The organism is Pontibacter sp. JAM-7 (assembly GCF_048548695.2).
Lineage (GTDB): Bacteria > Pseudomonadota > Gammaproteobacteria > Pseudomonadales > Balneatricaceae > Neptuniibacter.
Window position 1 is genome coordinate 114054 of sequence record NZ_JBLYIF020000005.1, and the last position, 57324, is coordinate 171377.

Genomic DNA, 57324 nt, shown 5'->3' on the forward strand with positions numbered 1-57324 from the left:
TGGATACTGTTTGATAGCGACATGATGATTCTTGATCAGTGGTTTGGGCATCGACCGCTGGAGTGGCTTGAGGCGCAGCTGAGTAAGCATAGCAACAGTCAGGCAGGGTTAGGTTAAATGCGCGGAGCAACCAAGGTGTGCCGAGCTGGGGAGGAGTAGAGAAACTTAGGCTAGCTGAGAAAAGGTATCCAGCTGTGCATCCCAGTCAGGGAAAATTTCATCTGCAACTTTTGCGATTGTTGCCAAGCCTTCATCTGTCAGGCAGTAAGCATGTAGTCCGGCTTCGCTTTTGAAATAATCTGTCAGCACAAACCCGGCTTCACCAATGATTGGATCAGGGTGCATGCCAAGTGCGTACACGCGCACTACGCCCAGGGTAATGGGGCATACCTCAAGCTGAGTAATGATCTCGCACTCAAACAAATCACAGATTGCCTGTGCGCCTCGAGGAAGGGCGGTCATGTTCTGTTCCTTCAACACTATTGTTGATCGTGGTGTTAGTTTTGCTAGTTGTTATTCGTAGTTCTTTGCCGGGTAGGGGTGGTATGGCTACTGTTTCCTGCTGCCAAAATGCGTGGCTGGCAGGCTGCAACCTACAATGTAATTGCTTTAGGTTACTACTGGTTACTACAGACTCGGATTAACGTTTTAAAAAGTAATAATATTCAATGAATGAATGTTTTTCAAAATAATTTTGCATGTTCACGTTTCTGTTTTTTTGTGTGACTGAGAAAAGCAGAGGTACTTGGCGTGGTTTTAATGCAGTTGTGAATAATGGTTTAGGTCAAAAAAAACCCCGCTTATGCGGGGTTTTTTATTGAGGCCTGTGCCTTTAGGCTGACAGGGTTACGCCAGAAGCGCTTTCAACGTAACTGTCCATCTGGTCAAAGTTCAGGTAGCGGTATACTTCGCCAGCCATGCTGTCGATGTTTTTCGCATATTCCATGTACTCTGCAACCGTTGGTAGCTTGCCGGTTACCGCAGCGACGGAAGCCAGTTCCGCAGATGCCAGGTATACGTTCGCGCCAGTACCCAAGCGGTTCGGGAAGTTACGGGTAGAAGTGGAAACCACTGTGCTGTTGTCGTTTACGCGTGCCTGGTTACCCATACACAGAGAACAACCTGGCATTTCCATACGAGCACCTGCTTTGCCGAAGATGTTGTAATAACCTTCGTCGCTCAGCTGGGCTGCATCCATCTTGGTTGGTGGTGCAATCCACATGCGAGTTGGCACGGAACCGCCCGCTGCGTCCAGCAGTTTGCCCGCAGCACGGAAGTGGCCGATGTTAGTCATACATGAACCGATAAATACTTCATCGATCTGCTGACCTGCAACTTCAGATAGCAGGCGAGCATCATCAGGATCATTTGGCGCACAAAGAATAGGTTCTTTGATATCGGCCAGATCGATTTCGATGATAGTTGAGTATTCGGCATCTGCATCGGCACGCATCAGGCTTGGGTTAGCCAGCCAATCTTCCATGGCATTAATGCGGCGCTCAATGGTGCGAGGGTCACCGTAACCTTCAGCGATCATCCACTTCAGCATAACTACATTGGAGCGCAGGTACTCGGCAACAGACTCTTCGCCCAGGGTAATTGTACAGCCAGCTGCAGAACGCTCTGCAGAGGCATCGGACAATTCGAATGCCTGCTCAACAGTCAGGTCGTTGAGGCCTTCAATTTCCAGAACGCGACCGGAGAAGATGTTTTTCTTACCCGCTTTTTCAACAGTCAGGTGACCGGACTGAATCGCGTAATAAGGAATCGCATGAACTAGGTCTCGCAGAGTGATGCCAGGGTTGCGCTTACCTTTGAAGCGAACCAGTACAGACTCAGGCATATCCAGAGGCATAACACCGGTTGCTGCCGCGAATGCAACTAGACCAGAGCCAGCAGGGAAAGAGATGCCCAGTGGGAAACGGGTGTGGGAGTCACCACCGGTCCCTACGGTATCTGGCAGTAGCATGCGGTTCAACCAAGAGTGGATAACACCGTCGCCAGGACGTAGCGAAACACCGCCGCGGGTCATGATGAAATCTGGCAGCGTGTGGTGAGTATCCACGTCTACCGGCTTCGGATAAGCCGCAGTATGACAGAAGGACTGCATGGTCAGGTCGGCAGAGAAGCCCAGGCAAGCAAGGTCTTTCAGCTCGTCACGGGTCATTGGGCCAGTGGTATCCTGAGAGCCAACGGTAGTCATCTTAGGTTCGCAGTACATGCCAGGGCGAACACCTTCCAGACCGCAGGCTTTACCGACCATCTTCTGCGCCAGGGTGAAGCCTTTGCCAGTGTCGGCCGGCTGCTCTGGTACACGGAACAGGTCAGACTCTTCCAGACCCATTGCTTCGCGGGCTTTAGTAGTCAGGCCACGACCAATAATCAGTGGGATACGGCCACCGGCACGGACTTCGTCCAGCAGGACCTGGGTTTTCAGGCCGAAGGTGCAAAGTTCTTCGCCAGTTTCGGCGTTTACGGCTCTGCCTTCATATGGGTATACGTCGATAACGTCACCCATATTCATTTTGTTAACATCCATTTCGATTGGCAGGGCACCCGCATCTTCCATGGTGTTAAAGAAGATAGGTGCGATTTTACCACCGAAGCAGTAACCGCCAGCACGTTTGTTAGGTACAGCAGGAATGTCGTCACCGAAGAACCACAACACGGAGTTGGTTGCGGACTTACGAGAGGAGCCTGTACCTACTACGTCGCCTACATAGGCAACTGGGTGCCCTTTAGCTTTTACGGCTTCGATCTGAGCGATTGGGCCTTTGACGCCAGGAACTTCAGGTTCGATACCTTCACGCGCCATTTTCAGCATAGCGTTGGCGTGCAGAGGGATATCTGGACGGGTGAACGCATCCGGGGCCGGAGACAGGTCGTCGGTGTTGGTTTCGCCTGGTACCTTAAATACGGTAACAGTGATTTTTTCAGCGACAGCGGGTTTAGACGTAAACCACTCGGCATCAGCCCAGGATTGCATGATCTGCTTAGCTGCTGCATTGCCGGCGTCTGCTTTGTCTTTAACGTCGTAGAACGCGTCAAACATCAGCAGGGTATGGGACAGTGCGTGTGCAGCAGTCGGTGCTAGTTCAGCGTCATCCAGTGCTTCAACCAATGGCTGAATGTTGTAGCCGCCCAGCATAGTGCCCAGCAATTCTACTGCTTTGACTTTGTTGATCAGTGGGGACTCAGCTTCACCTTTCGCAATTGCAGCCAGGAACCCGGCTTTAACATAGGCAGCCTGGTCTACACCAGCAGGTACGCGGTTGGTCAGCAGGTCAACCAGGAAAGCTTCTTCACCAGCAGGTGGGTTTTTCAGCAGCCCAACCAGGGCAGCCGTTTGTTCTGCGTCCAGTGGCTTTGGTGGCACGCCTTCTGCGGCGCGTTCTTCTACATGTTTACGGTAAGCTTCAAGCACGTTAGAGCCCTCATAATGTGTTACCACCGATCGTGATCAGGAATGGCTGTGTCGGTGGCTTATCGAAAGGAGTCGAAAATCGATTGGCGGACCTGAATTCTACCGAAGATGGCGCATAAAGTTAAGTTTGGGATGGGGTGGGGGAGTAATACTTTCTGATTAAAATCAGCGACTTTAGGCTGTTTATTGCATAAAACCTATTATCTGCAGGAAAAACATAGTGTTAGGCTCGGGGTAATTAATGTCGATGTAGATATTGAATCCCTGCACTGACTACGCGATGCTTAGCAGGATTATTGGGAAGATGTGGTGCTAGGGTTGGTGGCGGTTTTTAATAAAATGCGATATGACGCTTAGGCATCCTCGCGTTAAACTGCTTCAAGTTGCCTGAGAAATGGCCGATAGGTTATTCACTCTCAGCGAGCCCTAATAATAGATTAAATATATTGCTGGTGAACCAAGTGGATGCATTAGAGCAAACAGGTCAGATTGCCGGGACAGGGCTGTATAGTGTGAATACCGATCGTATTCAGGCTGCGTTTGATGCCCAGCATTCTCGCTACTTAATCTATCGTGGCCGTCAGGGTAAGCGTTTGTTGTATCACTTTGTCCGTATGGTCGCTGCCAACCCTAAATCGCTCCGCTACCATGTAAAGCGTATCTATCTGGCGGTTGCCTCCTATGATAGTGATGCGCTGTTGGGTGCGTTTGCCGACTTTTTGCTAACGTTGTCAGGCAAAGGCGACCCGCTATTTCATCGCTTGCTCGATCAGGCTCGGCCAGTTATTGGCGAAGAACACTATGCTTTAATTATGTCGTCTCAGACCGAGGGTGACCTGAGTGAGCTGCTCTCCTTATGTCAGCACAATTCCGTGCTCTCACGGGGTAATTTCCCTAAACAGCTTATTATCTAAGGGCATGGTGCTAAGGATGGAACCCCGCCGATGAGTATTTCTGATAATCCTATGATCCGGCGTTTGAGGCCTGCGATCGTGGGTTTTTCTGCCAGTGAGGCCGCTGCAATTGAGTATTTTCTGCAGCGTAAGCTTGATAAAACAGCGGTGCCGGTTGAGCAGGCTAACTGTTTCATGGTCAATGGTGATCGCTACAGCTCCCTTACCCAGTTAAAAAATGAATTCCCGAAAGCACCGCAGGGTGTGGTTATTGGTTTATCGCAGCATAAATGGCCTGGTTATCATTGGGTGTGTAAGCCGTACACCAGTGGTAGCCTGTCGCAAGCGTTATTGGATATGGCTCACGAGCTGGATACCTCGTTGGCAGCTGAGGGTTACGATACGCATCAGGGGTTTTCGATTGAACGCCAAACCGCTGCCTTAAAGCACCAATTAGAGCAGGGTGATTTGACCGTCAGTGCGTCTGATCGCTTGATTGCGCAATTGGGCGGACAGCATAAATCGGCTTTAGCTGACCTGGTGGCTTCAGTGACAGATGTGGTAACGGCTGAAATGCCTGCGGTGACCAGTGATATTGATCTGGCTGAGCTGGAGTTCAGGTGTTGTGGTGATGCGGAAGATGTAGATCTGGATGATTTGAAAAAACGCCAACAGATAACGTTTAATGCTGATGGCTATATTCTGAATTTGCTGAAGCACCTGGTCAGCAAAGGTGAGGAAATGGCGTCACCGGTTATTTTGAAAGGCGACCGGATACGTGTTGTCTATCAGCCAGAATCGCGTGAGTTTGTTCATGAATATACGGATGACTTCCTGCTAGAGCTGGCGCAGCAACGTTTTAGATTTGGTGAATTGCTGATTGAGACGCCAGAAGCTGCTAGCCTTGTTGCGTTTGTTGAAGCCGGAAGGAGCACAAATAAGGTTGCGTTTCTCTGGCAGATGGCGCTCTGGAGTGCCCGAGGTAGGCTTCTGGTGGGGCTCGATCCGCAACAGCCCTATGTTTTGCGTCAGCAGCCAGAAGCGGCTCATTTGCTTAGTTTGGATTGTTTTCATCAGATTGCTGACATATGGTTGAACCATTCCTTGTCGGTGGTCGATATCATCAGAATACTGGATTTGCCTCAGCGTCAGGTTTTTGCATTTGCCTCTGCAGCTTATTTTTTGGGTTGGTTGGATGCTGAGAGCTATACGGGCTGAGGTATGGGGGTTGTCGTGTGACAGAAGAAAATAAGACAAATCAATTTATCCAGATAACACCAGCCGGTGCGTTTTTTGCGACGGTGTGTCCTGAGCCTGACAGTGCGCGGGCGTTTTTGCTGCAACTGCTGAGCGCAGATGTATCGATTCCGTTTAGCCCATTGTTGGTTAGCAAGCTCACGGCTCTGCCGCAGGACGAGTCAGACCAGCTGTTTCAGAAGCTGCTAGATCGCGGTTTTGTTGAATTGAAGACAACACCAGCGGAGACGATAAACGATAATCTTGAGTCAGTGCTGCCGGCATTGCTGCCCGACCTGTCGAGTGCCGGTAAGGTGGTATTGGCGGATGATCTGGGTTTTTGTCTTGCTTCAAGCGGCTATGACGAAAATCACAGTGAAGAGTTGGCAGCGTTGGCTGCGGATTTAAGTTCATTGCACAGCCGGCATAATAGCCTGCTGAATGGAGAGCTTTCGTTCATGGGTGAAAGCTGGGGGTTGCTGGATCCGGTCGGCCTCAGTCAGGTTGGTTTCTGGATGTTATATCTGGGTAAGCAGCGTTTTGTATTGGTTATCGAAAAAATGCCAAGATTGAATCAGCAGGTATATGTAGACCTGCTCAGCATTCTGGCCAGACGATACCTGAATTATTAAGCAAGATTTTGAATTCCGGTGTTAAGCATCCGGAGTGACAAGAAAATGATAGGAGAGACTCATGCGCTCAGAAATGTTGACCTCGATTTTGAGTGACTTGAATGGCGCGTCAACGGACATTGAAGCATCTGCTGTAATATCGACAGACGGTTTGATGATTGCTGCTTTGCTGCCATCCGGGATGGATGAGGATCGTATTGGTGCCATGAGTGCTGCCATGCTTTCTTTAGGTGAACGAACCGCTCAGGAACTCGCTAAGGGGGAGCTGGAGCAGGTGCTGATTAAAGGGGAGCACGGGTATATTCTGATGACCCATGCTAATCGTGATTCAGTGCTAACTGTTGTTGCTAAGCCTAGTGTGCGTCTGGGGCTGATTCTGTTGGATGTGAAACGTGCATCCCAGGCTATTGGCAAGTTGTTATAAACGCTTAGGCAGTGCTAAGAACGCACTGCTCACACGGCTTAACTTTTGTTGGCTGGTGCGTATAATGGCCCCCTTCACACAGGGGGCCTTTTTGTGGATGCATTAAATCAGATTCATGCTTTTTTGGGTTGCGAAACACCTGATGAATGGGTACAGGCTGCTCTGGAAAATCAGGAGCTGTTACTGATTGATCATGCACATTGTGAAAAGAAAGCAGCGTCGACAGCTATGCATTTGATGTTTAGGTATGTCGACCGTGTTGATCTGCTCAAAAAGATGTCCCGTCTCGCGCGGGAAGAGTTGATCCATTTTGAGCAAGTGCTAGAGATCATGCAAAATCGCGGTATTGTCTACGATCATCTGCCCTCATCACGTTATGCTCAGGGACTTCGCCAAGAAGTCAGAACCTCAGAACCAGGGCGCCTGATCGACGTTTTGATCATCGGTGCTTTTATCGAAGCGCGGTCTTGTGAGCGCTTTGCCAAGTTGGCGCCTTACCTGGATGAAGAGCTGAAAAAGTTCTATCGTTCATTGCTAAAATCAGAAGCGCGACACTATCAGGACTATCTGTCTCTGGCAGAAAGTTATGCTGGCGAGTCAATTGATGCGCGGATATCACTGTTTCGTGAACGTGAAGTGCAATTGGTGCTGGAGCAGGATGAAACTTTCCGTTTTCATAGCGGCGTTCCAGAGCTTGATGGGCTTGAGGGGTTAATGGCTAGCAGGTGATTGGAAAGCTGATTAGATCATAGCCGGTGTGGTCAACTTTCAGATACCAGCCTGACTTATCCCAATCACCTAAGACAATACGCGTTGCGCTTTTGCCATTGGCTAAGCCTATCCGGTGAATTTTTGGTCGGTGAGTATGGCCATGAATCATTAGCCTGACTTTATATTTAGCTAAGGTCTCTGCTACGGCCACGTTGTTCACATCAGTGATGTTTTCCGCTTTCATGGCACCCTGTGCTTTGCTGGTATCCCGCAGTTGCCTGGCAATTTCCAGTCGTTCTGATACTGGTTTGGCAAGAAATGCCTGTTGCCATTCAGGACTGCGAACCATGTCACGGAAGGCCATATAGTCTGTGTCATCCGTACAAAGCTGGTCGCCATGTATTAATAGGGCTTCTTGTCCGCAGGGTAGGTTGACCTGAGCGTATTCGGGTAGCAACGACGCTCCTATTTGTTGGCAGAGTTGTGTTCCCACCAAAAAGTCGCGATTGCCATGTTGGAAATAGAGCTCACAACCTTGCTCGCTCAGTTCTTGTAGCCGTTGGCAGATTTTTGTCAGATTGGGGTATGGTGCATCGTCGCCAATCCAGGCCTCAAAAATATCGCCCAGAAGGTACAGGGCATCGGCATCCGGTGCGATTTTGTCGAGAAAACACAGAAGCGCCCGGGTCAGGTCCGGGCGCTGTGGTTTCAGATGTAAGTCTGAAATAAAATAACTGCTCATTGCATTAATGGTTAGCTGCTTCAGCTACCTGTTGTTCAATGATTTCTGCAGATTCAATAATCACATCTTCGGTAGGAACATCCTGATGTCCTGCCCGCATAGTTGTCGGTGCAACTTTGATGCGGTTAACGATGTCCATGCCATCGACCACTTTTCCGAATACGGCATAGCCCCAACCTTCGGTGGTTTTCGCAGTGTGATCAAGGAAGGTGTTGTCGGAGACGTTGATAAAGAATTGAGCTGAAGCGCTATGCGGATCCATGGTGCGAGCCATGGCGATAGTGCCTGTTAAGTTGGATAGGCCGTTATCGGCTTCGTTTTCGATCGACTTGCCTGTTTCTTTCTGCGCCATGCCTGGCTCAAATCCGCCGCCCTGGATCATAAAACCGTTAATAATACGGTGGAAGATCACATTATCATAGAAACCGTCACGGACATTTTCTTCGAAGTTCTTTGCCGTGACGGGGGCCTTTTTGTGATCAAGTTCGATACTGATATCGCCAAAATTGGTATGGAGAATAATCATTGTTGTATGTCCATTTTCTTCGCACTTGTGGCCGTCATTATACTCAAGTCTTAAGATAAAGTGCCACAATTTATTCTTTGGGATCGTTAGTCTAGTTCCTAAGAACAAGTACATTTGTCTCTAGCCTAATAATACGCCGGAATAAACTGCCAATTCTGCAAAGCAACCGTTTATAATGTTCGCCGCGATGGCCTTAGCTGGCCTTGAAGTCTGACAGTAGCGGAAAACAAGATACTAATTTATGAGTACAGCAAAAAACAGTAAGCCGGTTAATTTCATTCATCAGATCGTCGAGAAAGACCTGCAGCAGGGTTTGAATGATGGTCAGGTTGTCACGCGTTTTCCGCCGGAGCCCAATGGCTATCTGCATATAGGGCATGCAAAATCGATCTGTCTTAACTTTGGCACGGCTGAAAAGTATCAGGGTGTATGTAATCTGCGCTTCGACGATACCAACCCAGAAAAAGAGAGTCAGGAATATATTGATTCAATTGTTCGTGATGTGAACTGGTTGGGGTATCAGTGGCAGGGCGAGGTGCGTTATACCTCAGATTACTTTCAGCAGCTGTACGACTGGGCCGTTTATCTGATTGAACAGGGCAAGGCATACGTCTGCGACCTGTTACCTGCTGAAGCCAAAGAGTATCGCGGTAATTTTACCACCCCAGGGCGCAATAGCCCGTTCCGTGACCGGTCGGTTGCAGAGAATCTGGCCTTGTTCGAGCGGATGAAAAAGGGTGAGTTTGCCGAAGGCAGTTGCTCGTTGCGTGCCAAGATTGATATGCAGTCACCGAATATGAACCTGCGTGATCCGATGATTTATCGGATCATGCATACGCACCACCATCAGACCGGCGATCAGTGGTGTATTTATCCAATGTATGACTTCGCTCATGGTCAATCGGATGCCCTGGAAGGCGTCACGCACTCTATCTGTACTCTGGAGTTTGAAGATCATCGACCGCTGTACGAGTGGTTTATTGATCATTTGCCAGTACCTTGCGTGCCGCGCCAATATGAGTTTTCACGCTTAGAACTGAATTACACAATTACCAGTAAGCGTCGCTTGAAGCAGCTGGTTGATGAAGCCCATGTGGCGGGCTGGAATGATCCGCGGATGCCGACCATTTCTGGCCTGCGTCGTCGTGGCTTTACCCCGGCAGCGTTGCGTGAATTCTGCGACCGGGTTGGTGTAACCCGTTCCAATGGTGTTGTCGATATGGGGATGTTGGAAGCGGTTATTCGTGATGATCTGGACAAAAGCGCTCCTCGTGCTATGTGTGTAGTACGCCCGCTCACAGTGACAGTGACCAACTACCCCGAAGATCAGCAGGAATGGTTTGAGTTGCCGAATCACCCTAAAGATGAATCTATGGGTATGCGTCAGGTAGTATTTAGTCGTAACCTACTGATTGAAAAGGAAGATTTTGTAGAAGACAAGCCGCGAAAATGGAAGCGGCTAGCGCCAGGCGATGCTGTGCGTTTGCGCGGCGCCTATGTCATTACCTGTCAGGAAGTGGTTAAAAATGCGGCGGGTGATGTTGTTGAGTTGAAATGTACATATGATCCGGATACTAAAGGCAGTAACCCAGAAGGGTATAAGCCCAACGGGGTGGTCCACTGGGTGAGTGCTGAGCATTCCGTACCATGTGAGGTGCGTGAATATGACCGCTTGTTCACTGTTGAAAATCCATCAGGCGACAAAGAGCGCGATTTTCTAGAATGTATTAATCCGCAGTCGCTGGTGGTGCTAACTGATAGCCGTTGTGAAATTGGTCTGGCGGATGCTGCGGTGGAAAGCCGTTATCAATTTGAGCGTACCGGTTATTTTTGTGTCGATTCTGACTCAACTGCAGAGCGTTTGGTGTTTAACCGGACAGTGACGTTACGCGACAGCTGGAAATAAACGATTTCCTTTAGTCGAAGCAATAATTTCCCAGTCATTATTCCAATAAAAAGCCCGGCACATGCCGGGCTTTTTTATACTTCAAACATTATTCTGAGGCTGCTGCCAGGATACTGTTTAGTGTGGCGCTTGGGCGCATTACTTTTTTCACTGTAGCGCGGTCGGCATGATAGTAACCGTCCAGGTCAGCCGGCTTACCTTGTATGGCTGACAGTTCTTCCAGTACTTTATCTTTGTTATCTGCCATGGTTTTAGCCAGTGGCGCAAAATGTGATGCCAGTTCAGTGTCATCGGTTTGATTAGCAAGCGCTTCGGCCCAATACATACCCAGGTAGAAGTGGCTGCCGCGGTTATCCAATTCGCCGGTTTTACGTGATGGCGATTTATTGTTTTCCAGCAGTTTACCGGTTGCCTTATCCAGGGTAGCGGCCAGAACCCGGGCGCGAGGGTTGTCGTTTTTCCGGCCCATATCTTCCAGAGAAACAGCCAGAGCCAGGAACTCACCCAGGGAGTCCCAGCGCAGGTGGTTTTCTTCTTCAACCTGCTGTACGTGTTTTGGTGCTGAACCACCTGCGCCAGTTTCGTACATACCACCGCCTTTCAGCATTGGTACGATGGACAGCATCTTGGCGGATGTACCCAGTTCCATGATTGGGAACAGGTCGGTCAGGTAATCACGCAGTACGTTACCGGTGACGGAGATAGTATCTTTGCTGCGAACCAGTCGATCCAGAGTGTAACGCATTGCCTGGTTGTAAGACTTGATGTGGATCTCGAGGCCTTCTGTATCTAGCTCCTGCAGGTAGGCTTCAACCTTCTTGGTCAGTTCCAGATCGTGCGCACGCTCCTGGTCCAGCCAGAAGACAGCGGGTGTGTCTGACAGGCGGGCGCGGTTTACGGCCAGCTTGACCCAATCACGAATAGGTTCATCTTTGGTTTGGCAGGCACGCCATATGTCGCCTTTATCCACTTCGTGCTGCATCAAAACTGTGCCGTCAGCAGCCACAACGCGCATGATGCCATTTTCTTTCAGTTCGAAGGTTTTGTCATGAGAGCCGTATTCTTCAGCTTTCTTGGCCATCAAGCCAACGTTAGGTACAGAGCCCATGGTGGTTGGATCGAATGCGCCGTTAGTTTTACAGAAGTTGATCATCTCCTGGTACATGCGGGCGTAGGTGGATTCTGGCATAACCGCTTTGGTGTCTTTAGGCTTACCATCAGGGCCCCACATTTTGCCACCGTTACGGATCATTGCAGGCATAGAGGCGTCGACGATAACGTCAGAAGGCACGTGCAGGTTGGTGATACCTTTTACAGAATCAACCATTGCCAGCTCTGGACGGTTTTCGTAACACGCGTGGATATCTTCTTCGATCTCTTCGCGGTGAGAGCGAGGTAGGCTAGCAATTTTGTCGTAAACACTGCCCAGACCATTATTTGGGTTTACACCCAGCTCTTCAAACAGGGCGCCGTGCTTGTCGAACACGTCTTTATAGAAGACAGTGACGGCATGACCAAATACGATAGGGTGGGATACTTTCATCATGGTCGCTTTCACGTGCAGTGACCACATGACACCCGTGTCTTTAGCATCATTCAGGGATTCTTCAAAGAACTCGCGCAGCGCCTTGCAGCTCATGCGCATGCTGTCCAGGACTTCGCCTTTTTCCAGAGATAGCTCTTTTTTGACTTCAACATTACCGCTGGCGTTGATGAACTCAATGCGCACATCACCGGCATCGGCCATGGTGATTGACTGTTCAGCAGAGAAGAAGTCACCTTGTCGCATCCAGTCTGCATGGGTGCGGGATGCTTTGCTCCAGTCGCCCATGGAGTGAGGGAATTTGCGGACAAAGGCTTTAACGGCAGCAGGCGCGCGGCGGTCAGAGTTGCCTTCGCGCAGCACCGGGTTAACGGCGCTGCCCAGAATTTTGGTGTAACGATCACGGATGGCTTTTTCAGCATCTGTCTGTGGGGCTTCAGGCAGTGCTGGGACGTCATAACCTTGGGCCTGCAGTTCAGCGATGCAGGCTTTCAGTTGGGGTACAGATGCACTGATGTTTGGTAGTTTGACGATGTTGGCATCTGGGTCCTGAGTCAGGTCGCCGAGAAAAGCCAGGCCATCTTCAACTTTCTGAGACTCAGTCAGGTTTTCGGGGAATGCAGAAAGCACACGGCTTGCCAGTGAAATGTCAGTGATTTGTACATCGATATTGGCGCAGGAAGTGAAGGTGCGCACAATTGGCAGTAAAGAGCAGGTGGCCAGAGATGGAGCTTCGTCTGTCAGGGTATAATAGATGGTGTGCTTATTTGTAGTCATTGTATTCCCCAAATAATTTATGGCATTTGGCCAAGGGCTCGAATCAGGGTGACTTTTGGTCGCCCGTCTCTACTTTGTCGAGCCTGATGGTCGTGTTTCGGCGCATAAGTATACAGAAAAAGCCCTTCGGGTCATACGTCAGGAGTATGCACTTAAGGCTAATATCTGTTGTGTTTTTACAACTATAACGCGGTTTTGGTCGACTAAGTGCTATATAAATGGGTGCAATAAGCTAATTTGTAGTGGTTTCCACTACAAATTACTACAAACTCAAAATCTTACTGTGCGCGATTTTTGTGCCTAATCAGTTTGCTAGAAAAAGATAGACCGGGATTTATGACTATGGAATGATCGCTAGCCATACTAATAAATTCGGCGCGACAATGGCCTCGCCTTGTGGAGAATTAGGCATGCTTAGTTATCGTCATGCGTATCATGCGGGCAACTTCGCTGATGTGCTCAAGCATGTGGTTCAAGTTGAGATTCTCCGCTATCTCTCGCAAAAACAGAAGCCAATTCACTATATCGATACTCACGCTGGCAGTGGTCTGTATCGGCTGCATCAGACTGGTTTGCGAAGGGCTGAATATCTGGATGGGGTGGCGCGGCTGGAGCGTAGTTGTTTTCCTGAGTTGCAGTCCTATTTTGCTGCAATAGATGCAGCTGGTGAAAGGCTGGGTGAGACCTGTTATCCGGGCTCGCCAGCGTTTGCTATACACTGTTTGCGTGCTCAAGACAGGGCCTGGCTGTTTGAGCTTCATAACAATGAGGTTAATATTCTGCGGCAGCATTTGGCTGCAGATAATAGGGTTAAAGTGGAGCATGCGGATGGGTTCGTGGGGGCGTTGCAGCGCGTGCCGCCGATTAGTCGTAGGGGGCTGATATTAATTGATCCGCCATATGAGCTTAAAGAAGATTATGAGCGGGTTCTGGTCACGCTGCAAAAAATGCATAAGCGTTTTGCTACTGGTGTCTACGCGATATGGTATCCGGTGGTGGATCGGTCGCGCATCGTGTTGCTTGAGCGGCGTTTGCAAGCCTGTGGTCTGGGCAACATTCAATTGTTCGAGCTATCGGTTACTGCGGATACCGCTGCGCGTGGTATGACCGGTGCTGGAATGGTGGTTGTTAATCCTCCCTGGGCATTATTTGACTATATGCAGGTGCTTTTGCCGAAGCTGAAGCAGGTGTTGGGGCAGGGTGTAGGCGCTGATTATCGTTGTCTGCAGTTAGTTGATTAAATAGCATCATCTACACTTAGCGGTATACCAAGCCATGCAGCTGCTTGGTGGTGTGTCCTTAAGGTGAATTGAATATGGCTGGCGATATGCGTCTTGCGTCTGGCGGATCTAGTCGTAAAATGGCCTCCTCAAATAACCGGGGAGGGGATGAAATGTCCGTACAAGAAAATAAGCCTGTACCGCCGGGGGATAATGAGTGCTGTGAAAGTGGTTGCACTCCTTGTGTCTGGGATACCTATTATGAAGACCTGCAAGCCTGGCAGAATGCGCAGAAACCGGTGAGCAAACCAGAAGACAGTTAATCGCAGTGGTTTGGTTTATTTAACTTTCGGTTGGCTGATTTTTTAACGTGTTCATGTGTTCTTGTCTGGCTCTTTGTCTATTATCGTGGGTTGGATATCACCACGCAGGTGCGCAGCTTTTCAGCGCCAAAGCCTGACATAAGGGCAAAATCTTCCCTGGCGATCGGCACATACTGACAGTCAAAAGCATCCTGCTTGCCGGTTTCAGGATCGGGGTCGTGCACATAAAGGCAGTTATCATCGATGCCCGATATGGTGACCCAGTGCGGTGCTTTTCGGCCATCCATGCGGTATGTGCTGATTAAAATAATGATGCTGTGACCTGACTCAATCCATTGGGCGATGTGGTCCTGTGTGATCTCCTGATGATAGATAGCCAATCCTTGCTGCTGCGCGGTCGCGCGAAATTGCTTATCGACATTACGTATCACCTCTTTTTTTGCTGGCGTACGCACTCCGTTAATAAATAATGGCTCCTGGGTGTTCAGGTAAACGTTGGCTGCAAATCCTCTGTGGTGAGCTGCCAATGCTAACCCTATCGGATGACATCCACCGTGGCCTGAGGTCATGAATATGGTTGTGGCCTCGCGCCAGATAGCGAGCTCGCTGGTCTGGTTCATGATGACAGTGTTATCCAGTCCTGCCATTGCCATCATCAGTGCAGCGGGGCCGCATGTAAAATCTGTGCTCTGTTGATACCAGGGTATGGTCCGATGCAGTGATGGTTCTGCTATGTTGCGAATCCGTTTCTGCATGCGAACTGCGTCCTGGTGATTTTGGTAATGGTGTTCGCGAAGCTCAAAAATTTTATAACCGAGTTTTTCGTATAGCGATATGGCGGCGCTATTGTTGCGTGCAACTTCCACTCGCATAAAAAAACGATTATGTGCGGCGGCTTTTTTCTCTGCTTCGACAAGTAGTTGCTTCGCTATGCCTTGTTTTTGATGCTTGCTGGATATTGCTAAGGAGTGGAGTCTGGCCAGTCGTGTGCCTTTGTGCAGTAAGATCAAGATATAGCCCTGAATCTCGTCACGTCGTTCCGCAATTAGAAAAATCCTATGACAAGTGTCAACCCAGTATTTCATTCTGCGTTTACTTAGCTGTTTATTTCCCGGTGCGGATTCCTCAAGTTTGACTAGCTGATCGATGTCGCTTCGAGTGGCCTCTCTAAGTCTGGCTGATGATGCGTTTTTTCGGTTGTTTGGTTGCTGCATTTTATTACCTTGTTTGGAGGATGAGACGCTATCAAGAAAGAGGAAGATTGTGACCGGTGCAGGAGCGGGTGGTTGTGGGCATTTGGTATTTGCTTGGATTATAGCTGCTGATTGTTTCGGTGTTATCGGTAATCTCAAGTGTTTGGCCGGGAACGGAAGGGAATAACATATTGTCGACAATATGGCTTTGTGTTGGTTAGACCTTAGTGGTCTAAATAGGCTGTTTAAGCGAATATTACTAGTTTTAACCCGGATATTACGCCTTATGTAGTAGTTTATTCGGTAATGAACTCGGCTAAAGTGTGGGCACAACCTGGAAGTGTCTACAATAATTACAGCTTCCATGCCTTAGTTAACCATAAGAATCAAAGGGCCTAAGCACATGTCCTATCAAGCAGAGTATTCACGTTCCATTGAAACCCCCGAGTTGTTCTGGGGCGAAAAAGCCGAGGCACTTGCTTGGTTTAAAAAGCCGGAGCAAATCCTTTCTACCGACGAAAATGGTATCTATCGTTGGTTTGCCGACGGTGAGATGAACACCGCGTATCTGGCGCTGGATTATCATGTAGAGAATGGCCTGGCGGATAACCTGGCAATTATCTATGACTCACCGGTTTCCAATCAGAAGCGTAAAATTACCTACCGTGAACTGCGTGATGATGTAGCAAAGTTTGCAGGTGTATTGAAAGCGCAGGGCGTTACCAAGGGTGACCGTGTTGTAATTTACATGCCGATGGTGCCTGAGGCGCTGGTGGCGATGCTGGCTGTTGCCCGGCTAGGAGCTATTCATTCCGTGGTTTTTGGTGGTTTTGCGCCACAAGAACTGGCGGTGCGTATTGATGATGCCGAGCCGAAAGTCATTGTTACCGCTTCCTGCGGTATCGAAATTGCCAAGGTTATCGAATACAAACCAATGCTGGATCAGGCGATTGAGAAGTCAGCCCATAAGCCGGATTGCTGTATTGTTTTACAGCGCCCGCAGGCCAAGGCTGAAATGATACCGGGTCGTGATCTTGATTGGCAGGATGCTGTCGCAAACGCAGAGCCAGCGGATTGCGTGCCAGTGAAGGGCACTGATCCGCTTTATATCCTTTATACCTCTGGCACCACGGGCAAGCCGAAAGGTGTGGTGCGTGATAACGGTGGTCATGCGGTCGCCATGAAGTATTCCATGCAGGCGATCTATAACGTCAAACCGGGTGATGTATTCTGGGCGGCGTCAGATGTGGGTTGGGTCGTTGGTCACTCCTACATTGTTTACGGGCCTCTGCTGGCAGGTTGTACCACCATCGTTTACGAAGGCAAACCGGTTCGTACGCCGGATGCAGGTGCATTTTGGCGCGTATGTGAAGAATATAAAGCGAAGGTGCTGTTTGCTGCGCCTACCGCGTTCCGTGCCATTAAAAAAGAAGATCCGGAAGCATCTGAGCTAGATAAATATGACTTGTCTTCTCTGGATGCCATCTTTATGGCAGGTGAGCGCCTGGATCCGCCGACTTATCACTGGACTATAGAAAAAACCGGTAAGCCGGTGATTGATCACTGGTGGCAGACGGAAAGTGGCTGGGCGATTTGTGGCAACATGACCGGTGTTGAAGCGTTACCGCCTAAGCCGGGTTCAGCAACGGTTCCGGTTACAGGTTTTAACGTGCAGATCCTCGATCCAGAGGGTAATGAGATGCCGGCCGGTGAGCAGGGTGCTATTGCGATTAAATTGCCTTTGCCGCCAAGCTGCTTGCCAACCGTATGGGGTGATTTCGAGCGTTTTCGTACCGGTTATCTGTCTGAATTCCCGGGCTATTACAGCTCTGGTGATGGTGGATACAAAGATGAAGACGGTTACGTCTTCATTATGGGGCGTACGGATGACGTCATTAATGTAGCGGGACATCGTCTGTCCACTGGGGAAATGGAAGAGATTGTTGCGGGTCATTCGGCTGTTGCGGAATGTGCAGTGATCGGTATCAATGATCCTTTGAAAGGCCAGGAACCGATTGGTCTGGTATTACTTAAAGATGGTGTTGATATCGATGAATCTGAGCTGCAGGCAGAGTTGGTAGCGATGGTGCGCGGTGAGATTGGCGCTGTCGCTTGTTTTAAGCGGACCATTGTTGTTCAGCGGCTCCCGAAAACCCGCTCTGGCAAAATCTTGCGTAAGTTGCTGCGTCAGATCGCTGATGGGCAGGACTACAGCGTGCCTTCAACCATTGATGATCCGGCCAGCCTGCCGGAGATCGAAGAGATCATGTCAAATAACGGCCTGGTTGCCAGTTCCTAAGAATATATTTTATTACCCTTGGCCTTGTGCAGGCGATCTTCGGATCGCCTTTTTTTGTTGATATCGCTTCCGGTCGTTAAGGATAGCGGCTCTGTGCAGCTGCGGTTTGAGGATTGGATGAAACTATAGTGTCGATAAGTAATCTTATGTTGCGTAAAAAAATGGTTGTTGCATGATGGTAATTGTGAGTTTGAGGTGCTAAGGTCAACTCAGCTCAAAACCGCGTCAGACGTGGATTTCGCTTTGAGATCGGGTCGGGAAAAATTCCCGGGAAGCATGATTAACCAAAAGATTATGTATTTCGTTCCAAAGTACCATGTCAGCCTGCGGGGTCACTTTTTATGATGCAACTATAGGTTGTCTTTCAATAACAAAAAGAGGAAATAGCTATGTGGACTAAGCCTGCTTACACAGATCTGCGTATCGGTTTTGAAGTAACTATGTACTTCGCTAACCGTTAATACGTAAGTTCTCCGCGTATGTCCTAATTACCCCGGCACGCCGGGGTAATTTATGTCAGAGCCCTGCAGTTTCATCTTTCTTTCGCTCTGATGTCCCTGCCAATAGCAAGATAACCAGATCCCATAAGCATGAAAGTACAAGTTTTAGGTTCCGCGGCTGGTGGTGGTTTTCCTCAGTGGAATTGTAACTGCCGCAATTGTGCTGGTGTTCGCGCCGGTACCATTAATGCAAAACCCCGTACCCAGTCCTCTATCACAGTGAGCGTCGATGGCGAACACTGGATTTTGTTCAACACTTCTCCGGATATTCGCGAGCAGCTCGCCAATTTTGCTCCAATGCAGCCAGCACGTGCGATCCGTGATACAGGTATCTCGGCCATTGTGTATATGGATAGCCAGATAGACCACACAACGGGTCTGTTGATGCTACGAGAAGGCTGCCCGCACAATATCTGGTGCACCGAAATGGTTGAGCAGGATTTATCGACCGGATTTCCAGTATTCAATATGTTGAAGCACTGGAATGGTGGCAACAATATTAACCGTATTCCAATTGGCGATGGCGACAACAGTTTTGTCGTTCCTCAGGTGCCTGAGCTGAAGCTGACAGCTATCCCGCTGCTGAGCAGTGCACCGCCATATTCACCACATCGTAATGATCCGCATCCGGGTGACAATATCGGTATCCAAATCGAAGATACCCGGACCGGCAAAAAATTGTTCTATGCACCTGGTTTAGGCCAGATTGAACCGCATTTACGCCCACTGATGGAAGATGCTGACCTGTTATTGGTAGATGGCACCATCTGGCAGGAAGATGAGCTGATTACCTCCGGTGTCGGAGACAAGCTGGGCGTACATATGGGGCATCTGCCGCAATCGGGAGAGGGTGGCATGATTGAGTATCTGGATACGCTAGAAAAACCGCGTAAGGTACTGATCCATATTAACAACACCAACCCCATTCTTGATGAAGATTCAGAGCAACGTGCCGAAGTAGAGCGGCACCAGATCGAAGTGGCTTACGACGGTATGTCTATCGAACTTTGATCAGCCCAGCGAGTCAGCAGAATAGGGTTCTTGCATAGAGGCTATTAAAATAATGAACTGCAAAACCGATGACCGTGCCCCGTTGACCCGGGAAGAGTTTGAAGCTGCCCTGCGAGCCAAGGGTGCGTATTATCACACTCAGCACCCTTATCATATTGCCATGTACGACGGCCAATGTACCCCGGAACAGATTCGTGGCTGGGTTGCTAATCGTTTTTACTACCAGATCAGTATTCCGGTCAAAGATGCTGCGATTATGGCTAACTGCCCTGATCGTGATGTGCGTCGTCACTGGGTACAGCGGATTCTGGATCACGATGGCTATGATGGCTCAGTTGGTGGTATTGAGGCCTGGTTACAGTTGGGTGAGTCTGTTGGTCTAACCCGTGAAGAGATTCTGTCACAGGAACATGTGTTGCCTGGTGTGCGCTTTGCGGTTGATGCGTATGTCAACTTTGCGCGTCGTGCCACCTGGCAGGAAGCGGCCAGCTCTTCTCTGACGGAACTGTTTGCGCCGACTATTCACCAGAATCGCCTGGATACCTGGCCTACTCACTATCCTTGGATTAAAGAAGACGGTTATCAGTATTTCCGTAACCGCTTGACCGAAGCGCGACGTGACGTGCAGCACGGACTCGACATCACGTTGGATTTTTACACCACCCGCACCGAACAGGAACGGATGTTGCAGATTCTTCAATTCAAGCTGGATGTGCTGTGGAGCATGCTTGATGCCATGACTATGGCGTATGAGCTGAACCGCCCACCGTTTCATACAGTGACCGATGAAAAAGTTTATCACCGAGGTCTGTTTTAATGTCGTCGCAGACTGATATTGTGCCGGAATCTGTTCCGGCACTGAATTCGATGTTCCGCTTTCAATGGGAAAAAGCACAGGATTGTTATGTGCTGCTTTACCCTGAAGGCATGATTCAGCTCAACGGGCCGGCCGGAGAGATAATGGCGATGGTTGATGGGCAGCGAAATGTTGCTGAAATCACCGCGTTGTTGCAGGCCAAGTTTGCCGATGCTGGTGATATCAGCGGAGACATCATAGAGTTTTTGGGGGCTGCCCATGAGCAACACTGGATCACCCTGTAACGGACAACCGACTCAACCGAACCTTGGTGCCAATGAGTCGGCTCAGGATAAAACCCACGGTAAACCTCTGTGGTTGTTGGCAGAGTTAACCTATAAGTGCCCACTGCAGTGCCCATACTGCTCTAACCCGTTGGATTTTGCTGATTTTGGTGGTGAGTTAACCACTCAGGAATGGCTTGATGTATTTCAGCAGGGGCGTGACCTTGGAGCTGTACAGTTAGGTTTTTCCGGTGGCGAGCCACTGGTCAGACAGGATCTGATTCAGCTGATTGGTGGTGCACATGACATGGGGTATTACACTAACCTCATTACTTCTGGGGTTGGCCTTAATGAGCGTAAAATGGCCGAGTTTCATAGTGCCGGCCTTGATCACATCCAGGTCAGTTTTCAGGCCAGTGATGAGTCGGTCAATAATATGCTTTCCGGTTCTCAAAAGGCGTTCCAGCAAAAATTGAAAATGGCGCGTGAAGTTAAAGCTCAGGGTTATCCTATGGTGCTTAACTTTGTGACTCACCGACATAATATTGATCGTATTGATCGCATTATTGAACTCTGCGTCGAGCTTGAGGCGGATTACGTTGAGCTGGCCACCTGCCAATATTATGGCTGGGCCTACGAAAACGTTGAACAGTTGTTGCCAACCCGCGACCAGTTGGAACGCGCGGAGCGTATTACCAATGAGTATCGGGACAAGCTGGCTGCTGAAGGTAATCCCATCAAGTTGATCTTTGTCACGCCTGATTATTACGAAGAGCGGCCAAAACGCTGTATGAATGGTTGGGGTGAGGTGTTTCTAACCGTCACTCCGGATGGCAAAGCATTGCCTTGTCACAGTGCCCGTATGCTGCCAATTGAATTCCCCAATGTGCGGGAGATGAGTTTGCAGCAAATATGGGATGACAGCCCCGGCTTTAATCACTTCCGAGGCAAGGACTGGATGAAAGAGCCTTGTCGCAGTTGCGATGAGCGAGATAAAGATCTCGGCGGTTGCCATTGCCAGGCCTATATGTTGACCGGTGATGCGCACAATGCTGATCCTGTTTGTAGCAAGTCTGAGCACCATGACTTGATTGTTCAGGCACGTCAGCGGGCTGAGCATGTGGAAAATGACCCGGCACAGTTTTTCTATCGCAATGAGAAAAACTCCCGCATCATTGTTAAAGGCTGATTATTGCGGGCACTCCGTCCGCAGCCCTGCTTCCTGTGTACACTATGACTGATTTTCCAGAGCAGCCCGGCTTCTGGCAGTCTGCTCTGGACGAGCAGACTGTTATCGCGGGTTCTGTTGAGTTTTCCCAGCCCGGTTTAAGCCCTGAAGGTGTGCCTTACTGGGTGGCGTATGAGCCTGAAGCCGAAGGGCGTAACTTGCTGTACCGCTGCTACGCAGGAATCACCGAATGCCTGACACCCAGCGGTTTTAGTGTTCGTAGTCGTGTGCATGAATATGGAGGGCAGGCCTGGTGTTTCATTGGTGATCAGGCGGTTGTATTTGTCAACGCTTCAGACCAGCAGTTGTATCATCAGACCGTATTGCCCAAGGTGGAGCCGCCGCGCAAACTCACGTGTGCAGAGCGCAGTCGCTTCATAGAGCCAGTGTATGATCAGCGTCGCCAGCGCCTTATCTGTGTTGAAGAGTGCCACCTGTCAGGCCGAGTCGACAATCGACTGGTGGCAGTGGACCTGTTGACCGGAGTTATTACCCCATTACATCAGGGCCATGATTTCTATGCCTATCCCACGTTATCTGCCAGTGGTGAACAATTAGCATTTATTGTCTGGAATCATCCTGTACAACCCTGGTTAAACACCTGCTGTTTCCGCGCTGATCTGACTGTCAGTGGTGACATCCTTATACTTCACGCTGTTACTGGCTCAACCTCAGACGTAGCTCTTTCCCAGCCTTACTTTCGTGATGATGGCACGCTGTATCTAGTCAGTGATGAAACGGGTTATTGGCAAGTGCACCAGGTTGTGGCTGATCACGTGCGTCCGCAACCGTTGTTAGATGACCCCATAAAGGCGGCGGATTGTATCAACGCGCCTTGGCAGAGCGGCTTTCGGCATTATGGCTATCGCTCATCAGGCCATTGGCTCACGATGGCTTTTCAGCATGCCGGCAGCAGGTTGCTGGTAGATCAAAACGACTTGCCGATAGAAGGCTTTAACTCGGTGCGTCATTTGGTGGTGGCTGATGATCAGGCGTTGTTGATTGCGGCCGGAGCACAGCGTTTACCCGCAGTATTGTTGTTGGATAGTAAAAACGGCATTCAACACTTGGCAGGTGGCGAGATGCCGCTCATAACATCTGAATGTTCTCTACCCGAGCCAGAGGTATTTGCAGATGACCAATCTCGCTGTTATGGCTATCTGTACAAACCTAAAAATAGCCGGTATGCAGCGTATGATTCAGCACCGCCGCTGGTGATTTTTCTGCATGGTGGTCCGACTGCGGCAACCTATCCGGTGCTGAATCTCAAATTGCAGTATTGGACTCAGCGCGGCTTTGCTGTGCTTGATCTTAATTATCGCGGCAGCAGTAATTATGGACGTGATTATCGGCTGGCATTAGCGGCCCGATGGGGGCAGGTGGAAATTGAGGATATTCGCCTAGCAGTGAGTCAGCTTATTGTCGCTGGTAAAGTAGATCCGCAAGCGATCTTTATTCGCGGCAACAGCTCAGGTGGTTACAGTGCTCTGAATGCCTTGTGTGAGCTGGATTGTTTTGCCGCCGGTGCCAGTCTTTATGGGGTCACTGACCCGCTTGCCCTAGGTAAGGTGACGCACAAGTTTGAGTCGTATTATTTGGACTGGTTAATCGCCGATCCACAGACTGGGCAGGCACAATATGCTGTAGTTTCTCCGCTGTGCAAGGTGGATAAGATTAAAGCGCCAGTGATTTTCTTTCAGGGCGGTCAGGACCCGGTGGTGGTGCCCGAGCAAACCCGGCAGATGGTGTCGGCTTTGCGCAATGCTGGCATACCGGTTGAGGAGTGTTATTTCCCTGAGGAAGGGCATGGCTTTCGCCAGCCGGACAATCTAATCAAGGTGTTGCAACGGGAATTGAAGTTCTACCAGGCTTATATCCTACCCAAATAAGCCGGGAACTTTTCCCGTATTTTATCGGGAAGAAGCTGCAGAAATTTTGCACTCAGGTAGCAAAGTCAGGCGTGACCTTACGTGTCAAAATTATCAACCTGTCATCGCTGTGGCATTGAAATTTGCTGTAACAATAATAATGGATCGATTATGAGTCAGAATAGGAATATATGGTTGCCCCTGATAGCCGGGGCCTTGGTGATGCCGAGTGCTGCTATGGCAGAAGACGTGACCCGTTTGCAAGGGGTGACCGTGATCGGTACCACACCATTGCATGGTGCAGGTTTGGAGAAAAAACGCGTGGCTGCTGCGGTTCAGACTGCGACCAGCGAAGATTTAGAAAAAGGTCAGGCGCTCAACCTGGCAGAGCACCTACGCAATAACTTCTCTAGTGTGACCATTAATGAGGCGGTAAATAACCCTTACCAGCCAGATGTACAATACCGTGGTTTTACAGCATCCCCTTTGCTGGGTTTGCCGCAGGGCTTGTCCGTCTATGTTAACGGTATCCGTTTCAATGAGCCGTTTGGCGATACGGTCAACTGGGATCTGCTGCCGGAAGGGGCAATTGACTCTATCAATCTGTTTGCTGGCTCAAACCCGGTGTTTGGTCAGAATACCCTGGGTGGTGCATTGTCGATCAAAACCAAGAATGGTTTTGATAATCCGGGCAGTCAGATTGAAACCTCGATTGGCGAAGATGGTCGTTTTAATCTGGAGGCGCAAACTGGCGGTAATGATGGTCAGATCGGTTACTACGTGATCGGCAATTATTATGAGGAAGATGGCTGGCGCGATTACTCCCCAAGTGAGGTCAAGCAGGGCCTGGCGACGTTGAGCTGGCGTGGCGAAGACAGTAGCCTGGAACTGACCGCCGCAGCAAATGATAACCAGTTGATTGGTAATGGTGCTGCACCGGAACTGCTGCTGAAAAATGAAGGCCGTGAATCCATTTACACCCAACCTGACCAGACTGAGACAGAACTGCGTTTGCTCTCATTGGCGGGCGATGCCTGGCTGAATGATAACGTCCAGGTGTCAGGGACGCTGTATTATCGCGATAACAAAATTAACACTCTGAATGGTGACGATAGTGACTATGAAGAGTGTGATGATGGTGGTTTCGAAACCCTGTGTGAAGGCGATGAAGACGATCCAATGTCGCTGGAACCGGTTGAGTTTGCCGGTTACGGCAGCATGACTCTGGAAGAGATTGATCCGACCCTGGACCCGGATGAGTTGGACGGTACTTTGAATACCTCCAGCACTGAGCAGGAAAGCATGGGTCTTGCCTCTCAGCTTACGTTCCTGAATGACCTGATGGGCAAAGAAAATCAGCTGACCGTTGGCTTCAACTATGATGCGGCGGATATCGATTTCCGCTCGGATACCCAGTTTGCGGTACTGCGTAATGACAGCTTGTCTGATGACCGTGGTGTCAGTGGCATCGGCTTGTATGATGTTGAATCCCAGGTTCGATTGAATGCCAAACAGTATAATATTGGCCTGTTTTTCACCGATACCCTGGCTCTGAATGATACGCTGGATCTGACATTTTCCGGTCGTTACAGCCGTACTCGGGTGAAGATGGAAGATTTGCTGGAAGACGGTGAGGGTTCACTGGATGGCAGTCATAGCTTTAACCGCTTCAATCCGGCGGTTGGCTTGGCCTGGAATCCGAATGATCAGACTTCCTGGTATGCCAGCTATAGCGAATCGTCGCGTGCGCCAACTCCGGCGGAGCTGAGCTGTGCTGACCCAGATGATCCATGCAAACTGCCAAACGGCTTTGTCTCTGATCCGCCGTTGGAGCAGGTGGTTGCCAAAACAGTTGAAGTGGGTGTGCGTGGCAATCAGGCGGATTATCAGTGGAATGCGGGTATCTTCCATACCATGAACCACGATGACATTATCTTCCAGCAGGCAGGTGATAGTCCGTCAGAAGGCTACTTTGCCAATGTGGGCAAAACACGCCGTCTAGGCTTGGAGCTGGCCGCTCAGAAGCAATATGACAATCTGTCATTGGGTCTGTCGTATACCTGGTTGGAAGCAACATTCCGCACACCTTACACCAGTTTTAGCCCTAACCATCCGTTAGGTGGTGATCGCCAGGTTGATAAAGGCGATGATATTCCGGGATTGCCGCAGCATGTAATTAAACTGGTGGCAGATTGGACGGTTACTTCGGCACTGGATCTGGGTGTGGAGGTTAACTATCAGAGCAGTCAGTTCTTCCGCGGTGATGAAGCCAACGATGATGACAAGCTGGATGGCTTTGCTGTCATTAACCTCAGAGGTCAGTACAAACTCTCTGAAAATGTTGAGCTTTTTGCTAAGATAGACAACCTTTTTGATAAAGAATACGAAACCTTTGGTGTCTATGGTGAAGCAGAAGAAGTGCTGGGCAGTGATTACGATGACGAAGTACGCTTTGTCGGCCCGGGTAAGCCACGTACCGGTGTTATCGGTTTGCGTGCTCGCTTCTGATTCAGCTTATGCAGTAACGGAAATGCTGCATGATGCGTAGCATTTCCATCTCCTTCTTTGTGCCAGCTTTGATTTTTTCATTGCTGGCACATTTTGTTTTGGCTGTTTACTGGTTATATAAACCGCTTGAGCCTCAATTGGAGCCGGTGTTACTGACCAGAACTGTTGATGTGACTTTACGTCAATCAGACACGCCAGAAGAGCTTCAGCCGGCACCAGAGCCGGAACCAGAGCCGGCACCAGAGCCGGAACCAGAGCCGGAACCAGAGCCGGAACCAGAGCCGGAACCAGAGCCGGAACCAAAACCGGAACCAAAACCGGAACCAAAACCGGAACCAAAACCGGAACCAAAACCGGAACCAAAACCGGAACCAAAACCAAAACCGGAACCAAAACCTCAGTCGACGCTGAATAAATCATCGCCGCTGATTAATGGCGTGCTTAAGGAAGTGGTTCGCAGCCCACAGTACCGAGAGAGTCCCAGGGCTCCAGAGTATCCGCGAAAGGCGTTACGCCGAAAACTGGAGGGCATGGTTATGATCAGGGTCCTGGTCGGTGCGGATGGCGCTAACCAGCGGGTGATTATTCAGCAGAGCAGTGGTCATGAAGTGCTGGATCAAGCGGCGCTAGAAGCGGTGACAAAGTGGCGTTTTGTTCCGTCCCGTTATGCAGGCAAAGCGGTTGCTGCTTGGGTAGAAGTGCCGGTCAACTTCAAGCTGCGTTAAACCTGTGCTGAAAGCTTAAAAGGCTTGGTCATTTGCCTACGGCCTAAAGTATAAGGCTATATAGCTCTGTTGCAGAATCGCAATTCAACCATGAATTTAGCACAATTGACCTACTCAGGACCTGCCAGTCCTTTGTGTATATCCACTCTGGCACTTGAGTTATCTATCTAAGAGCTCTAACCGTCATATTACAGCCTGCCTAGCAGGCTTTTTTTTGTCTGTTTTTCGCTGCAAGGCACTGCTCCGAGATCATCTGTATGGTGATGGGTGTGCGGTGGGCGCTCAGGTTTTGTTCATGGCCAATATATTCGCGTTATGCTGACGCCAGTTAATGGCTAATCATGACGATGATCATTGCTGCGGGCGGGCTAGTGCGCTTTTAAGACGTTATCGGCGTTGCTGAATAGCAGAGATAAGAACAGGTATTGATGAGGTGAGCAGGGTAGTGATAGGCATGTGCAAACATGCTGTGTAAGTCGGTAAGTCGGTAAGTCGGTAAGTCGGTAAGTCGGTAGGAAGGAGTGGTCAGATTTAGGTTAGATAAAAGAAGGCCACGTCACTGCGAAGGGGGGGCAGTGCGTGGCCAATTATCAGATCCTTAACAGAAACTGATTAGAAAGTTACTACAGCACCCAGTGCGATAGTGTCGTTCTCTTCTACATCTTCAACTTCAGTGATGTTGTATTCACCAATCAGAATCAGATTGCTGTTTACAGAGTGGAAGATGCCAACTGCAGTATTTTCGTAGTCGCTAGAGGTAACACCATTATCAGTTTCGCTTTCACCGTAAGACAGTACAAAACGGGTTGCACCAGCGGTGTAAGAAAGCTGAGCCAGGTAGCTATCAGTTTCTACGTCTTCAGATACGATCAGAGTATCCAAACCTGCGATGCCTGTACCTTCAGTGTGAGTAGCAGACAGGCCAAGTGCGAAACCACCAGCTTTCACTTTAATACCACCAGCGAAGCCAGTTGTATCAACATCTTCGCCAGCACCAGAAGTGTCATCAGAAGACTGGAACAGACCGCTCAGGTTAGCAGAAAACATATCGCTAGTATAAGTCAGCTCAGTTTCAAAGCGAGGAGCAGATTCTTCTGAATTGCCAGCAAGCTGTTTGTTAGGATCCATTGCGCCGATGGCAAACTGGAAACCGTTATTTACCGGAGAGCGGTATGTAATCTGCGCTTTCGGGAAAGGATAGGTATAACCTGAACCGATGTTACCGAAGGATACGTTACCGCCATCGATCAGACCCAGAGTGTCAGAAGACTGACCATAACCAATCAGCAACTCGTCACCCAAGATGATAGCGCGACCAAACAGGCCGAAATCTTTACCAACCAGAACCTGACCGAAAGAACCGTCTACAGTAGCGTAGAACTGACGAACGTCGATACCGGAATCAGTACCCAGAGACTCGCCACGGCCCTGTGCGTCAGCTCGGACTGCGTCGGAATCGTTGATGGATACCCAGAAAGAAGAACGACCGCCAATTGTCAGGTCATCAATCTGCTTACTGAAGTTAAAACCGATGTAGTTAGGCAGGAAGCCCATTTTTACACGGGACTGATCACGGTCAACGCCTAGACCGGTTTCGTCATCGGTGCTGGAGTGCACGTAGAAAGTGTTGAAGTAACCATCAACAGAGAAAGTCGTGCCGTCAGTGTTGTACAACTCGATTGCAGCGCTCGCCTGAGCAGAAATGCCCATCGCAACTGCAGCAGCTAGCAATTTAGCCTTGTTATTTTTCATGTCGCCCCCGATTGTTTCGGTTTTGTTGTTAACGTTGGGGTCGATTATCAAAAAAGCACGCAAAATCAAGTATTCAGCCACGGTAGGGTTTTACTTAAACCTTAGAGCTGTAAGACTTTTTGTAGGAAAGGCCTAGCAAATAGGGAGGGCCGGTATTGATTAGTAAATACTAATACCAGTATTAATGCATAAGTACTGCTTTATTGTGCGCCGCACAATAATGTTTTATTTCGCTGCAGTTGCAGAATAGTGTGGGTCTATTGAAATACCTAGACCGGGAAGGTTTACGTTAGTTCAAAAATTTTCTTGGTTACAGTGATTTTATGCAGGTTTGTATTTTTCAGTAGGGTTGGCAGGCTGTTATGCTAGTTCGTCTATGTGTCATTTCGCCGATCGATCTTTGGTTGTCCGAATATAATTAAAATAACGGAGCAATAGCGTGAACAATCCTCACTCTGTCAAGGCAGTGGTTTCTTATAGCCGGGTTCCCGAAGTGGCTGCTCGGGAGTTAAGAGAGCAGTTTACCGATCCGGGGATCTCATTTGTTCTGTTCTTCTGTTCGGCGGAATATGACCTGTCTGCCCTGGCAGACGCGATCAATGTTCATCTTGCCGACATGGTCGTGGTGGGTTGCACCACTGCAGGAGAGCTGACCCCCGACGGCTATGGTCAGGGTTGTATAACGGCCATCGGTTTTGATAGTACCGATTTTGCCATTGAGGCTGCTTCTATAGAGTGTCTTGATGACTTCAGCCTGACCGATGCACAAACTCTGGTTGATCAGCTGATTCACAGTTGCTGTGAGCATGAAGTGGCAGAGATCAAAGGCAATACCTTTGCTTTGACCTTGCTGGATGGCTTATCCATTCAGGAAGAGATGGTATTGATGAACCTGAACTCTGCCCTTGGCAGTATCCCTAACTTTGGTGGTTCTGCAGGCGACGATATCCATCTGGCAAAAACCCATGTGTTTTTCAAAGGCGCGTTTCATACCGATGCGGCCGTGGTGATGCTGGTAAATACCTGTTTTGAATTCGAAGTGTTCAGTACACATCACCTGCAAAGGCAGCCGGAAAAGCTGGTGGTGACGAGAGCTGATGCCACGAGTCGCTGTGTGTTTGAACTGAATGCAGAGCCTGCTGCGCTTGAGTATGCACGTGTTACCGGGCTTGAACTTGACCAACTGACCCCTGATGTATTTGCGCTCAACCCGTTGGCGGTAAAACTGGGTGATGAATATTTTGGGCGCTCGATACAGCAGGTAGGGGATGATCTGAGCCTGAAATTTTACTGCGCTGTAGAGAACGGTATTGTACTGACAGTCATGGAACCAAAAGGTATGTTGGATAACCTCAATCACAAACTGACACAGATTCGGGGTTCGATCGGTGAGCCGCAAATCATTATTGGTTGTGATTGCTTTTTGCGCCGGTTGGAGGCGCAGTTATCAGGTTTTAGCGAAGAAGTGTGCGATGTGTATGTACGCAATCGTGTGATTGGCTTCAATACCTATGGCGAGCAGCTAGCGGGGATGCATATTAATCAAACTTTTACGGCTGTGGCAATAGGAAAACGTCGTCATGACTGAGCAGAATCAGGAAGTACTGCTGCAGCGTATTGAGTCACTTGAGCAGGAAAATGCCAAACTTCTGAAAATTAACCATGTGTTAATTGAACGGGTTGAGTCTTCCAGCAGTACCCAGGGGACTAACCCCTATTCTGCGTTTGAGCACTCAGTGATTCTGGCGGAGCAGGTGCGGGAGAGAACTGACGCGCTTAACCGGGTGTTATCTGAGCTGAAAATAAGCCATTACGCCCTGAAAAGCGCGAATGAACAGGCAGCATTGGCGAATCAGCGCCTGGTGGACGCGATAGAAAGTATATCTGATGCGTTTGTCCTGTTTGACGATCAGAGCAGAATTATTCTGTTTAACAGTAAGTTTGTTGACGTCTGGCGTCCTACAGGAGTGAGTATCGAAACCGGTACAACCATTCAGGATATATCCCGCCTGGCTAAGGAAAGTGGCCTGATTGTTGAAGAGTATCCGGCAACAGACTCAGCCAGCAAGGTCTACCGACTCGCCGATGGCCGCTGGGTGCAGATGAGTGAGCGTCAAACTCAGGATAATGGCCTGGTTATTCTCTACACCGATATTACCGCACTCAAGGCCAGCGAAACCGCCCAGCGTGAATATGCGCTGGCGGAAAAAACTAAGTTACTACAGCGTACCGTGGATAACCTGTCGCAGGGTGTTGTGCTGGTGAATCCCGAAGGGTCTGTCGACTTGTGGAATGACCGGTTTATTGAGTTGACCGGCGTTGGTCGTGACCAGCTGGATAATCACCCACCCTTTGCCGCTCTGATGCTGGACAATCAGGCAATATTGCAGCATGCCCTCACCGCCGCGCAACAGGGTGAAGTGCTGGCGTCTGAGCAGCGCAGTGATAAAGGCCAGGTGGTTGAAGTACGCACCCACCCGATGCCGGAGGGAGGGTTTGTTAACACCTATACCGACATCACTGAGCGGCACCGCTATGCAGAGTCGCTGCGGGAAAGTGAGCAGTGGATTCGTTTGATTACCGATAACGTGCCAGCGATGATCGCCTATCTTGGTGAGGATCTGGTATACCGCTTTACCAATAAGGTATATGACGAATGGTTTGGCCTGCCCAGAGGGGCTCTGAATGGCAAGAGTATTCATGATGCCTACGATGATGGGCAGTTTGCGCAGCTGTCACCCTATGTAGAAAAAGCATTGTCCGGGGAAAGTGTCACTTTTGAAGTGTGGCAGAATAATGCTCGGGGTGAGCAGCGTTACATGCTGAAATCGTATGTGGCTAATGTAGGTGCCCAGGGTGAGTCGGACGGTTTTTTTGTCATGATTCGTGATATTACTGAACGACGCCGTTCGGCTGAAGCACTTAAATTGTCTCACCAACTTTTGGAACAGCGGGTTGAAGAACGTACGACCGAGCTGCTTACCTTGAATGATCAGTTGCGCTCCGAAATTGGCGAGCGTGCAGAGGTTGAAGCGCGCCTCAGGGAAGCCAAGCAGGAAGCGGAAGTGGCCAACCTATCGAAAACTAAATTCCTGGCTGCAGTTAGCCATGACCTGTTACAACCCCTGAATGCCGCACGCTTATTTTCGGCGGCATTGCATGACAAAATCCGTACCCAGAGTGTAGAGCCGCTGGTACAGTCGGTATCCAACTCGCTGGACGACGTGGAATCGCTGCTGCGGACCCTGGTGGATATTTCGAAGCTGGATGCCGGGGTGGTTAAGGCCGATATTGTGCCATTCAATGTGCAACGGCTGCTGGAAACCATGGCAACGGAGTTCAGTCGCCTGACGGGGGCGGAGGGGTTGCAATTCCATTACGTGGGTAGCAGTTGCGTGGTGAAATCCGACTCGCAGCTATTGGCGCGTATTCTGCGTAATTTCCTGACTAATGCCATGCGTTATACCCAGGAGGGACGAATTCTGCTGGGTTGCCGTCGTCGTCAGGGCGTTCTTTCTATACAGGTCTGGGATACTGGACCGGGGATACCAGAAGAAAAATTGACTGAAATTTTTCAGGAATTCAAACGCTTGAAAAAACCCCAGGCAGGCCAGGATAAAGGCCTGGGGCTGGGTTTAGCAATTGTCGATAAAATTTCTCGGGTACTGGGCCACAATATCATTGTTAGTTCTATTGAAGGTAAGGGCTCAATGTTCTCAGTGGAAGTGCCAATGGGCGGTGAGCTGACACCAGCGGTGCCAATGGGGCCGCGCATGCCTGTACTGGCTGAGCATCTGGTCAATGCTAATATCTGGCTGATTGATAATGACCAGGCGATCTGTGACGGTATGAAACTGTTGCTCGAGGGTTGGGGCAGTAATGTGGTTACGGGCCTGTCTGTAGAGGATCTAAGGCAGAAAGTTGATATGTCTGAAGATCCGGTAGATCTGTTGATTGCTGACTATCATTTGGATGACGGCGAGAATGGGCTGGATGCCGCTCGACAAGTAAAAGCAGAAATAGGTGATCAACTGCCGGTACTGATGATTACTGCGAACTACAGTCTGGAGTTGAATCAGGAGATTCGTGACCTTGGTTTCCTTATGATCAATAAACCGGTCAAACCGCTTAAGCTTAAAACCACCCTGACACATATGCTGGAGAAGGGCTTTAACCGCTAATTTCTGAGTGTATCAGGCATAAAAAACCGGGGTAACCCGGTTTTTTATGGTTCAACGTTGCTGTTAGCGTTTCAGGTATTCATTGAAGTCTATGTTGCCTGCAGACAGAACTGCCTGTATCCGGTTGTGCACCCCGAGCTTACGCAGAATTGCCGACACATGCGCTTTGACAGTGGTTTCTGCAATATTCAGGTTGTAAGCGATCTGTTTGTTAGATTCACCCTTTGACATCCGCTCCAATACCAGCAACTGGCGCCGGGTCAGGGATGAAAGCAGTTCAGGTGGGATCTGGTTATCGTCTTTGCGCTGGTTGCGTCGGCTGTCGACCTGACTGGCGCGAATGATATCTGAAGGCAGATAAACGTTACCGGCTAGAATTTGCTCCAGCGCTTCAGTCATCTGCTCCCGCGGAGACGATTTGGTAATAAAGCCTACAGCACCATAGGTGATGGCCTGCAGTACGATCTGTTTGTCTTCTTCAGCTGAGACAATAACGACAGGCACTGTTGGCATGTCATTGCGCAGGGTGATCAGGCCGTTGAGACCGTTCATGCCCGGCATATTGAGGTCGAGCAGGATCAGATCCAGCTCTTCTTCTTTTTGGGCAATGGCCAGAGCACTTTCGAGATCTTCTGTATCCAGGGTTTCACAGCCAGGAAAACTGTTTTGGATAACACTGATTATTGCTTCACGAAACAGTGGATGATCATCGGCTATGAGGATTTTATACACGATCTCTCTCCAGCAAGTTTTTGTTATATAGCCTAATTATGCGTGCCTTGGGCTACTTTGTCATTGTTCGAGCTTGGAATCCGGAAATTTCCCATTCCCCGCAGGACTCGGTCAGGGCGGGAAAGATTCAGGCTCTGCTAGCTCCAGCGGTAAGTCATGTTCGACCCAGCCATCTGTGCCATTGCGATACCAAAAAATATTACTGTAACCTAGTGATGCTGCTCGTTTTACAGCATTCCAAGACATCCAGCAATCTGCGGTACAGTAAATCACCAGTGGATAATGTTTGTCACCCCCTGATAGTTGTTTAAGGTTTTTACGGTAATACTCCAGCCACCGTGCCTCAGGTTCACCTTGCCCAACATTGGGCAGCCACATGCTGCCCGGCAAGTGTAAGCGCGGTTTTTGCTGAATAAATACGCCGTTCCATGGGATGGGTTGTACATCCAACAGTGCGGGCTTTGGATCTTGTTGCAGTAGCCGCTGTAGCTGCAAGGTATTAATTGTTGTGGCGTAATCACTGCCTTGAGGGGTTGGGCTGCGATAGCGAAACAACCGATATCCATCAAAGCTGAACAGCTCAAAATTTTCGTCGGTTACGCCAGGCCAGCGGGTGTTTTCCTCTGTGAGTGCCTGTGAACCAGGACCGGCCAGTGTCCATGGGCTGAGCACAATCAGCAATAACAGGTAACGCATCTTAAACTGCCCATATAAATATGTTGGTATTACACCCTGTGTGGGGTTGGCTAAAAATTCTACTATCGATTCAAACAGCGGGACCTTAAGTATGAATTATCACGTTTCCAGCCAGTATAGGTGGTGTTGGACCAAATTCTGTAAGCCGGTGCAGGATGGTTTTCAGTGCTCAGAGGTCTGTTGTATCCAGTCAATCAAGTGTGCCACTGATAATTTACTGGCTGGCAGTCGTCTTGACACGCGTACAGGGTACACTTGAATACCGGGTTACGTTAGTGGGGCATGGCAGGCTTCTCAATTCTGGCAGGTACTGGTGGTTGACACTAGGTCACTGGGGCGGGAGCTGCGTGTTAATATCGCCGGATGTTTCAGGTGGTACGGGCGAACAACGCTGATTCGTCTGCGCCTGATGAGGTTTTAGTTGAAATGAACGGATAAATACTCCTAGTATGCGCACCGTGGGCGCCGTGTAGGTGCTGCAGCAGCTTTTTGAACAGGACAGGCATGTAGAATGGAACAGATTATTCAGGGTGTTTTGACATTTAAGCGTGAGATCTATCCAGAGCGTAAGGATCTATTCGGTACATTGGCGGACCTGGGCCAAAATCCGGATGTGTTATTTATCACTTGCTCTGATTCACGAATAGACCCCAACTTGCTGACGGGCTCCAATCCGGGTGATCTTTTTATCTGCCGCAATGCGGGTAATATTATTCCTCCGCATAGCAATGAAACCGGTGGTATGACGGCTTCTATTGAATATGCTGTGGCAGTGTTAGGTGTGCGTAATATTATCGTTTGCGGGCACACTGATTGTGGGGCCATAAAAGGTGCACTGGATTTGAGTGCCCTGAAAGGCTTACCTCATGTAAAAGAGTGGCTGGGCCATTGCCGCTCCGCCATGGAAATTGTGCGTGAACGAAACAACTTACCAGGGGATCAGTGCGTTGCCCCAGAATTCTTGAATGAAGCTATTGAGCAGAATGTGCTGCAGCAGGTTCAGCATCTGCGCACGCACCCTGTGGTAGCGGCTAAATTAGCGACCAACAAACTGTCAATTCATGGCTGGGTTTATGATATTAAATCTGGCCGGATTAGCTGCTGTGGCCACCATGACGACGCCTTCCAGGATTTTTCTGATCACTATGCGGATATTATTTCGCAACTCTCTACATAAGCGATTGTTTCGGCTTTATTTTGGCTAAGTACCGCCACGGGTGTGGCGGTACTACTAATGGCCCGTTATGCTAGTTCGAAAGTAGTATTTTTAGCCTGCGGTCAGCCTCGTATTTTGGTAACGTGTCTTTTTATGGAACGTAAGTCAGATTTACGTGCCACAGTACTTATTCTCAATACGGTGCAGTAAGGCCGTCTGACCTTAGCGGTTCGTTCATTTAGGATCGCATGGCACCAATATAAAAATAATCACAACCGGGTATGTTATGAAACTTGTTGTTATGCGGTATTTCGTTTTGTTGCTTGTGCTGTTTTCGGTTCAGGTGTCAGCGGCTAGTCAGTTGCCAGTCGTACGGGTGGCTGTTTTACAGTCGGGCACGGTGAATTGGGAGCTGCAGTACATACTCAATCAACAGATAGACCGGGCCCACGGCTTTAAACTGGAAATGCAAAAAATGGCCAGCCTCTCTGCAGCGAAACTGGCCTTAACCAGCGGCGGCGCAGATCTGGTGGTCTCAGACTGGCTCTGGGCGGGCAAGCGTAACAATGCCGGAGCAAACCTGCGTTTTATCCCATTTTCCAGTCAGATTGGCAGCGTTCTATTACCGCCTGATAGCAAAATCACCTCTTTGACCGACCTGCGTGGTAAAAAAATTGGTGTTGCCGGCGGCCCCATGAACAAGAGCTGGGTCTTGCTCCAGGCTGCCGCAAAAGCCCAGGGTGTCGATCTGCGGCAGGAAGCAGAAATTCAGTTTGGAGCACCTCCATTACTCAGCCAGGCGCTCAGGCGTGGCCAGGTAGATCTACTGGCGACATTTTGGCATTACGGTGCCCGCCTTGAAACAGAGGGCTACAAGCCTATGGTGAGCATGCAGCAGCTGATGCATGATCTGGGCATGAAGTCAGGCCTGCCCATTCTGGGGTATCTTTTTAATGCGGACTTTGCCCAACGGTCGCCAACTGCAGTAGCTGGTTTTGCTGCTGCAATTACCGAGGCTAAGCAACGGCTGGCAGCCGATGATGCAGAGTGGGCAGAGATTCGCCCCCTGATGAATGCGGAAAGTGAAGAGATTTTTCAGGCGTTGAAGGCAGGGTATTTGCAGGGTACTCCCGGTGTCTTATCTGAGCAGCAGGTTGACGATGCACAGGTGTTCTACCGCTTAATTGACTCCCTTGATCCTAACCCGTCGGGTGAACAGCTGGATCCAGCGGTATTTTATCGGAATACACTATGACAACCAGCCGACTTAGAGATCAGCTGCTTGCCATAGCAGTCTTGCTGTTGTGTTGGTATCTGGCTGCATTGTGGTTACAGAACCCAATGTTGCCAGGGCCGCAGCATGTGGCGGACAAGATCATGATTGAATGGCAGCAAGACCGTTTGCTGCCTAACCTGCTGATCACTCTGCAACGTGTTGTGATCAGTTTCTGTGCCGCCATGTTCCTTGGTATCTGCCTGGGGGTTGCCATGGGGCGGTTTGCCCTGTGTAACAGAATCCTTGATCCTTTGTTGATAATATTGCTTAACATTCCAGCATTGGTGGTCATTATTTTGCTCTACATCTGGTTTGGTCTGGTTGAGACCGCCGCTGTGGCAGCGGTGATCATCAATAAACTTCCCAATGTGGCCGTGACCCTGCGTGAGGGGGCGAGGATGTTTGATCCGGAACTGGAAGAGATGTCGCGTGCCTATCATTTTTCATGGCGCAAGCGACTGCAGCACCTCTGGTGGCCGCAGCTTTTCCCTTATGTCATGGTGGCGACCCGGGGTGGTCTGGCGCTGATCTGGAAAATTGTCCTTGTAGTTGAGTTGCTGGGTCGATCAGAAGGGGTTGGCTTTCAGCTGCACTTGGCGTTCCAGTTGTTTGATGTGGCAACCATTCTCGCATACAGCTTTGCATTTATTGGCGTGGTGCAATTGATTGAGTGGTTTATTTTGCAGCCTCTTGATCGTTATGCGGGGCGTTGGCAGAAAGGGGCTTCAGCATGATTAACTGGCAAATTCCCGGCCGCAGTTTTGATGGTCAGGCCGTACTGGGCGAAATAGGCCTGTCGTTGCAACCTGGCGAGAGCCACTGTTTGATCGGTCCGTCGGGCTTTGGCAAAACGACGCTGTTGAATATTCTGGCGGACCTTGATGTGGATGGCGTGAAAACGGTTTGGCAGGGAGAGAAACCGCAGATCGGTTATCTGTTCCAGCAACCCCGTTTATTGCCATGGCGTACCCTGCGCGAGAATCTTTTGTTGGTCAAAGATGATAACGCGGCGGTGGAAGAGATGCTGGATGCGGTTAACCTGAAAGATTACGCAGATTTTTATCCATCGCGTATTTCGCTGGGCATGGCGCGGCGTGCGGCGCTGGCACGTTGCCTGTTGGTTGAGCCTGAGCTGGTATTGATGGATGAACCACTGGTCTCGCTGGACACCCCGACAGCAGCGCAGATGCGGCGACTGATTAAACGCCTGGTCTGTGATCATCCGACACGCTGTTTGATTTATGTAACTCATGACCTGGATGAGGCGCTGGAAATGGGGGATCGCATCTCCGTACTGGGTGGTCGTCCGGCGCAACTGGTATTCAGTGCCAGCAGCACGGAACTGTCTCGCGATATGCTGGATCAGAAACTGCACGAGCAGTTCAGTACAGTCGCTTAGCTGTTCTTAAGGAGCGGGTAATGCAACAACGGCCCCGGCGAATATTACCCTTAATTATCCTGGCTCAGTTTCTGGGCACATCGACCTGGTTCGCCGGTAATGCCATTCTGCCCCTGCTACAGCAGTCCTGGCAGTTAGCGGATAGCGCCGTTGCACCACTGACCAACTCAGTGCAGTTTGGCTTCATCTGTGGCGCATTGCTCTTTGCGCTGCTGGCGTTGGCTGACCGTATCTCCCCGCGGTATTTATTCTTTGTGTGTGCGACCGGCAGTGCGGTGGCTAATCTGGGTATTGCGCTGTGGGCTGACAACTTACAGCAGGTTGTGGTCTTAAGGTTTTTGGGCGGCATGATGCTGGCGGGGGTTTATCCGGTTGGTATGAAAATAGCCACGGGCTGGTATCCGGAAGGGCTGGGCAGGGCGCTGGGTTATCTGGTGGGTGCCTTAGCCCTGGGTACCGCGTCTCCGCACTTTGTCTCGGCATTGCAGTTTTCCAGTTGGCAGCCGGTAATTTATTCGGTCAGTCTGGCGGCTTTTATTGGGGGGTGGCTGATCTTATTGGGCGTGCCGGACGGGCCTGCGCTGCACCAAGGTAAGGCGCTGAGTTTACGTGACCTCTGGGTGGCATTACAGCATAAACCCTTACGTGCATCCGCAGGTGGCTATTTCGGTCATATGTGGGAGCTCTACGCTGTCTGGGCTCTGGTGCCATTCTGGTTGCAAGCCTGGGCCGTTAATCATGGGCAGACGCTCAACATCGCCTTTTGGTCTTTTACCGTGATTGCGGCCGGTTTGTTTGGCTGTATTGCCGGGGGACGCTGGTCGGTGAAGTTTGGTAGTCGCCGGGTGGCTTTTTACATGTTATTGGGATCAGGATTATGCTGCCTGCTTTCACCCCTGGCCTTTAATTTACCGCTTTGGGTAATGTTGTTGTTCTGGTGGTTCTGGGGTTTCACTATTGTTGGTGATTCGCCACAGTTTTCCGCATTGTCAGCACAGACCGCTCCTCCCGCAGTGGTGGGTAGCGCCTTAACCATGATTAACTGTGTAGGTTTTTCTATCTCTATGGTATCTGTTCAGCTCAGTGCCATGCTGCTATCAGACGTTCCGATTGCCTGGATTATGTGGTTGTTTGTACCTGGTCCGGTACTGGGTATGCTCAGCCTGCGCTGGTTGCAGCGGCAGACTGAGCATGAGGTAGCATAATTAGCCACGGCCACCTTTCTGTGGGCTGAAGCCAGTGACGGCGACAGCACTGAATACCAGTGTTGCGCCAGCTGTAATCATCATGGCATCTGTATTCAGTTGCATATACAGGGCATAGCGAACCAGCTCGACAGCATGGGTAAATGGATTCACTTGGCAGAGCCAGTACAGCCATTCACTGGCTTCCTGCATCTTCCACAAGGGGTACAGTGCTGAGGACAGGAAAAACATAGGGAAAATGACGAAGTTCATGACGCCGGCGAAGTTTTCCAGCTGTTTGATCCGGGTTGATAGCAGTAGTCCCAGCGAGCTCAGCATCAGTGCTACCAACATCAGTGCTGGTAGTACAGTCAGGTAACCTATCAGGGGTGGTTGTACTTCAACCGTCAGGGCAATCAGCAGAAACGCATAGACTTGGGTTAATGAAATCAGCGCGGTAGCCACCATTTTGCACAACAGCAGGTATGGTCGAGGCAGTGGGCTCATCAGTAACACTCGCATGCTACCCATTTCACGGTCATACACCATGGATAAACTACTCTGCATACCGTTAAACAACAGAATCATGCAGCAAAGGCCTGGGGCGATATAAACCTCATAGGTGATGTAGGTCTCATAAGGCTCAATGATCGCAATGCCCAATGCTGCACGAAAGCCCGCCGCAAAGACGATAAGCCAGAGCAGGGGGCGGATAAGAGCGCTTAAAAAGCGGGAGCGTTGCTGCACAAAGCGCAGAAATTCGCGGACTAAGATGCCTTTAAAACAATGCCAACTACTGCTGAGTGTCATACCGTCTCCTTTACGCCTGTCAGTGTGTGAAAGGCTTCTGTCAGGTCGGTTTGTTCTGACAGTTCCAGTAAGTGATTGGCTTTGTCATCGACCATCACTTCTCCTTTATGTAATAAGATAACCGGATCATCCGGCTTGATCTCTTCCATCAAGTGGGTTGCCCATAACGCAGTCAAATGGTCTTCCGCACAGAGTTTGCGCACATGCTGGTTCAGTGCCCGACGGGTCTGTGGGTCTAGCCCTACGGTAGGTTCGTCCAATAAAAGGATGTTGGGTTGATGCAGCAGGGCGCGGGCAATTTCTACTCGGCGACGGTGGCCACCATTCAGGCCGCGTACTTTTTCATCGGCTCGCTCCAGCATCTCCATTCGGGCTAACTCCTGCTCGATGCGAGGTTTCGCCGCCGAGGTTGAGATGCCATGCAAAGATGCATGGTAAAGCAGGTTTTGTCGTACGGTCAGGTCGAGGTCCAGCGTGCTTTGCTGAAATACCACGCCAATCCTGCGCATGATTTCAGCAGGCTGTTTGCGGATGCTCTGGTTGTGTATGGTGATTTCGCCCTGTTGCAAGGCATAGAGCCTTGTCAGCAAAGCAAACAGGGTAGATTTGCCGGCACCATTGGGGCCCAGCAGACCATGAAATCCGCCACGGTCCAGGCTGAAGCTGACATCCTTTAGCGCTTGCTTGGTACCGTAGCGAAAGCTGATATGGTTGACTTCAATACTCATTAAAAGCTGCCCAATAAAAGACCGGCCTGCAGGGCAGGCCGGTGTTTGTTGTGTTTAGTTATCAGGGTTTTACCACAACCCCCCATGGGTAACGACCCACTTTGATGGTTTTTATCGGTTTATGTGCCTTGGCATCGATCACCGAAACATCACCGCTGATACCATTTGTCGTCAAGAGCAGGCTTTCATCGCTGTTGAAGGCCATGTGCCAGACACGGCGGCCAACCAGGATATAGTCTTCAATTTCTAAGGTTTGCGCGTTTACCACGGCGACATGGTTAGATGGGCCGAGGGCAACAAAGGCATATTTGCCATCTTTGGTTAGCTGGATACCGACCGGTTGAATTTTGTCGGGATGAACGCCTTTGACTTCAAACCGAAGTTTTTTGGTGATTTTGCGGGTTGTTGTGTCGATTACGGAAACCGTGCCGCCAATCTCAGAACTGGCCCACAGTTGAGTGCCTGATTTGTTGAATTCGACATGGCGTGGCCGCTGGTCCACCAGGGTGTTATCGATTAACTCGTGGCTGGTGGTATCAATCCAGTGCACCATGTTAGTGGTCTCACTGGTGTTTACAGCAACAGAACCATCCGGGCTGACAGCCATGCCTTCTGGCTCTACACCCACGTCAATCTGGGCCAGCACTGCATGTGATTCGGTATCAACTACCGTTACCAGTGCATCATCTTCATTGGCGATATATAGATGGCGGTCATTCGGGTGCAGGGCAAACTGCTCTGGGTCCTCACCGGAGGGCAGGGTAGCAATAATCTTATGCGTGCTGGTATCCATCACCTGCACAGTGTCGGAATCTGAAGCACAGATATACAGTTTGCTGTAATCCTTGGAGAAGATAATACCGCGGGGCCGCTGGCCAACGTCGATAGTTTTGATGACTTCCAATGTGCTCAAGTCAATTAATGACAGGGAATCATCTTTCTCATTTGATACGTAGGCGACTTCTGCCTGTGCCAGACTGGCACTCAATAGCAAAGCTGCAGCGACGGGTTTAAGCAGAGTGTTCAGTTTCATGAATAGTCCTCGTTAAAATTTGCAGCGGCTTTCTGGTTTGTCATAGCCCAGTGTGTCCAGCTCGTTGGTTGGGTGCAGGAATCCCACTTGAGGAGACTGAGATACCACGGATCGTGGATGAATCAACGGTATGGGCTGACGTAATTGATGGTTCCAGCTGCGATAGTCCATTTTGCGGCCCTTAAAGGCGGCCAGTTCAAAGTTTTCGCCCGTCATGTAGTCAAATACTGCGGTGGCATCGGCGCTATTGATGCGGGTAACTGCTTCAGCGACACTTCGCACAGCAGACCAAGAGGCATAATCGACCGCGTTCATACGACGGTTGCTGAGTTTAACGAACCGGCTTTGCAGCTGTGCGGCTCCCCATTGCTCGATCACTGGATGCCAGGCGACAGGTTTAAGCCCCTGGGTGCCCGCAACTGGGCGCGGATACCAAGTGTTATACAGTACATATTCACCAAAATCGCCGCGTTCATCCGCGGTGATGACGATGTCGTATTGTTTTGCTTGAGTAAACAGCGGCATTTCGCTCTGTGCCGTACGGCGCATGTCAGTGTCGAAGGTCCAGGCTTTCTCCGCCACGATCTTGATACCAAAACGTTTACTGGCGCGTTTGAAGGCATCAGCGTATGCCTGATCTTCGGGCCGACTACCGGTAATCAGCAATGTCTTGCTAATGCGGCGGGCCTTCAGCCATTGCGCCAGAGCATCGGTGAGCATCGCTCTACTGGGCAGAGTGTGGAAAATGTTGCGGCGACAGTCCTGATTACGCAGCACATCGTCGTAACTGCCAGCATTAAATATTACAGCGTCTTGCCCCAGCCCTGCTTGTAGCTGCAGTAGTGTATCGCGCGGCATATTGGCGACGAAATAACGAATTCCATTGGCATATTGCTGCTTGGCTGATGCAATCAGCTTGGCCGGATCGGTATCAACAGCAGAGATAAAACTGTAGTGGTGTTTGAGAAATTTACCGGTGGTATTACTGTCGGTAACGGCCAGTTCTGCGCCTCGAATGCCGGTATCTTCAGGCTCTGGGAATAGGTTGGACAGTACAGGGCCATAATCGATAACTTGCCCAAGATAGCTAACCTGAACATCAATATTGGCTTGTGCCGTTGCTGCCAGTAGATTGCCGGCCAGCAGGGCGGCAGCGAGTCTGGTACGTTTGAATGTCATATTAGATTTTCAGTTTAAGTTGTTATTTTTATCAGCATAAGGGGCAAATCCAGGGTACGGAATATGTAGAAAGTAGAAATCAAATACTTCCTAAGTAGCATACCCTTACCCGAGCCCGTCGCTAGCATGATCGGCTATGGCAAATGCATGGCCATTAGCACTGTTTACAGGCACTATGGCGATCTGAGTACAGTAGAGTCATGCTGGCGACTTAAGTTCCGCAGCTTATCCTGCGCGAACATTGATAGCACAGCTGAGCCTTTTTCGATACTTTCGCACAATATAAAGGTTGCGAACAGAATCAGGAGTGACGACGTTGAAAATACTGATCGTGGATGATCATGCAGTGGTTCGCCAGGGTTATGCAAGCCTCTTGGCAGGTATGTTGGATGGTTGTGAAATTATTGAAGCAGGCAGCGGTGAAGAAGCGGTGGAACTGTGCCGTGAATCGAAACCGGATATCATCATCATGGATATCAACTTGCCCGGTATTAGCGGTATAGAAGCGGCCGGTCGGATTCGTGATCTGGCAGAAAAGCCACGTATTCTGTTTTTCTCTATGTATGACGAAGCATCAGTGGTGAAGCATGCGCTGGATGCGGGTGGCATGGGATATATCAGCAAATCGGGATCGCCAAAAATATTGCTGGATGCGGTGGCGGCACTCACCCGTGGTGAAGTATTTATTGAGTACGATCTGGTGATGAAGCTGGCGTCATCCAATAACCGTGACCACGAAGATCGGTTACGGCAACTGACACAGCGGGAATATGAAGTATTCGTAATGCTGGTGAAAGGAGAAAGTACCCAGCACATAGCCGAGCATCTCGAGATCAGCAGCAAAACAGTTTCTAACTATATTACTTTGCTAAAAACTAAACTGGGGATCAGTTCAACGGCGGCACTGGTTCACTTTGGCATAGATGCAGGCATTGTTAAATTACCGCCACGGTTTGGTGATGGCGATCACGCATAGCGTTGTTTAAGGAAGCGATACCACATGAGTGCTGTGCTGCGATTAATTCTGATAGTGACCCTGCTGTTCACAATAGCATTGGGGGTTACGCTGTCGAGTATGCTGCAGCAGGCATCCAAAGATATCGCCCGTGAGGTTACATCCGGGGTCGGCTTTACGCAGAAACTGCTGGGGGTGGTGGGTAATTACCCAGACCTCATTGACAGTTTGCTGGAAGGGCATATCCGCCATGTGCATCTGGAGGTAATAGAGGACCCGGACCAGTATACCGGCATTACCATTGACCCGGACGTGCTCAAAGCACGTCGGTTGTCTAAGGCGCTGGAACTGGATGTGCCGACCTGGTTCACAGGGGTAATTCCAGGGATCGAAAATCTTGAAGACCGATATTATTTACGCTATTTGCCGGATGGCCGCGCGCTGCGCCTGCGTGCTGATATTGCCGATGAACTGGCAGAGGTCTGGGAGTCGACCAAGCAGATTCTGTTTCTGTTCCTGGTTGCCGCATTGCTCTCCAACCTGGCGATCTTCCTTGGCGTAAAATTTGGTCTGAAACCGGTTGCGGACCTGCTGTCTGCGTTGGGTGAGATTAAGTTGGGTCATTATGATGCCCGCCTGCGCCACTACTCAATTCGTGAAGTGAATCAGATTGCAGAACACTTTAACCAGATGGCGGGTGAGCTGCAGGAAGTTGAGCAGGAAAACCGGGCGTTGACGAACCGATTGATGAACCTGCAGGAGACCGAACGCGCGCACCTTGCTCGTGAACTGCACGATGACCTTGGCCAGTATCTGACCGGTATTCGGGCGCAGGCTTATCTGGTCAGTCAGTTGCAGCATAAACCTGACATGATTGAGCGGGTGAGTCAGCAGATAATCCAAAACTGTGAAGCGGTGCAGGTGAGTTTCCGCCAGCTTATTCGCTCACTGCACCCGGTGATACTTGAGCAGTTGGGGCTAAGAGAAGCGATCAGCACGCTGGTTGAAGGCTGGGCGGAAACGCATCGTCATGAGGTACAGATGGAGCTGACAACAGACCTGCCGGAATTGTCGGATGTGGTAAATACGCATATCTATCGAATAGTGCAGGAGGCATTGCACAATGTTGCACGTCATGCCGGTGCTTCGGAAGTGTCACTGAGTCTCTTGAATATTGCCGAAGGTTTGCAACTGCGCATCTGCGATAACGGGTGTGGCATCGATGAAACTACCCGCCTTGTCGGCGTGGGTATCCGCTCCATGCGGGAGCGCGCGGCATATATTAACGGTTCAATTACAATTGAAAACCGGCCGGAAGGTGGCACCTGTGTCCAGCTTAGACTGCCGGTGGCACAGGGAGCAGTGGAATGAAAATTGTGATCGTAGATGACCATGCGGTTGTGCGGCAGGGCTATACCAGCTTGCTGAGTAGCATGGTGGATAACTGCAGTGTTTCGGAAGCAGAAAGCGGAGAGGAGTTGCTCAGTTTGTACCCTCGCTTGTTGCCTGATTTAGTGATCATGGATGTAGGCTTGAAAAGTATTAGTGGTATAGAGACAACTAAACGTTTATTGCAACGCTTTCCTCAGAGTAATGTGCTGTTTTTTAGTATGTATGACGAGACGCCCCTGGTGAAAAAAGCGCTGGAAAGTGGTGCAAGAGGCTATATCAGCAAAAACTGTCGCCCTGAAGTCCTGGTGGATGCGGTAAAAAAGGTGATGTCCGGACAGTTCTATGTTGAGCATGAACTGGCGATGAAGCTGGCAATGAATCAGGTTGCGCATATTGACGATAAGCTACGTGAGCTGACCCAGCGAGAGTTGGAAATTTTTATCATGTTAGCCAAGGGGCTGGGTTCAGCAGAGGTGGCTGATCAGCTCTGTATCAGTAGTAAAACTGTGGCCAATCACACCACTGTAATAAAAAGTAAACTGGGGGTTCATACCATCGCCGAACTGGTGCACTTGGCACTGGAAGGTGGTTTAATTCGCATCGGGAATCAACATCACTGAGCCCCGGTGGGGCTCAGTATTCATCTATTTGTGAGGGGACCAGTTAATCGGGCAGCCCTTACAGCCTTCCATAAAAGTAGCCTGGAACGTCGCATAGTGTTTGCGAACACCGGTAAAGTCGACATCCTGCAGACTAGACGCATTGAGCTTGGCTTCCTGCAGGTTAGCGTTTTTCAGGTTAGCGCCAGTGAGGTCAACTTTGGTCATCCAGGCAATTTCCAGATTGGCAGCCTGCAGGTTAGCCTGCTGCATCTTTGCGCCGCTGAAACGGGCAAATTCAAGGTTGGCCCCTTGCAAGTTTGCTTGATAAAAATTAGCGCCTTGGGCAAATAGTGCCCAGCCGCTAATTGCTTCCAAATTCGCTTGTTGTAAATTAGCCCCACGCACTGATGCATGGCGCATGTCTGCTCTGGCCAACGTGGCCCCTTGCAAATTGGCATCTTCTAGCTTGGCGTGTTTCAACTTTGCATGACGTAGGTCTGCACCTGTCAGGTCGGCTCCTGTCAGGTCGGCACCAGACAGGTCGGTGTTTATTAAATTAGCATTCCGCAGATCAGCCTTAATACATTTGGTATTTGGTTCGATTTTGCAGCCATTGATGATCAGTGTTTCAGCCTGCAGTGGCAGTGACAGTAAACCGGCTACTAGCCATAATGTTCTTTTCATATTGTCCCCAAAGCAAAACCCGCATTCAGGCATAGCTCGAGTGCGGGTTGGACTATATCAGTCTGTAATGATCAGTGTTTTGGTAGTTTGAATACCCAGAATGAACCACCCTGAGAAACCGGTTTGGTCAGATCAGCCATGTCGCCACCCCAAAGTGGTACAGCGCCACCATAACCACTGGCGATGCCAACGTATTGGTCCCCATTCTGCTCCCAGGTGATTGGTGAGGATACGATGCCCGAGCCAGTCTGGAACTTCCAAAGCTCTTTGCCTGATTTGGCATCAAACGCTTTGAAGTAACCGTCACCTGTGCCGGTGAAGATAAGGCCGCCTTTCGTCGCCAATACACCAGACCACAAAGGTAGCTGCTCCTTATGTGACCAGACAATCTTGCCGGATTTGGGGTCTACTGCGCGCAACACACCGACGTGATCATCGTACATTTTCTTGATACGGAAGCCTTGGCCCAGGTATGCCGCACCGCGTTTGTATTGGACTTCAGTGGTCCAGTAATCCTCTTTCCAGTGGTTGGCACCCATGTAGAACAGGCCGGTATCTTGGCTGTATGCCATTGGGTTCCAGTTTTTGCCGCCCAGAAATGGCGGAGATACTTCGATAGATGGACCCTGGTCCTGCCCCGGTTCTGGCGGCAGAGGGCGTTGGCCTTCTACTTCGATGGGACGACCGGTTTTTGGGTCAATGCCCTTAGCCCAGGTAATGTTGTCGACGAATGGGAAGCCGCGAATAAAGGCACCGTTTTCGCGGTTAACGACGTAGAAAAAACCGTTACGATCCGCGTGTGCGGTTGCTTTGATGGTTTTTCCGTCGTCCTGGTATTCAAACAGTACCAGTTCATTGTTGCCGGAGAAGTCCCAGGCGTCGTTGGGAGTGTGTTGATAGAACCACTTAACTTCGCCCGTAGTGGGGTCTACGGCCACCTGGCCGGAGGTGTATAGACTGTCATAGTCTGCGGGGTCGCCGCCTGGTGATGTGCGCGCCCAGCCATTCCATGGCGCTGGATTGCCGGCACCAACGATGATGGTGTTGGTTTCGATATCGAAGCTGGCAGACTGCCAGGGTGCACCGCCACCATGGCTCCAAGCTTCAACCTTGCCGGTTGGGGAGTCCGGGTCATCCGGCCATGATGGTGCTTTAGGATCCCCGGTTGATGTGCTTTTCTTGCCATTCAGTCGACCGTAATGACCTTCAACGAATGGCCGCATCCAGATCTCTTCACCGGTTTTGGGGTCACGCGCAAACAGTTTGCCGACAACGCCGAATTCGTCGCCGGAAGTGCCGTGAATCAGCATCACCTTGCCGGTTTTCTGATCTCTGATGATCGTAGGCGCACCGGTCATTGTGTAGCCTTCTGTGTGATCAGCAAACTTCTCTTTCCAGACGACCTTGCCGGTTTTCTTGTTCAGTGCAACTATGGCTGCATCGAGAGTGCCGAAATACACAAGGTCACCAAAGATGGCGGCACCACGGTTCACTACGTCACAACAAGGGCGAATATCTTCCGGCAAACGATAGGAATAATCCCAGATTTTTTTACCGCTGTTTGCGTCTAGGGCAAAAATTCGTGAATAGGATGCGGTGACGTATATCACTCCATCATGAACCAATGCCTGAGTTTCTTGACCGCGTTGTTTCTCATCGCCAAAAGAAAATGACCAGGCCGGGGTCAATTTCGCAATGTTTTTGGTGTTGATTTCGGTCAGGTCGCTCCAGCGTTGTGCTTTAGGACCAATCCCGTAACCTAGTACATCTTCTGCGGTTTTTGCATCGTTCTTGATGTCATCCCAAGTTACCGGTTTGGCTGTTACAGCGCCGGTCAGCAGACTGAGGCCTATTGCTGTACAAAGTGGCTTCAGCCCCAGGTTATTTCTTTTTGTTGTCATTGTTTTTAATCCTTAGTTTAAAAATCGATCTGACTCATCTTGCTTGCGGTCATGGCCGCTGTGATTATTTTCGGTGGGAACTGAAGTCAGCAACAATGGAGCAATTCCTGAGTAATAAAGGTTAATTGCCCGTAATAAGAGGAATACTTCTGTGAGGTCTTAGGATACTTTCAGGTATTAAATGTCCAGTATTAATGCTAAGGAAGGAGGGCGTGCCTGAATAACTGATACCTAAGGCGTGCAAATGGCAGGAAGGGGTACTAATGGAGTAGTTTATAAAAGCCAAAGTATAATTCTTGGATTTTTTGCTCTACCAATATCATATAGCAGCAAAGTCCATGGCGGCTCAAATCTCAGATCAGGTCAGTTTAAGACACATAATAAGAACTACTGAATCCGAGCCCAGACTTAATATGGAAGCTTAAGGATGAGTTAAGTTGCGGGTAGGTAAAACTGGCTTCGTAGAGTCTATTTAATTAAGTGGTGATGAAGAATGTTTATTAATAAAAAAGTTTCTGGTCTTGCTGCAGCAGGCCTGCTGGCAACAGCACTGTCCGCCCAGGTGATGGCGCACGGTGATGTAACGCCACAAAACGTTGATGTGACCGGGCTTAAAGTTCTGGGCGATGAGTGGGTTGAGACCCAGCCATATGGTCCTGACTATGAAAACCGTGACCTGGCTATCCAGATCGGTTCTTCTGCATACACCCAGAACTGTGCCCGTTGTCACGGTCTGGAAGCCATCTCTGGTGGTATTGCACCGGATCTGCGTTTTCTGGAGCCTGGTCTCGAAGGTGACGAATGGTATGTCTACCGTGTGCGTAACGGTGCGGTGCGTGATGGCCGTGTTTACATGCCAAAAATGGCAGAGCATCTGAGTCAGGAAGCTCTGTGGGCAATTCGTGCTTATTTGGAGAGTGTTGCAGTTGATGAGTAAAGAGCTCTTTAAAACTGCAATACTCCTATGCGCCAGCCTGCTTAGCAGCCTGGCGCATTCTCGTTATTACGACGATGTTATTAGCAGTGGTTATATCAGAATTGGTGTTTATAAGGACTTTCCTCCGTTTTCGTTTGAGCAGAATGGTAAACCGGCGGGTGTCGATGTCGAAATCGGCAAGCAGATCGCCAAGGAACTTGGGGTTAAGTTGCAAGTCCACTGGATAACGCCAGATGAAAATCTGGAAGATGATCTGCGTAACAATGTCTGGAAAGGGCACTACCTCGACAAGGATGAAGACAATCCTATGGCGATGAAGACCCTTGCCGATGTCATGATGCGTGTGCCATATGACCGTGAGTTTTCCTATATGAGGGACTCAACCGGTGCGCTGATCAATGAAGAAGTTGTGATGTTTGGTCCTTATCAAAGCGAACGTTGGCAGGTGGTATACGACAGTCGAAAAATGAAACATGTCACCACGATTGCAGTGTTTCAGTACCACCCGATTGGTGTCGAGATCGATAGTTTGCCATCTTTTTACATGACATCTGCCGCGGGTGGCCGAATGCGGGATAAAACCAAACATTACACCAACGCAGCGGCTGCTTATGAAGGACTGGAAAACGGGGAAGTGTCAGCGGTGATGGCCATGCGCTCAGAGATAGACTGGCTGCTGTTTAGCCGCCCTCAATCTGCCTATAAATTGGGTGAAAACTCATATCCGGCGATGGGTAAACAGCAATGGGACTTGGGCATGGCGATTAAGCAGAGCTACCGGCAGCTGGGTTATGCGGTTGAAGATATTGTCGATAAAATGGTCAGATCCGGGGATATGGAAACAGTGTTCCAGAAGTACGGACTTCGTTATGAGAAACCGGCGTTCTATCAGGAGATAGCTCACTGATATACTGCTCGGTCAATAACTTAGCCCCGCGTTGACGGGGCTTTATTTCAGTAGACGTGAACAATAATAAACCGGTCCGAAAAGCCGGATGCGCATGCAGGAGTGCTTATGAAACGTCATATGATCGCCATCATGTTGAGCTTAGGTCTTTGCTCGACGGCAACCGCCGCACAGAGCGAGGATCCGCTTAACTCTCCGATGTGGGATTATATGCGGCAAATTTTCATTGGTGATGCGCCTTATCAGTTTGACGACAAGATTGTCGTGGAGGTGCCTGCATTTGCAGAGGACCCGACTCAGGCTCCTGTTTCGGTGGATGCGACTGCCTACAGTGGCGAGATTGTAAAAATTGTTGCCTGGGCCGACCTTAATCCAATTCAGCATATCTTTACTTACTATCCCCATCCGGACGTGGTGCCTAGGGTATCCCTGCGCATTAAAGTACAGCAGGGCACAGCAGTGCGGGCTGCCGTATTAACCAAGGATGGGAGTTGGCACGTCGGTGGCCAGTATTTGGATGCTGCAGGTGGCGGTTGTACTGCACCCAGCATGGGCAATGCTAACCCTTACTGGGAGAGCCACTTGGGTGAGATGAAAACTAAACTGTTCGCCCGGGGAGAGCAAGGGCGTTACAAGCTGAAGGTTATTCATCCAATGGATACCGGGTTGGCCGATGGTATACCTGAATTCTACATTCAGCAGGTTGTATTGCGTAATAGTGACGGTGGCGATATGGCGCGGCTTGAATTGTCTCAGCCGGTGAGCGAGAACCCGGTGATTTCATTTGATGTGCGCGATTCAGACAGTAAACACATTATCTGGATGCGTGATAATGGTGGTAATGAATTCGAGCAGACACTGTAAAGGACGAACAGTTATGAAACTTTTACTCCGCCTGTTAGGTGTTTATATCTGCTGTAGCTTACTTGCGCCGGCGATGACTTTCGCTGCACCACTGACCTACAATTTGCAGCCCAAACAGATCGCTGAAAATACCTGGGTGTTGCAGGGTAAGTTGGAAGACTTCACCATGCATAATGGTGGCAATATTGTGAACACCGCCTTTATTGTCACCGATGATGGTGTCATCGTTATTGATACTGGTCCCTCCTATCGCTATGGCCGGGAGATGCGTCAGGCAATCGAAAAACTGACCGATAAACCCATTAAGCATGTGTTTATCACCCATAGCCATCCGGATCATTTCCTAGGTAACCAGGCGTTTACTGATGCAACAATTTGGGCACTGCCTGAAACGGGTCGCCAAATCGCACAAAGTGGTAACGCGTTTGCGGAAAATATGTATCGCTTGGTAGGCGACTGGATGCGAGATACTGAATCCACAATGCCCAATAAGGTCCTGAAACAAGAGGTGCTGAAATTTGGCGGACATCACTTCTCTTTTCTGACCTTCACCGGCCATACCGGTGCTGATCTAGTGATTATGGATCATACCACCGGGGTGTTGTTTACCTCTGATATGGTATTTTATCAGCGTGCGCTGACAACCCCGCATACCCCTGGCCTGCAAACATGGCTGGCTGAACTTAAGCAGCTAGAGCTGACTTCATTTAAACTGTTGGTGCCTGGGCATGGCCCTGTGGTTGATGACGGGAGAGCGTACCAGCAGATGGCCGATTATCTCACTTGGTTGGACGCAACCCTGACAAGCGCTGCTGAGCGTGGCCTGAGTATGACCGAAGTGATTGAATTACCAATTGATCCGCGTTTTGCGGGTATCGCACTGACCCAACGTGAGTTTATACGTACCGTCGCGCACCTATACCCCAGCTATGAAGAAGCTGCATTTGAGTAATAGTTGAACAGTTGGGTCCGAGATGTGCTGTTTTGCCTCGCATATTGAAAATAAATATTTTCAAGCGAAACTAGGCCTAAATTGCGCCTAAGGTAGCATGAAAAAACACCTCGCAAAATATGTGCTATTTTTTTCTATGCACCATTATCAGTGTATCTGGGCCGGTTTAGATTTCTGGCACTTTATTCTGCGAGATGCTGAAAATTTTACGGTACTACTACCAAGTGATTATAAATCTAGTTCTGCCGTTTAATTGTTGCTAATTCGGCAAACTAAAACAATGAGACGCATGATCCGGGAAGATTTCCCGGCTCTCTCCTGAACGCCAATAAAAATATCCGTAGAGGAGCCTACAATGAAAAAATTTGGCCGCAGCAAAGGGTTTGCAGTTTCAGCCCTAGTAGCAGCAGTGTCTATCGCTGGTTTGGCGAACGCCGGCGTTACTGACAAAGATATTATGAACGATGCAATGACCACTGATGACGTTGTTTCTAACGGCATGGGCCTTCAGGGTCAGCGTTACAGCTCGCTGGACAAAGTGAATGTTGACACTGTTAAGGACCTGCGTCCGGTATGGGCATTCTCTTTTGGCGGTGAGAAACAGCGTGGCCAGGAATCTCAGCCAATGGTTAAAGATGGCGTAATGTATGTTACGGCGTCTTACTCTCGTGTATTCGCTATCGACACCACAACTGGTGAAGAGCTGTGGGAATACAACGCACGTCTGCCAGATGGCATCATGCCTTGCTGTGACGTAATCAACCGTGGTGTGGCTCTTTACGACGATCTGGTTATCTTCGGTACTCTGGATGCCAAGCTGGTCGCTCTGGATGCTAAGTCTGGTAAAGTTGTATGGAAAAAAACCGTTGAAGATTACCAGGCCGGTTACTCCATCACTGCTGCCCCTATCATAGTTAAGGGCAAAGTAATCACCGGCGTTTCCGGTGGTGAGTTTGGTATCGTGGGTAAAGTTGAAGCTTACGATGCTAAAACGGGTGATATCGTTTGGACTCGTCCAACCGTTGAAGGCCACATGGGTTACATCTGGAAAGATGGCAAAAAAATGGAAGCTGGAATCTCCGGCGGTGCTGCGGGCAAAACTTGGCCTGGCGACCTGTGGAAGTCCGGTGGTGCTGCCACTTGGTTGGGCGGTACTTACGATGCTGACGTAGACCTGATGTTCTTCGGTACTGGTAACCCAGCACCATGGAACTCTCACCTGCGTCCAGGTGACAACCTGTTCTCCTCTTCTCGTGTAGCGATTGACCCAGACACTGGTAAAATTGCATGGCACTTCCAGACTACTCCACACGATGGCTGGGACTACGATGGTGTAAACGAGCTGGTTTCCTTTGATTACAAAGAAGGCGGCAAAACCATCAAAGCAGCAGCGACTGCTGACCGTAACGGTTTCATGTACGTCCTGAACCGCGAAAACGGTAGCTTCATTCGTGGCTTCCCGTTCGTAGACAAGATTACTTGGGCTAAAGGTCTGGATCCAAAAACTGGTCGTCCAATCCTTGATGAAGCTTTCCGTCCAGGTAACCCTGCTGACTCTAAAGACGGCAAGAAAGGTAGCACAGTTGTAGCTGCTCCATCTTTCTTGGGTGGTAAGAACTGGATGCCTGTTTCTTACAGCAAGGACACTGGTCTGTTCTATGTGCCTTCTAACGAATGGCAGATGGATATCTGGAACGAACCTACTGCATACAAAAAAGGTGCTGCTTACCTAGGTGCTGGTTTCACTATTCACCCAACCAACGATGAATACATCGGTGTGCTGCGTGCAATGGATCCTAAGACCGGTAAAGAGGTATGGAGCTACAAAAACTACGCACCTCTATGGGGTGGAGCTATGACTACCGCGGGCAACCTGGTATTCATCGGTACTCCAGAGGGCTACCTGAAAGGCTTCAATGCTAAAACGGGTGAGCTGGCTTATCAGTTCAACACCGGTTCAGGTATCGTAGGCTCTCCAATTACTTGGGAACAGGACGGTGAGCAGTACATCTCCGTTGTTTCCGGTTGGGGTGGTGCAGTACCTCTATGGGGTGGTGAAGTTGCTAAACGCGTTAAACACCTGAACCAGGGTGGCGCTGTTTGGACCTTCAAACTGCCTAAGTAAGTCTGACTTACTTCCCGGACCGCTTGCGGTCCGGTTTGTCCCAGCAAAAAGCCAGCACTTGTGTGCTGGCTTTTTTGTGGTTGACTGTCGGCTGCGGACTATGCGGCGTTTATGTCTATGGGGTGCTGGCTATTGATGGCCGACCCAGCGAACTTCAAGTTCATATTTAATCGAACGTGCCAGACCATCAAGATCCGGGAACAGGGTGGCGCTGGTAATGTTCATACGGTACAGCGCCTCCATTGCCTCAGTCCTGATGGCGGGATTGAGGATGATTTTTGCCACTAGGGGCTCGGAATACTCATAGGTATCCAGTAGTTCTTCCAAGGTTTCTGTGATTTTACCTGGCAGCATGAAGGTGCCGCTTTGCGCCACGATACGTCGATCCATTGACCAAGGTTCCCCGGGCCAGACTACGGGGTAGCGATTGGACAGATAGAATTTCTTCAGGTTGCAGCCTTGCCGGGGGTCGATTGCTTCGCGGTTTAATTCCGGCGCATCGGGTGGGGTTGCCTTGTGCCACAGGGCAGGTGTGTTAACGGCAAACACTGCAGCTTCCTTGGTCGCAGCTTCCAGAGCAAAAAACGCTGCGACATAGGGCGATTTGGTGAAATCCAGTAACCGGGTTGGAGCACCATGGTGCTGCATCAGGGCCAGGCAGCGGAAGTCATCTTTCAGCGCCGTGGTGTCATTCAGGAAATAGTGGGCTTTGCGCTTGAATACGCGGATTGCCCGATCCTCCTGCAGCGCCCAGCGACCACCGGGTACATATTCATTCAGATAGCGGGTGAGAGAACTTTCCAACTTCCAGGCAGCATCTTTCTGGCCTCGAAACGCCCAGCCTCTTAAATCAGAGGCTTCAACCAGTTCGAGAAACTCTTGCCAAGTATTTACATAATGGATGCGGCTCATGCTTCACCTATGCTGAACATCATATTGTTTTTATTGTCAGACTAAGTGTATCTGCCTGTCTACTGATGTTCTATATAACCGTTAAATCAGCTTATAGCGTAAAACATTATTTCAAAGTGACTTTCGTGCTGCCAGACAGGGTCCTGTGGGCCTGTCTGAAGGCCTCACATTTGATGAGGATTTAAAAAGTAATACCAAATAATTAAATTTTCACATCCAATGGATGATTCCTGTGTTTTGCGCTGGGTAGCTACTATCTATGAGTAATCTAACCGTCACTCTCCCCATATCGAGTGAGTTGATAAAAACAAAGAGGCAATTAGAAGATGATTTACGCTAAGCCAGGTGCAGAAGGCTCTGTTGTTTCATTTAAATCCCGTTTCGGCAACTTCATCAACGGTGAGTGGGTTGAGCCTGTAAAAGGCCAGTATTTTACCAATCACACCCCTGTTACTGGTGAAGCCATCTGTGAAATCCCACGCTCAACAGCTGAAGACATTGAGTTAGCACTCGATGCTGCTCACGCTGCAAAAGGTGCATGGGGTAAAGCTTCTGCTATCGAACGTTCTAACGTACTGCTTAAAGTTGCAGATCGCATGGAAGCCAACCTGGAAAGGCTGGCTGTTGCGGAAACCTGGGACAACGGTAAAGCTGTACGTGAAACTCTGGCTGCCGATGTTCCTCTGGCTGCCGACCATTTCCGTTATTTTGCTGGCTGTATCCGTGCGCAGGAAGGTAGCATTGGTGAGATTGATGAAAACACCGTTGCTTACCATTTCCATGAGCCACTGGGTGTTGTAGGCCAGATCATTCCTTGGAACTTCCCGCTGCTGATGGCTGCGTGGAAAATTGCCCCAGCTCTGGCTGCGGGTAACACTATCGTTCTGAAACCCGCTGAGCAGACTCCAGTATCTATCTTGATCCTGATGGAATGCATTGGTGACTTGTTGCCACCGGGTACTCTGAACATCGTAAACGGCTTCGGTGCTGAAGCTGGTCAGGCTCTGGCTAGCAGCACGCGTATCGCTAAGATCGCGTTCACCGGTTCTACTCCAGTTGGTGCGCACATTATGAAATGTGCTGCTGAAAACATCATTCCTTCTACTACAGAGCTGGGTGGTAAGTCTCCAAACGTTTATTTCGAAGATGTAATGAACTTTGAAGATGAGTACCTGAGCAAGTGTATCGAAGGTTCTGTCCTGGCTTACTTCAACTCCGGTGAAGTATGTACTTGTCCTTCACGTCTGCTGGTTCAGGAATCCATCGCTGATGAATTCATTGAGAAAGTAATCGCCCGTGCTAAGAACATCAAGCGTGGTAACCCGCTGGATACTGAAACCATGGTGGGTGCTCAGGCTTCTCAGGAACAGTTCGACAAGATCTTGGGTTACATGGACATCGGTCGTGAAGAAGGCGCTCAAATCCTGATGGGTGGCGGCGTTGAACAGATCAATGATGACCTGAAAGGCGGCTACTACATTCAGCCAACCCTGATCAAAGGCACCAATAATATGCGTGTCTTCCAGGAAGAGATCTTTGGCCCAGTGGTTTCTGTAACCACCTTTAAAGACGAAGCAGAAGCGCTGGCTATCGCCAACGATACTGAGTTCGGTCTGGGTTCTGGCGTCTGGACTCGTGATATGAACCGTGCTTACCGCATGGGTCGCGGCATCCAAGCTGGTCGTGTTTGGACTAACTGCTACCACCTGTACCCAGCTCACGCTGCATTCGGTGGTTACAAGAAGTCTGGTGTAGGTCGTGAGACTCACAAGATGATGCTTGAGCATTATCAGCAGACTAAAAACATGCTGGTTAGCTACGACGTTAACCCGCTGGGCTTCTTCTAACAGAGCCTCTGGGAGCCGGATAGCTGTCCTTCCGGCTCTCTTCAAGAGGAGCTATCTTGGTAGCTTCTTGCGTTTGATTGCGGCCCCTTTGGGGCCGTTTTTTTATGCTTAAAATCTATAAACCTCATTCTTTAGTTCTGATTAACCTCCCGGATTATGGGTTCTCCAGTATTCGCCTGTTAAATTTGCGGCATGCTTATCAGGAGGATGCATGCTTGCCAACTTTTATGGATTGATTATTTCTCTGGTGGTGCTTGCTACGCCAGCGTTTGCTCAGGTTATGGATTATCAGGTACTGCGTCTGGTATCTCTGAAAACAGATTGCCGTCGGGATAATTTAACGCGTGAAAT

At 49.8% G+C, this 57324-nt stretch carries 51 protein-coding genes (2 of these 51 running past the window's edge); 35 read left to right on the forward strand and 16 right to left on the reverse strand.

Annotated features, from left to right (window positions below):
* On the forward strand, positions 1-117 hold the 3' portion of the coding sequence (locus tag ACFVYJ_RS08370) for a hypothetical protein (RefSeq protein WP_419415130.1). It extends 504 nt beyond the left edge of the window; only the last 117 of its 621 coding nucleotides appear in the window; its start codon lies off the left edge, out of view; it ends in the stop codon at positions 115-117.
* A gap of 48 nt (positions 118-165) precedes the next feature.
* Here ACFVYJ_RS08370 and ACFVYJ_RS08375 read toward each other — a convergent pair whose 3' ends face one another.
* On the reverse strand, positions 166-462 hold the full coding sequence (locus ACFVYJ_RS08375) for a hypothetical protein (protein ID WP_419415129.1): 297 nt from the start codon (positions 460-462) through the stop codon (positions 166-168).
* 370 nt (positions 463-832) lie between these two features.
* Positions 833-3424 (reverse strand): bifunctional aconitate hydratase 2/2-methylisocitrate dehydratase, encoded by a 2592-nt coding sequence (gene acnB, locus ACFVYJ_RS08380; RefSeq protein WP_419415128.1) that lies wholly within the window; start codon positions 3422-3424, stop codon positions 833-835.
* 461 nt (positions 3425-3885) lie between these two features.
* Here acnB and ACFVYJ_RS08385 point away from each other — a divergent pair, with 461 nt between their 5' ends.
* The 5 genes from ACFVYJ_RS08385 to ACFVYJ_RS08405 all read left to right on the forward strand — a co-directional run bounded on the left by ACFVYJ_RS08385 (position 3886) and on the right by ACFVYJ_RS08405 (position 7338).
* Positions 3886-4338 carry a hypothetical protein gene (locus ACFVYJ_RS08385; RefSeq protein ID WP_419415127.1) on the forward strand — a complete coding sequence of 151 codons (453 nt, stop codon included), beginning with the start codon at positions 3886-3888 and terminating at the stop codon, positions 4336-4338.
* 30 nt (positions 4339-4368) lie between these two features.
* Positions 4369-5535: a hypothetical protein gene (locus ACFVYJ_RS08390; protein WP_419415126.1), complete on the forward strand. Its 1167-nt coding sequence runs from the start codon at positions 4369-4371 to the stop codon at positions 5533-5535.
* 17 nt (positions 5536-5552) lie between these two features.
* Entirely contained in the window at positions 5553-6185 is a 633-nt protein-coding gene (locus ACFVYJ_RS08395; RefSeq protein WP_419415125.1) for a hypothetical protein, read from the forward strand.
* A 61-nt stretch (positions 6186-6246) separates the two neighbouring features.
* Entirely contained in the window at positions 6247-6609 is a 363-nt protein-coding gene (locus ACFVYJ_RS08400; protein WP_275812892.1) for a roadblock/LC7 domain-containing protein, read from the forward strand.
* Positions 6610-6702: 93 nt separating this feature from the next.
* A complete protein-coding gene (locus ACFVYJ_RS08405; RefSeq protein WP_419415124.1) occupies positions 6703-7338 on the forward strand; it encodes a MiaE family protein in 636 nt (211 codons plus the stop codon).
* Here ACFVYJ_RS08405 and ACFVYJ_RS08410 read toward each other — a convergent pair.
* Both ACFVYJ_RS08410 and ACFVYJ_RS08415 read right to left on the reverse strand, forming a co-directional pair.
* A complete protein-coding gene (locus ACFVYJ_RS08410) occupies positions 7328-8062 on the reverse strand; it encodes a UDP-2,3-diacylglucosamine diphosphatase (RefSeq protein ID WP_419415123.1) in 735 nt (244 codons plus the stop codon). The genes ACFVYJ_RS08405 and ACFVYJ_RS08410 overlap by 11 nt on opposite strands.
* A gap of 4 nt (positions 8063-8066) precedes the next feature.
* On the reverse strand, positions 8067-8588 hold the full coding sequence (locus ACFVYJ_RS08415; protein WP_419415122.1) for a peptidylprolyl isomerase: 522 nt from the start codon (positions 8586-8588) through the stop codon (positions 8067-8069).
* Between the two features lie 241 nt (positions 8589-8829).
* Here ACFVYJ_RS08415 and ACFVYJ_RS08420 point away from each other — a divergent pair, with 241 nt between their 5' ends.
* Complete coding sequence (locus ACFVYJ_RS08420) at positions 8830-10494, forward strand: glutamine--tRNA ligase/YqeY domain fusion protein (RefSeq protein ID WP_419415121.1); 1665 nt, start codon at positions 8830-8832, stop codon at positions 10492-10494.
* Between the two features lie 88 nt (positions 10495-10582).
* Here ACFVYJ_RS08420 and ACFVYJ_RS08425 read toward each other — a convergent pair whose 3' ends face one another.
* Positions 10583-12814 carry an NADP-dependent isocitrate dehydrogenase gene (locus tag ACFVYJ_RS08425; protein ID WP_419415120.1) on the reverse strand — a complete coding sequence of 744 codons (2232 nt, stop codon included), beginning with the start codon at positions 12812-12814 and terminating at the stop codon, positions 10583-10585.
* A 410-nt stretch (positions 12815-13224) separates the two neighbouring features.
* On the opposite strand from ACFVYJ_RS08425, the gene ACFVYJ_RS08430 reads away from it, so the two are divergent.
* Together ACFVYJ_RS08430 and ACFVYJ_RS08435 are read left to right on the forward strand one after the other, a co-directional pair.
* The gene (locus ACFVYJ_RS08430) at positions 13225-14055 is read left to right on the forward strand and encodes a 23S rRNA (adenine(2030)-N(6))-methyltransferase RlmJ (RefSeq protein ID WP_419415119.1); all 831 of its coding nucleotides are present in this window, start codon (positions 13225-13227) and stop codon (positions 14053-14055) included.
* A gap of 152 nt (positions 14056-14207) precedes the next feature.
* Positions 14208-14357, forward strand: coding sequence for an oxidoreductase-like domain-containing protein (locus ACFVYJ_RS08435; protein WP_419415118.1), 150 nt, complete (start codon positions 14208-14210; stop codon positions 14355-14357).
* 80 nt (positions 14358-14437) lie between these two features.
* On the opposite strand, the gene ACFVYJ_RS08440 is transcribed toward ACFVYJ_RS08435, so the two are convergent.
* Positions 14438-15571, reverse strand: coding sequence for a GNAT family N-acetyltransferase/peptidase C39 family protein (locus ACFVYJ_RS08440; protein WP_419415117.1), 1134 nt, complete (start codon positions 15569-15571; stop codon positions 14438-14440).
* A gap of 382 nt (positions 15572-15953) precedes the next feature.
* On the opposite strand from ACFVYJ_RS08440, the gene ACFVYJ_RS08445 reads away from it, so the two are divergent.
* The 9 genes from ACFVYJ_RS08445 to ACFVYJ_RS08485 all read left to right on the forward strand — a co-directional run bounded on the left by ACFVYJ_RS08445 (position 15954) and on the right by ACFVYJ_RS08485 (position 26769).
* On the forward strand, positions 15954-17849 hold the full coding sequence (locus ACFVYJ_RS08445) for a propionyl-CoA synthetase (RefSeq protein WP_419415116.1): 1896 nt from the start codon (positions 15954-15956) through the stop codon (positions 17847-17849).
* Positions 17850-18238: 389 nt separating this feature from the next.
* On the forward strand, positions 18239-18310 hold the full coding sequence (pqqA, locus tag ACFVYJ_RS08450; RefSeq protein ID WP_003243383.1) for a pyrroloquinoline quinone precursor peptide PqqA: 72 nt from the start codon (positions 18239-18241) through the stop codon (positions 18308-18310).
* A gap of 129 nt (positions 18311-18439) precedes the next feature.
* Positions 18440-19360 (forward strand): pyrroloquinoline quinone biosynthesis protein PqqB, encoded by a 921-nt coding sequence (gene pqqB / locus ACFVYJ_RS08455; protein ID WP_419415115.1) that lies wholly within the window; start codon positions 18440-18442, stop codon positions 19358-19360.
* A 52-nt stretch (positions 19361-19412) separates the two neighbouring features.
* The gene (gene pqqC / locus ACFVYJ_RS08460; RefSeq protein ID WP_419415114.1) at positions 19413-20177 is read left to right on the forward strand and encodes a pyrroloquinoline-quinone synthase PqqC; all 765 of its coding nucleotides are present in this window, start codon (positions 19413-19415) and stop codon (positions 20175-20177) included.
* Positions 20177-20461: a pyrroloquinoline quinone biosynthesis peptide chaperone PqqD gene (gene pqqD, locus ACFVYJ_RS08465; protein ID WP_419415113.1), complete on the forward strand. Its 285-nt coding sequence runs from the start codon at positions 20177-20179 to the stop codon at positions 20459-20461. The genes pqqC and pqqD overlap by 1 nt, the downstream gene beginning before the upstream one ends.
* Entirely contained in the window at positions 20436-21629 is a 1194-nt protein-coding gene (gene pqqE / locus ACFVYJ_RS08470) for a pyrroloquinoline quinone biosynthesis protein PqqE (RefSeq protein ID WP_419415112.1), read from the forward strand. The genes pqqD and pqqE overlap by 26 nt, the downstream gene beginning before the upstream one ends.
* Before the next feature lie 44 nt (positions 21630-21673).
* On the forward strand, positions 21674-23557 hold the full coding sequence (locus ACFVYJ_RS08475) for an alpha/beta hydrolase family protein (RefSeq protein ID WP_419415111.1): 1884 nt from the start codon (positions 21674-21676) through the stop codon (positions 23555-23557).
* Positions 23558-23707: 150 nt separating this feature from the next.
* Positions 23708-26044: a TonB-dependent receptor gene (locus tag ACFVYJ_RS08480; RefSeq protein ID WP_419415110.1), complete on the forward strand. Its 2337-nt coding sequence runs from the start codon at positions 23708-23710 to the stop codon at positions 26042-26044.
* Positions 26045-26073: 29 nt separating this feature from the next.
* The gene (locus ACFVYJ_RS08485) at positions 26074-26769 is read left to right on the forward strand and encodes an energy transducer TonB (protein ID WP_463255154.1); all 696 of its coding nucleotides are present in this window, start codon (positions 26074-26076) and stop codon (positions 26767-26769) included.
* A 612-nt stretch (positions 26770-27381) separates the two neighbouring features.
* On the opposite strand, the gene ACFVYJ_RS08490 is transcribed toward ACFVYJ_RS08485, so the two are convergent.
* Positions 27382-28521 carry a porin gene (locus ACFVYJ_RS08490; RefSeq protein WP_419415108.1) on the reverse strand — a complete coding sequence of 380 codons (1140 nt, stop codon included), beginning with the start codon at positions 28519-28521 and terminating at the stop codon, positions 27382-27384.
* A 439-nt stretch (positions 28522-28960) separates the two neighbouring features.
* Here ACFVYJ_RS08490 and nosP point away from each other — a divergent pair, with 439 nt between their 5' ends.
* Positions 28961-30109 (forward strand): nitric oxide-sensing protein NosP, encoded by a 1149-nt coding sequence (gene nosP, locus ACFVYJ_RS08495; protein WP_419415107.1) that lies wholly within the window; start codon positions 28961-28963, stop codon positions 30107-30109.
* Positions 30102-32702 carry a NahK/ErcS family hybrid sensor histidine kinase/response regulator gene (locus tag ACFVYJ_RS08500; RefSeq protein WP_419415106.1) on the forward strand — a complete coding sequence of 867 codons (2601 nt, stop codon included), beginning with the start codon at positions 30102-30104 and terminating at the stop codon, positions 32700-32702. The genes nosP and ACFVYJ_RS08500 overlap by 8 nt, the downstream gene beginning before the upstream one ends.
* 63 nt (positions 32703-32765) lie before the next feature.
* Here the strand turns inward: ACFVYJ_RS08500 and ACFVYJ_RS08505 are convergent, their stop codons facing one another.
* Together ACFVYJ_RS08505 and ACFVYJ_RS08510 are read right to left on the reverse strand one after the other, a co-directional pair.
* Positions 32766-33434 (reverse strand): response regulator, encoded by a 669-nt coding sequence (locus ACFVYJ_RS08505; protein ID WP_419415105.1) that lies wholly within the window; start codon positions 33432-33434, stop codon positions 32766-32768.
* 111 nt (positions 33435-33545) lie between these two features.
* On the reverse strand, positions 33546-34130 hold the full coding sequence (locus ACFVYJ_RS08510; RefSeq protein WP_419415104.1) for a rhodanese-like domain-containing protein: 585 nt from the start codon (positions 34128-34130) through the stop codon (positions 33546-33548).
* 511 nt (positions 34131-34641) lie between these two features.
* Between ACFVYJ_RS08510 and ACFVYJ_RS08515 the strand changes: the two genes are divergently transcribed.
* From ACFVYJ_RS08515 to ACFVYJ_RS08535, 5 genes are all read left to right on the forward strand, one after another.
* Positions 34642-35307 carry a carbonic anhydrase gene (locus tag ACFVYJ_RS08515; protein ID WP_419415103.1) on the forward strand — a complete coding sequence of 222 codons (666 nt, stop codon included), beginning with the start codon at positions 34642-34644 and terminating at the stop codon, positions 35305-35307.
* A gap of 265 nt (positions 35308-35572) precedes the next feature.
* Positions 35573-36541 carry an ABC transporter substrate-binding protein gene (locus ACFVYJ_RS08520; protein ID WP_419415102.1) on the forward strand — a complete coding sequence of 323 codons (969 nt, stop codon included), beginning with the start codon at positions 35573-35575 and terminating at the stop codon, positions 36539-36541.
* Entirely contained in the window at positions 36538-37296 is a 759-nt protein-coding gene (locus tag ACFVYJ_RS08525) for an ABC transporter permease (RefSeq protein WP_419415101.1), read from the forward strand. The genes ACFVYJ_RS08520 and ACFVYJ_RS08525 overlap by 4 nt, the downstream gene beginning before the upstream one ends.
* The gene (locus ACFVYJ_RS08530; RefSeq protein ID WP_419415100.1) at positions 37293-37961 is read left to right on the forward strand and encodes an ABC transporter ATP-binding protein; all 669 of its coding nucleotides are present in this window, start codon (positions 37293-37295) and stop codon (positions 37959-37961) included. Before ACFVYJ_RS08525 ends, ACFVYJ_RS08530 begins: the two co-directional genes overlap by 4 nt.
* Positions 37962-37981: 20 nt before the next feature.
* Entirely contained in the window at positions 37982-39166 is a 1185-nt protein-coding gene (locus tag ACFVYJ_RS08535) for an MFS transporter (protein ID WP_419415099.1), read from the forward strand.
* Here the strand turns inward: ACFVYJ_RS08535 and ACFVYJ_RS08540 are convergent, their stop codons facing one another.
* The 4 genes from ACFVYJ_RS08540 to ACFVYJ_RS08555 form a co-directional block, all read right to left on the reverse strand.
* Complete coding sequence (locus ACFVYJ_RS08540) at positions 39167-39955, reverse strand: ABC transporter permease (RefSeq protein ID WP_419415098.1); 789 nt, start codon at positions 39953-39955, stop codon at positions 39167-39169. It lies immediately after the preceding gene.
* Positions 39952-40683 carry an ABC transporter ATP-binding protein gene (locus tag ACFVYJ_RS08545; protein WP_419415097.1) on the reverse strand — a complete coding sequence of 244 codons (732 nt, stop codon included), beginning with the start codon at positions 40681-40683 and terminating at the stop codon, positions 39952-39954. The genes ACFVYJ_RS08540 and ACFVYJ_RS08545 overlap by 4 nt, the downstream gene beginning before the upstream one ends.
* Positions 40684-40744: 61 nt before the next feature.
* Positions 40745-41716 (reverse strand): YVTN family beta-propeller repeat protein, encoded by a 972-nt coding sequence (locus ACFVYJ_RS08550; protein ID WP_419415096.1) that lies wholly within the window; start codon positions 41714-41716, stop codon positions 40745-40747.
* A 12-nt stretch (positions 41717-41728) separates the two neighbouring features.
* Complete coding sequence (locus ACFVYJ_RS08555; RefSeq protein ID WP_419415095.1) at positions 41729-42895, reverse strand: ABC transporter substrate-binding protein; 1167 nt, start codon at positions 42893-42895, stop codon at positions 41729-41731.
* Positions 42896-43211: 316 nt separating this feature from the next.
* On the opposite strand from ACFVYJ_RS08555, the gene ACFVYJ_RS08560 reads away from it, so the two are divergent.
* The 3 genes from ACFVYJ_RS08560 to ACFVYJ_RS08570 are packed head-to-tail and all read left to right on the forward strand — an operon-like array spanning position 43212 to position 45862.
* The gene (locus tag ACFVYJ_RS08560; protein WP_419415094.1) at positions 43212-43871 is read left to right on the forward strand and encodes a response regulator transcription factor; all 660 of its coding nucleotides are present in this window, start codon (positions 43212-43214) and stop codon (positions 43869-43871) included.
* Between the two features lie 24 nt (positions 43872-43895).
* A complete protein-coding gene (locus ACFVYJ_RS08565) occupies positions 43896-45221 on the forward strand; it encodes an ATP-binding protein (protein ID WP_419415093.1) in 1326 nt (441 codons plus the stop codon).
* Positions 45218-45862: a response regulator gene (locus ACFVYJ_RS08570; RefSeq protein WP_419415092.1), complete on the forward strand. Its 645-nt coding sequence runs from the start codon at positions 45218-45220 to the stop codon at positions 45860-45862. Before ACFVYJ_RS08565 ends, ACFVYJ_RS08570 begins: the two co-directional genes overlap by 4 nt.
* Positions 45863-45886: 24 nt before the next feature.
* Here the strand turns inward: ACFVYJ_RS08570 and ACFVYJ_RS08575 are convergent, their stop codons facing one another.
* Both ACFVYJ_RS08575 and ACFVYJ_RS08580 read right to left on the reverse strand, forming a co-directional pair.
* Positions 45887-46528 carry a pentapeptide repeat-containing protein gene (locus ACFVYJ_RS08575; protein ID WP_419415091.1) on the reverse strand — a complete coding sequence of 214 codons (642 nt, stop codon included), beginning with the start codon at positions 46526-46528 and terminating at the stop codon, positions 45887-45889.
* Between the two features lie 71 nt (positions 46529-46599).
* The gene (locus ACFVYJ_RS08580; RefSeq protein ID WP_419415090.1) at positions 46600-48429 is read right to left on the reverse strand and encodes a PQQ-dependent methanol/ethanol family dehydrogenase; all 1830 of its coding nucleotides are present in this window, start codon (positions 48427-48429) and stop codon (positions 46600-46602) included.
* Between the two features lie 493 nt (positions 48430-48922).
* Between ACFVYJ_RS08580 and pedF the strand changes: the two genes are divergently transcribed.
* The 5 genes from pedF (at position 48923) to ACFVYJ_RS08605 (ending at position 54214) form a co-directional block, all read left to right on the forward strand.
* Positions 48923-49366: a cytochrome c-550 PedF gene (pedF, locus tag ACFVYJ_RS08585; protein WP_419415089.1), complete on the forward strand. Its 444-nt coding sequence runs from the start codon at positions 48923-48925 to the stop codon at positions 49364-49366.
* Entirely contained in the window at positions 49359-50273 is a 915-nt protein-coding gene (locus ACFVYJ_RS08590) for a substrate-binding periplasmic protein (RefSeq protein WP_419415088.1), read from the forward strand. Before pedF ends, ACFVYJ_RS08590 begins: the two co-directional genes overlap by 8 nt.
* Positions 50274-50381: 108 nt before the next feature.
* Positions 50382-51137, forward strand: coding sequence for a quinoprotein dehydrogenase-associated SoxYZ-like carrier (locus ACFVYJ_RS08595; protein WP_419415087.1), 756 nt, complete (start codon positions 50382-50384; stop codon positions 51135-51137).
* Between the two features lie 13 nt (positions 51138-51150).
* Complete coding sequence (locus ACFVYJ_RS08600; RefSeq protein ID WP_419415086.1) at positions 51151-52089, forward strand: quinoprotein relay system zinc metallohydrolase 1; 939 nt, start codon at positions 51151-51153, stop codon at positions 52087-52089.
* A gap of 355 nt (positions 52090-52444) precedes the next feature.
* Positions 52445-54214, forward strand: a complete 1770-nt coding sequence (locus ACFVYJ_RS08605; protein WP_419415085.1) for a PQQ-dependent methanol/ethanol family dehydrogenase — start codon at positions 52445-52447, stop codon at positions 54212-54214.
* Positions 54215-54343: 129 nt separating this feature from the next.
* Here ACFVYJ_RS08605 and ACFVYJ_RS08610 read toward each other — a convergent pair whose 3' ends face one another.
* The gene (locus ACFVYJ_RS08610; protein ID WP_419415084.1) at positions 54344-55126 is read right to left on the reverse strand and encodes an FRG domain-containing protein; all 783 of its coding nucleotides are present in this window, start codon (positions 55124-55126) and stop codon (positions 54344-54346) included.
* Positions 55127-55452: 326 nt separating this feature from the next.
* Between ACFVYJ_RS08610 and exaC the strand changes: the two genes are divergently transcribed.
* Positions 55453-56973, forward strand: a complete 1521-nt coding sequence (gene exaC, locus ACFVYJ_RS08615; protein ID WP_419415083.1) for an acetaldehyde dehydrogenase ExaC — start codon at positions 55453-55455, stop codon at positions 56971-56973.
* Between the two features lie 211 nt (positions 56974-57184).
* Positions 57185-57324: the 5' end (the start) of a hypothetical protein gene (locus ACFVYJ_RS08620; protein WP_419415082.1), read on the forward strand. It continues 169 nt past the right edge of the window; 140 of the gene's 309 nt are visible here — the first part of the coding sequence; it begins with the start codon at positions 57185-57187; its stop codon lies beyond the right edge, outside the window.

Excerpts from the sequence above, each read along its gene's own strand:
- ACFVYJ_RS08540 (WP_419415098.1), bottom strand. The coding sequence starts at position 39,955 with ATGACACTCAGCAGTAGTTGGCATTGTTTTAAAGGCATCTTAGTCCGC.
- ACFVYJ_RS08530 (WP_419415100.1), top strand. The coding sequence starts at position 37,293 with ATGATTAACTGGCAAATTCCCGGCCGCAGTTTTGATGGTCAGGCCGTA.
- ACFVYJ_RS08480 (WP_419415110.1), top strand. The coding sequence starts at position 23,708 with ATGAGTCAGAATAGGAATATATGGTTGCCCCTGATAGCCGGGGCCTTG.
- ACFVYJ_RS08590 (WP_419415088.1), top strand. The coding sequence starts at position 49,359 with ATGAGTAAAGAGCTCTTTAAAACTGCAATACTCCTATGCGCCAGCCTG.
- ACFVYJ_RS08420 (WP_419415121.1), top strand. The coding sequence starts at position 8,830 with ATGAGTACAGCAAAAAACAGTAAGCCGGTTAATTTCATTCATCAGATC.
- exaC (WP_419415083.1), top strand. The coding sequence starts at position 55,453 with ATGATTTACGCTAAGCCAGGTGCAGAAGGCTCTGTTGTTTCATTTAAA.
- ACFVYJ_RS08485 (WP_463255154.1), top strand. The coding sequence starts at position 26,074 with ATGATGCGTAGCATTTCCATCTCCTTCTTTGTGCCAGCTTTGATTTTT.
- ACFVYJ_RS08610 (WP_419415084.1), bottom strand. The coding sequence starts at position 55,126 with ATGAGCCGCATCCATTATGTAAATACTTGGCAAGAGTTTCTCGAACTG.
- ACFVYJ_RS08415 (WP_419415122.1), bottom strand. The coding sequence starts at position 8,588 with ATGATTATTCTCCATACCAATTTTGGCGATATCAGTATCGAACTTGAT.
- ACFVYJ_RS08410 (WP_419415123.1), bottom strand. The coding sequence starts at position 8,062 with ATGAGCAGTTATTTTATTTCAGACTTACATCTGAAACCACAGCGCCCG.
- pqqB (WP_419415115.1), top strand. The coding sequence starts at position 18,440 with ATGAAAGTACAAGTTTTAGGTTCCGCGGCTGGTGGTGGTTTTCCTCAG.
- ACFVYJ_RS08425 (WP_419415120.1), bottom strand. The coding sequence starts at position 12,814 with ATGACTACAAATAAGCACACCATCTATTATACCCTGACAGACGAAGCT.
- pqqE (WP_419415112.1), top strand. The coding sequence starts at position 20,436 with ATGAGCAACACTGGATCACCCTGTAACGGACAACCGACTCAACCGAAC.
- ACFVYJ_RS08400 (WP_275812892.1), top strand. The coding sequence starts at position 6,247 with ATGCGCTCAGAAATGTTGACCTCGATTTTGAGTGACTTGAATGGCGCG.
- ACFVYJ_RS08435 (WP_419415118.1), top strand. The coding sequence starts at position 14,208 with ATGTCCGTACAAGAAAATAAGCCTGTACCGCCGGGGGATAATGAGTGC.
- ACFVYJ_RS08570 (WP_419415092.1), top strand. The coding sequence starts at position 45,218 with ATGAAAATTGTGATCGTAGATGACCATGCGGTTGTGCGGCAGGGCTAT.
- ACFVYJ_RS08565 (WP_419415093.1), top strand. The coding sequence starts at position 43,896 with ATGAGTGCTGTGCTGCGATTAATTCTGATAGTGACCCTGCTGTTCACA.
- ACFVYJ_RS08605 (WP_419415085.1), top strand. The coding sequence starts at position 52,445 with ATGAAAAAATTTGGCCGCAGCAAAGGGTTTGCAGTTTCAGCCCTAGTA.
- ACFVYJ_RS08600 (WP_419415086.1), top strand. The coding sequence starts at position 51,151 with ATGAAACTTTTACTCCGCCTGTTAGGTGTTTATATCTGCTGTAGCTTA.
- ACFVYJ_RS08595 (WP_419415087.1), top strand. The coding sequence starts at position 50,382 with ATGAAACGTCATATGATCGCCATCATGTTGAGCTTAGGTCTTTGCTCG.
- ACFVYJ_RS08445 (WP_419415116.1), top strand. The coding sequence starts at position 15,954 with ATGTCCTATCAAGCAGAGTATTCACGTTCCATTGAAACCCCCGAGTTG.
- ACFVYJ_RS08580 (WP_419415090.1), bottom strand. The coding sequence starts at position 48,429 with ATGACAACAAAAAGAAATAACCTGGGGCTGAAGCCACTTTGTACAGCA.
- ACFVYJ_RS08490 (WP_419415108.1), bottom strand. The coding sequence starts at position 28,521 with ATGAAAAATAACAAGGCTAAATTGCTAGCTGCTGCAGTTGCGATGGGC.
- ACFVYJ_RS08575 (WP_419415091.1), bottom strand. The coding sequence starts at position 46,528 with ATGAAAAGAACATTATGGCTAGTAGCCGGTTTACTGTCACTGCCACTG.
- ACFVYJ_RS08520 (WP_419415102.1), top strand. The coding sequence starts at position 35,573 with ATGAAACTTGTTGTTATGCGGTATTTCGTTTTGTTGCTTGTGCTGTTT.
- ACFVYJ_RS08475 (WP_419415111.1), top strand. The coding sequence starts at position 21,674 with ATGACTGATTTTCCAGAGCAGCCCGGCTTCTGGCAGTCTGCTCTGGAC.
- ACFVYJ_RS08500 (WP_419415106.1), top strand. The coding sequence starts at position 30,102 with ATGACTGAGCAGAATCAGGAAGTACTGCTGCAGCGTATTGAGTCACTT.
- ACFVYJ_RS08535 (WP_419415099.1), top strand. The coding sequence starts at position 37,982 with ATGCAACAACGGCCCCGGCGAATATTACCCTTAATTATCCTGGCTCAG.
- pqqD (WP_419415113.1), top strand. The coding sequence starts at position 20,177 with ATGTCGTCGCAGACTGATATTGTGCCGGAATCTGTTCCGGCACTGAAT.
- ACFVYJ_RS08440 (WP_419415117.1), bottom strand. The coding sequence starts at position 15,571 with ATGCAGCAACCAAACAACCGAAAAAACGCATCATCAGCCAGACTTAGA.
- ACFVYJ_RS08515 (WP_419415103.1), top strand. The coding sequence starts at position 34,642 with ATGGAACAGATTATTCAGGGTGTTTTGACATTTAAGCGTGAGATCTAT.
- ACFVYJ_RS08430 (WP_419415119.1), top strand. The coding sequence starts at position 13,225 with ATGCTTAGTTATCGTCATGCGTATCATGCGGGCAACTTCGCTGATGTG.
- ACFVYJ_RS08375 (WP_419415129.1), bottom strand. The coding sequence starts at position 462 with ATGACCGCCCTTCCTCGAGGCGCACAGGCAATCTGTGATTTGTTTGAG.
- ACFVYJ_RS08510 (WP_419415104.1), bottom strand. The coding sequence starts at position 34,130 with ATGCGTTACCTGTTATTGCTGATTGTGCTCAGCCCATGGACACTGGCC.
- ACFVYJ_RS08525 (WP_419415101.1), top strand. The coding sequence starts at position 36,538 with ATGACAACCAGCCGACTTAGAGATCAGCTGCTTGCCATAGCAGTCTTG.
- pqqC (WP_419415114.1), top strand. The coding sequence starts at position 19,413 with ATGAACTGCAAAACCGATGACCGTGCCCCGTTGACCCGGGAAGAGTTT.
- ACFVYJ_RS08545 (WP_419415097.1), bottom strand. The coding sequence starts at position 40,683 with ATGAGTATTGAAGTCAACCATATCAGCTTTCGCTACGGTACCAAGCAA.
- ACFVYJ_RS08550 (WP_419415096.1), bottom strand. The coding sequence starts at position 41,716 with ATGAAACTGAACACTCTGCTTAAACCCGTCGCTGCAGCTTTGCTATTG.
- ACFVYJ_RS08555 (WP_419415095.1), bottom strand. The coding sequence starts at position 42,895 with ATGACATTCAAACGTACCAGACTCGCTGCCGCCCTGCTGGCCGGCAAT.
- pedF (WP_419415089.1), top strand. The coding sequence starts at position 48,923 with ATGTTTATTAATAAAAAAGTTTCTGGTCTTGCTGCAGCAGGCCTGCTG.
- ACFVYJ_RS08390 (WP_419415126.1), top strand. The coding sequence starts at position 4,369 with ATGAGTATTTCTGATAATCCTATGATCCGGCGTTTGAGGCCTGCGATC.